General features: G+C 60.3%; 50 protein-coding genes and 1 pseudogene (1 of these 51 running past the window's edge). 36 read left to right on the plus strand and 15 right to left on the minus strand.

The window, feature by feature from the left end; all coding sequences use genetic code 11:
- Nucleotides 1-225: 225 nt before the first annotated feature.
- The 6 genes from hisB (at nt 226) to KGA97_RS09765 (ending at nt 4,108) form a co-directional block, all read left to right on the plus strand.
- Nucleotides 226-819: an imidazoleglycerol-phosphate dehydratase HisB gene (hisB, locus tag KGA97_RS09740; RefSeq protein ID WP_003218037.1), complete on the plus strand. Its 594-nt coding sequence runs from the start codon at nt 226-228 to the stop codon at nt 817-819.
- Nucleotides 819-1,457: an imidazole glycerol phosphate synthase subunit HisH gene (gene hisH / locus KGA97_RS09745; protein ID WP_192226824.1), complete on the plus strand. Its 639-nt coding sequence runs from the start codon at nt 819-821 to the stop codon at nt 1,455-1,457. Before hisB ends, hisH begins: the two co-directional genes overlap by 1 nt.
- The gene (locus KGA97_RS09750; protein ID WP_008024930.1) at nt 1,458-1,715 is read left to right on the plus strand and encodes a DUF2164 domain-containing protein; all 258 of its coding nucleotides are present in this window, start codon (nt 1,458-1,460) and stop codon (nt 1,713-1,715) included. It abuts the gene before it with no gap.
- A gap of 42 nt (nt 1,716-1,757) precedes the next feature.
- A complete protein-coding gene (gene hisA / locus KGA97_RS09755) occupies nt 1,758-2,495 on the plus strand; it encodes a 1-(5-phosphoribosyl)-5-[(5-phosphoribosylamino)methylideneamino]imidazole-4-carboxamide isomerase (protein ID WP_008041005.1) in 738 nt (245 codons plus the stop codon).
- Nucleotides 2,496-2,504: 9 nt separating this feature from the next.
- Nucleotides 2,505-3,275, plus strand: a complete 771-nt coding sequence (gene hisF, locus KGA97_RS09760; protein ID WP_223480678.1) for an imidazole glycerol phosphate synthase subunit HisF — start codon at nt 2,505-2,507, stop codon at nt 3,273-3,275.
- A gap of 77 nt (nt 3,276-3,352) precedes the next feature.
- Nucleotides 3,353-4,108: a substrate-binding periplasmic protein gene (locus KGA97_RS09765; protein WP_008024926.1), complete on the plus strand. Its 756-nt coding sequence runs from the start codon at nt 3,353-3,355 to the stop codon at nt 4,106-4,108.
- A gap of 113 nt (nt 4,109-4,221) precedes the next feature.
- On the opposite strand, the gene KGA97_RS09770 is transcribed toward KGA97_RS09765, so the two are convergent.
- From KGA97_RS09770 to gpmI, 4 genes are all read right to left on the minus strand, one after another.
- Nucleotides 4,222-4,989, minus strand: a complete 768-nt coding sequence (locus KGA97_RS09770) for a divergent polysaccharide deacetylase family protein (RefSeq protein ID WP_223480679.1) — start codon at nt 4,987-4,989, stop codon at nt 4,222-4,224.
- 1 nt (nt 4,990) lies between these two features.
- Nucleotides 4,991-6,310, minus strand: coding sequence for a S41 family peptidase (locus KGA97_RS09775; protein WP_008024923.1), 1,320 nt, complete (start codon nt 6,308-6,310; stop codon nt 4,991-4,993).
- Between the two features lie 34 nt (nt 6,311-6,344).
- Nucleotides 6,345-7,643 carry a murein hydrolase activator EnvC family protein gene (locus KGA97_RS09780; RefSeq protein WP_223480680.1) on the minus strand — a complete coding sequence of 433 codons (1,299 nt, stop codon included), beginning with the start codon at nt 7,641-7,643 and terminating at the stop codon, nt 6,345-6,347.
- Between the two features lie 217 nt (nt 7,644-7,860).
- Complete coding sequence (gpmI, locus tag KGA97_RS09785) at nt 7,861-9,390, minus strand: 2,3-bisphosphoglycerate-independent phosphoglycerate mutase (RefSeq protein ID WP_223480681.1); 1,530 nt, start codon at nt 9,388-9,390, stop codon at nt 7,861-7,863.
- Between the two features lie 153 nt (nt 9,391-9,543).
- Between gpmI and KGA97_RS09790 the strand changes: the two genes are divergently transcribed.
- Genes KGA97_RS09790 through secB form a run of 3 tightly spaced genes read left to right on the plus strand, consistent with a single transcriptional unit; the run spans nt 9,544 to nt 10,740 of the window.
- Nucleotides 9,544-9,957, plus strand: coding sequence for a rhodanese-like domain-containing protein (locus tag KGA97_RS09790; RefSeq protein WP_214380250.1), 414 nt, complete (start codon nt 9,544-9,546; stop codon nt 9,955-9,957).
- Nucleotide 9,958: 1 nt separating this feature from the next.
- Nucleotides 9,959-10,213, plus strand: a complete 255-nt coding sequence (gene grxC / locus KGA97_RS09795) for a glutaredoxin 3 (RefSeq protein ID WP_008024917.1) — start codon at nt 9,959-9,961, stop codon at nt 10,211-10,213.
- Nucleotides 10,214-10,254: 41 nt separating this feature from the next.
- On the plus strand, nt 10,255-10,740 hold the full coding sequence (gene secB, locus KGA97_RS09800) for a protein-export chaperone SecB (protein ID WP_007897410.1): 486 nt from the start codon (nt 10,255-10,257) through the stop codon (nt 10,738-10,740).
- Nucleotides 10,741-10,862: 122 nt separating this feature from the next.
- On the opposite strand, the gene KGA97_RS09805 is transcribed toward secB, so the two are convergent.
- Complete coding sequence (locus tag KGA97_RS09805) at nt 10,863-11,318, minus strand: tRNA (cytidine(34)-2'-O)-methyltransferase (protein ID WP_008024914.1); 456 nt, start codon at nt 11,316-11,318, stop codon at nt 10,863-10,865.
- On the opposite strand from KGA97_RS09805, the gene KGA97_RS09810 reads away from it, so the two are divergent.
- Entirely contained in the window at nt 11,317-11,757 is a 441-nt protein-coding gene (locus KGA97_RS09810; RefSeq protein ID WP_032828573.1) for a hypothetical protein, read from the plus strand. The genes KGA97_RS09805 and KGA97_RS09810 overlap by 2 nt on opposite strands.
- 458 nt (nt 11,758-12,215) lie before the next feature.
- On the opposite strand, the gene ntrC is transcribed toward KGA97_RS09810, so the two are convergent.
- From ntrC to glnA, 6 genes are all read right to left on the minus strand, one after another.
- Nucleotides 12,216-13,652, minus strand: a complete 1,437-nt coding sequence (gene ntrC / locus KGA97_RS09815) for a nitrogen regulation protein NR(I) (protein ID WP_064675450.1) — start codon at nt 13,650-13,652, stop codon at nt 12,216-12,218.
- On the minus strand, nt 13,649-14,734 hold the full coding sequence (gene glnL, locus KGA97_RS09820; protein WP_008024908.1) for a nitrogen regulation protein NR(II): 1,086 nt from the start codon (nt 14,732-14,734) through the stop codon (nt 13,649-13,651). Before glnL ends, ntrC begins: the two co-directional genes overlap by 4 nt.
- Nucleotides 14,735-14,964: 230 nt before the next feature.
- Nucleotides 14,965-15,585 carry a DUF4124 domain-containing protein gene (locus tag KGA97_RS09825; protein WP_223480682.1) on the minus strand — a complete coding sequence of 207 codons (621 nt, stop codon included), beginning with the start codon at nt 15,583-15,585 and terminating at the stop codon, nt 14,965-14,967.
- The gene (locus tag KGA97_RS09830) at nt 15,582-16,091 is read right to left on the minus strand and encodes a DUF4124 domain-containing protein (RefSeq protein ID WP_223480683.1); all 510 of its coding nucleotides are present in this window, start codon (nt 16,089-16,091) and stop codon (nt 15,582-15,584) included. Before KGA97_RS09830 ends, KGA97_RS09825 begins: the two co-directional genes overlap by 4 nt.
- A 25-nt stretch (nt 16,092-16,116) precedes the next feature.
- Nucleotides 16,117-16,542, minus strand: coding sequence for a cupin domain-containing protein (locus tag KGA97_RS09835; RefSeq protein WP_411738760.1), 426 nt, complete (start codon nt 16,540-16,542; stop codon nt 16,117-16,119).
- A 182-nt stretch (nt 16,543-16,724) separates the two neighbouring features.
- A complete protein-coding gene (glnA, locus tag KGA97_RS09840; protein WP_008028021.1) occupies nt 16,725-18,131 on the minus strand; it encodes a type I glutamate--ammonia ligase in 1,407 nt (468 codons plus the stop codon).
- 330 nt (nt 18,132-18,461) lie between these two features.
- On the opposite strand from glnA, the gene thiI reads away from it, so the two are divergent.
- On the plus strand, nt 18,462-19,916 hold the full coding sequence (thiI, locus tag KGA97_RS09845) for a tRNA uracil 4-sulfurtransferase ThiI (RefSeq protein WP_008040995.1): 1,455 nt from the start codon (nt 18,462-18,464) through the stop codon (nt 19,914-19,916).
- Nucleotides 19,917-20,055: 139 nt separating this feature from the next.
- Nucleotides 20,056-21,876 carry a translational GTPase TypA gene (typA, locus tag KGA97_RS09850; RefSeq protein ID WP_008028025.1) on the plus strand — a complete coding sequence of 607 codons (1,821 nt, stop codon included), beginning with the start codon at nt 20,056-20,058 and terminating at the stop codon, nt 21,874-21,876.
- 202 nt (nt 21,877-22,078) lie between these two features.
- Here typA and KGA97_RS09855 read toward each other — a convergent pair whose 3' ends face one another.
- On the minus strand, nt 22,079-22,519 hold the full coding sequence (locus tag KGA97_RS09855) for a YkgJ family cysteine cluster protein (protein WP_085988407.1): 441 nt from the start codon (nt 22,517-22,519) through the stop codon (nt 22,079-22,081).
- A gap of 259 nt (nt 22,520-22,778) precedes the next feature.
- Here KGA97_RS09855 and KGA97_RS09860 point away from each other — a divergent pair, with 259 nt between their 5' ends.
- The 5 genes from KGA97_RS09860 to KGA97_RS09880 all read left to right on the plus strand — a co-directional run bounded on the left by KGA97_RS09860 (nt 22,779) and on the right by KGA97_RS09880 (nt 32,236).
- Entirely contained in the window at nt 22,779-25,229 is a 2,451-nt protein-coding gene (locus tag KGA97_RS09860) for a glycogen/starch/alpha-glucan phosphorylase (protein ID WP_008028030.1), read from the plus strand.
- Nucleotides 25,230-25,380: 151 nt separating this feature from the next.
- On the plus strand, nt 25,381-28,974 hold the full coding sequence (locus KGA97_RS09865) for a DUF2339 domain-containing protein (RefSeq protein ID WP_223480684.1): 3,594 nt from the start codon (nt 25,381-25,383) through the stop codon (nt 28,972-28,974).
- The gene (locus KGA97_RS09870) at nt 28,971-30,344 is read left to right on the plus strand and encodes a DUF3999 domain-containing protein (RefSeq protein ID WP_008040993.1); all 1,374 of its coding nucleotides are present in this window, start codon (nt 28,971-28,973) and stop codon (nt 30,342-30,344) included. Before KGA97_RS09865 ends, KGA97_RS09870 begins: the two co-directional genes overlap by 4 nt.
- A gap of 276 nt (nt 30,345-30,620) precedes the next feature.
- Complete coding sequence (locus tag KGA97_RS09875; protein ID WP_008040991.1) at nt 30,621-31,631, plus strand: class 1 fructose-bisphosphatase; 1,011 nt, start codon at nt 30,621-30,623, stop codon at nt 31,629-31,631.
- 2 nt (nt 31,632-31,633) lie between these two features.
- Complete coding sequence (locus KGA97_RS09880) at nt 31,634-32,236, plus strand: DUF924 family protein (protein WP_223480685.1); 603 nt, start codon at nt 31,634-31,636, stop codon at nt 32,234-32,236.
- Nucleotides 32,237-32,353: 117 nt separating this feature from the next.
- Here KGA97_RS09880 and KGA97_RS29565 read toward each other — a convergent pair whose 3' ends face one another.
- On the minus strand, nt 32,354-33,118 hold the full coding sequence (locus tag KGA97_RS29565) for a methyl-accepting chemotaxis protein (RefSeq protein WP_371927683.1): 765 nt from the start codon (nt 33,116-33,118) through the stop codon (nt 32,354-32,356).
- Nucleotides 33,119-33,211: 93 nt separating this feature from the next.
- Nucleotides 33,212-34,246: pseudogene (locus KGA97_RS29570) on the minus strand (cache domain-containing protein); the annotation flags it as partial.
- A 282-nt stretch (nt 34,247-34,528) separates the two neighbouring features.
- On the opposite strand from KGA97_RS29570, the gene KGA97_RS09890 reads away from it, so the two are divergent.
- Together KGA97_RS09890 and KGA97_RS09895 are read left to right on the plus strand one after the other, a co-directional pair.
- Nucleotides 34,529-34,783 carry a hypothetical protein gene (locus tag KGA97_RS09890; RefSeq protein ID WP_008028040.1) on the plus strand — a complete coding sequence of 85 codons (255 nt, stop codon included), beginning with the start codon at nt 34,529-34,531 and terminating at the stop codon, nt 34,781-34,783.
- Between the two features lie 31 nt (nt 34,784-34,814).
- Nucleotides 34,815-35,384, plus strand: a complete 570-nt coding sequence (locus KGA97_RS09895; RefSeq protein ID WP_192417185.1) for a lipocalin family protein — start codon at nt 34,815-34,817, stop codon at nt 35,382-35,384.
- A gap of 112 nt (nt 35,385-35,496) precedes the next feature.
- On the opposite strand, the gene KGA97_RS09900 is transcribed toward KGA97_RS09895, so the two are convergent.
- Complete coding sequence (locus KGA97_RS09900; protein WP_223480687.1) at nt 35,497-36,861, minus strand: formimidoylglutamate deiminase; 1,365 nt, start codon at nt 36,859-36,861, stop codon at nt 35,497-35,499.
- Nucleotides 36,862-37,007: 146 nt separating this feature from the next.
- Here KGA97_RS09900 and hutC point away from each other — a divergent pair, with 146 nt between their 5' ends.
- The 17 genes from hutC to mdoH form a co-directional block, all read left to right on the plus strand.
- Nucleotides 37,008-37,718 carry a histidine utilization repressor gene (hutC, locus tag KGA97_RS09905; RefSeq protein ID WP_172435301.1) on the plus strand — a complete coding sequence of 237 codons (711 nt, stop codon included), beginning with the start codon at nt 37,008-37,010 and terminating at the stop codon, nt 37,716-37,718.
- Nucleotides 37,715-38,284: a HutD family protein gene (locus tag KGA97_RS09910; protein WP_223436700.1), complete on the plus strand. Its 570-nt coding sequence runs from the start codon at nt 37,715-37,717 to the stop codon at nt 38,282-38,284. The genes hutC and KGA97_RS09910 overlap by 4 nt, the downstream gene beginning before the upstream one ends.
- A gap of 445 nt (nt 38,285-38,729) precedes the next feature.
- On the plus strand, nt 38,730-40,418 hold the full coding sequence (hutU, locus tag KGA97_RS09915) for a urocanate hydratase (RefSeq protein ID WP_192226835.1): 1,689 nt from the start codon (nt 38,730-38,732) through the stop codon (nt 40,416-40,418).
- Nucleotides 40,419-40,552: 134 nt separating this feature from the next.
- On the plus strand, nt 40,553-42,022 hold the full coding sequence (locus KGA97_RS09920; RefSeq protein WP_207284660.1) for a purine-cytosine permease family protein: 1,470 nt from the start codon (nt 40,553-40,555) through the stop codon (nt 42,020-42,022).
- 69 nt (nt 42,023-42,091) lie between these two features.
- Nucleotides 42,092-43,060 (plus strand): ABC transporter substrate-binding protein, encoded by a 969-nt coding sequence (locus tag KGA97_RS09925; protein ID WP_008025265.1) that lies wholly within the window; start codon nt 42,092-42,094, stop codon nt 43,058-43,060.
- 70 nt (nt 43,061-43,130) lie between these two features.
- Complete coding sequence (locus KGA97_RS09930) at nt 43,131-43,982, plus strand: ABC transporter permease (protein ID WP_008025264.1); 852 nt, start codon at nt 43,131-43,133, stop codon at nt 43,980-43,982.
- On the plus strand, nt 43,979-44,809 hold the full coding sequence (locus KGA97_RS09935) for a glycine betaine/L-proline ABC transporter ATP-binding protein (RefSeq protein WP_008036590.1): 831 nt from the start codon (nt 43,979-43,981) through the stop codon (nt 44,807-44,809). Before KGA97_RS09930 ends, KGA97_RS09935 begins: the two co-directional genes overlap by 4 nt.
- A gap of 127 nt (nt 44,810-44,936) precedes the next feature.
- Nucleotides 44,937-46,460 carry a histidine ammonia-lyase gene (gene hutH, locus KGA97_RS09940; protein ID WP_008036591.1) on the plus strand — a complete coding sequence of 508 codons (1,524 nt, stop codon included), beginning with the start codon at nt 44,937-44,939 and terminating at the stop codon, nt 46,458-46,460.
- A gap of 131 nt (nt 46,461-46,591) precedes the next feature.
- Nucleotides 46,592-48,124 carry a histidine ammonia-lyase gene (gene hutH, locus KGA97_RS09945; protein ID WP_223480688.1) on the plus strand — a complete coding sequence of 511 codons (1,533 nt, stop codon included), beginning with the start codon at nt 46,592-46,594 and terminating at the stop codon, nt 48,122-48,124.
- A gap of 87 nt (nt 48,125-48,211) precedes the next feature.
- Nucleotides 48,212-49,417, plus strand: coding sequence for an imidazolonepropionase (hutI, locus tag KGA97_RS09950; RefSeq protein WP_223480689.1), 1,206 nt, complete (start codon nt 48,212-48,214; stop codon nt 49,415-49,417).
- A gap of 10 nt (nt 49,418-49,427) precedes the next feature.
- Complete coding sequence (hutG, locus tag KGA97_RS09955; protein WP_008036594.1) at nt 49,428-50,231, plus strand: N-formylglutamate deformylase; 804 nt, start codon at nt 49,428-49,430, stop codon at nt 50,229-50,231.
- 257 nt (nt 50,232-50,488) lie between these two features.
- Nucleotides 50,489-51,436, plus strand: coding sequence for a choline ABC transporter substrate-binding protein (locus tag KGA97_RS09960; RefSeq protein ID WP_008036596.1), 948 nt, complete (start codon nt 50,489-50,491; stop codon nt 51,434-51,436).
- Between the two features lie 84 nt (nt 51,437-51,520).
- A complete protein-coding gene (locus KGA97_RS09965) occupies nt 51,521-52,450 on the plus strand; it encodes an alpha/beta hydrolase (protein ID WP_223480690.1) in 930 nt (309 codons plus the stop codon).
- A 104-nt stretch (nt 52,451-52,554) separates the two neighbouring features.
- Nucleotides 52,555-53,526: a prolyl aminopeptidase gene (gene pip, locus KGA97_RS09970; RefSeq protein ID WP_008025251.1), complete on the plus strand. Its 972-nt coding sequence runs from the start codon at nt 52,555-52,557 to the stop codon at nt 53,524-53,526.
- Nucleotides 53,523-53,960, plus strand: a complete 438-nt coding sequence (dtd, locus tag KGA97_RS09975; RefSeq protein WP_008025248.1) for a D-aminoacyl-tRNA deacylase — start codon at nt 53,523-53,525, stop codon at nt 53,958-53,960. Before pip ends, dtd begins: the two co-directional genes overlap by 4 nt.
- A gap of 321 nt (nt 53,961-54,281) precedes the next feature.
- Nucleotides 54,282-56,099 carry a glucan biosynthesis protein G gene (locus KGA97_RS09980; RefSeq protein WP_008041899.1) on the plus strand — a complete coding sequence of 606 codons (1,818 nt, stop codon included), beginning with the start codon at nt 54,282-54,284 and terminating at the stop codon, nt 56,097-56,099.
- A protein-coding gene (gene mdoH, locus KGA97_RS09985) for a glucans biosynthesis glucosyltransferase MdoH (RefSeq protein ID WP_032832668.1) crosses the window boundary here: on the plus strand, nt 56,092-57,671 show its 5' portion. It continues 991 nt past the right edge of the window; 1,580 of the gene's 2,571 nt are visible here — the first part of the coding sequence; the start codon lies at nt 56,092-56,094; the stop codon falls past the right edge of the window. The genes KGA97_RS09980 and mdoH overlap by 8 nt, the downstream gene beginning before the upstream one ends.

Below are 57,671 nucleotides of genomic sequence, written 5' to 3' on the forward strand. Positions count from 1 at the left end.
GACGGAGTGTCAGTCAACATCTATGTGGCTGACACTCCGTCATCGCGAGCAGGCTCGCTCCCACATTTGTTTCCGGTATGGCCATGAAATCGGCTTGTACTGACATGTCTATCCTCGTCAGCACTGGGTCCAGTCCGTCAGCGATATCACGTATCGTGTTTCTGTTTCGGCCCCGCGCCCCTATAATGGCTGCCTTTTTCGCCCAATGATTTTGCGGAGCTGGTGATGGCCGAACGTAAGGCGTCAGTCGAGCGCGACACTCTGGAAACCCAGATCAAAGCCTCGATCAACCTGGATGGCACCGGAAAGGCCCGATTTGATATCGGTGTTCCTTTTCTTGAGCACATGCTGGACCAGATCGCCCGTCACGGGCTGATCGACCTGGATATCGTCAGCAAGGGCGACCTGCATATCGACGACCACCACACCGTGGAAGACGTCGGTATCACCTTGGGTCAGGCTTTCGCCAAAGCCATCGGCGACAAGAAAGGCATCCGTCGCTACGGCCACGCCTACGTGCCGCTCGATGAAGCGCTGTCGCGCGTGGTGATCGACTTCTCCGGCCGCCCTGGCCTGCAGATGCATGTTCCCTATACCCGCGCCACTGTTGGCGGTTTCGACGTTGACCTGTTCCAGGAATTCTTCCAGGGCTTCGTCAACCACGCGCTGGTCAGCCTGCACATCGACAACCTGCGTGGCACCAACACCCACCACCAGATCGAAACCGTGTTCAAGGCTTTCGGCCGCGCACTGCGCATGGCCGTAGAGCTCGATGACCGCATGGCCGGTCAGATGCCATCGACCAAAGGCGTTCTGTAATGCAGACGGTCGCGGTTATCGATTACGGCATGGGTAACCTGCACTCGGTGGCCAAGGCCCTCGAGCACGTCGGTGCCGGCAAGGTCTTGATCACCAGTGATGCCGACGTGATTCGCGAAGCTGACCGGGTGGTTTTCCCCGGCGTCGGCGCGATTCGCGATTGCATGGCGGAGATCCGTCGCCTGGGTTTCGACTCGTTGGTGCGTGAAGTCAGCCAGGACCGTCCGTTCCTCGGCATCTGCGTCGGCATGCAAGCCTTGCTCGACACAAGTGAAGAGAACGACGGCGTCGACTGCATCGGCCTGTTCCCGGGCGCGGTGAAGTTCTTCGGCAAAGGCCTTGTTGAAGACGGCGAACACCTGAAAGTCCCGCACATGGGCTGGAACGAAGTGAAGCAGACGGTGAGTCACCCGCTGTGGCACAACATTCCGGACCTGGCGCGTTTCTACTTCGTGCACAGCTACTACATCGCTGCCGGTAACGCGCGGCAGGTGGTCGGTGGCGGTCACTACGGTGTCGATTTCGCTGCGGCGCTGGCCGATGGCTCGCGTTTCGCCGTGCAGTTCCACCCGGAGAAGAGCCATACCCATGGCCTGCAATTGCTGCAGAACTTCGCTGCGTGGGATGGTCGCTGGTAAATGGCCGTCAAGAAGAAGCCGCCGATCCTGACCCTCACTCCCGAGCAGGAGAACGAGGCCAATCACAAGATCAAGCGCTTCATGGAGGATCGCTTCGAACTGGACCTGGGTTCGTTCGAAGCGGCCGAAATCCTTGAGCTGTTTACCCGTGAAATTGCGCCGCACTATTACAACAGGGCGATTTTCGATGTGCAGACGCACCTTAAAGAAAGGTTCGAAAGCATCGAAAGCGACTTGTGGGCGCTCGAGAAAAACTGATTTCCGAGCGAAGCTGAACACTCGAATTTGAAGGTTTGCCAGATGCTGATTATTCCCGCTATCGATCTCAAGGACGGCGCCTGTGTTCGTCTGCGCCAGGGCCGAATGGAAGATTCCACGGTGTTCTCCGATGACCCGGTGAGCATGGCCGCCAAGTGGGTGGAGGGCGGTTGCCGTCGTCTGCATCTGGTCGACCTGAACGGTGCCTTCGAAGGCCAGCCGGTCAACGGCGAAGTGGTCACCGCCATCGCCAAACGCTACCCGAACCTGCCGATCCAGATCGGCGGCGGTATCCGCTCGCTGGAAACCATCGAGCACTACGTCAAAGCGGGCGTGAGCTACGTGATCATCGGCACCAAAGCCGTGAAAGATCCGGCGTTCGTTGCTGAAGCCTGCCGCGCGTTCCCGGGCAAAGTGATCGTCGGCCTCGATGCCAAAGACGGTTTCGTCGCCACCGATGGCTGGGCTGAAATCAGCACCGTTCAGGTCATCGACCTGGCCAAGCAATTCGAAGCCGACGGCGTGTCTGCGATCGTTTATACCGACATCGCCAAAGACGGCATGATGCAGGGCTGCAACGTGCCGTTCACCGCTGCGCTGGCTGCGGCCACGAAGATCCCTGTTATTGCTTCCGGTGGTATCCACAACCTGGGCGACATCAAGTCGCTGCTCGACGCCAAGGCACCGGGCATCATCGGCGCGATCACCGGCCGGGCGATCTACGAAGGCACCCTCGACGTCGCTGAAGCGCAAGCTTTCTGCGATTCGTACAAAGGCTGAGGACTGACCATGGCGCTGGCCAAACGCATCATCCCTTGCCTGGACGTGGATAACGGCCGGGTCGTCAAAGGTGTGAAGTTCGAAAACATCCGCGATGCCGGCGACCCGGTGGAAATCGCCCGTCGTTACGACGAGCAGGGTGCCGACGAGATTACTTTTCTCGACATCACCGCCAGCGTCGACGGTCGCGACACCACGCTGCATACCGTTGAGCGCATGGCCAGCCAGGTCTTTATTCCGCTGACCGTTGGCGGCGGCGTGCGCACCGTGCAGGACATTCGCAACCTGCTGAATGCCGGCGCGGACAAGGTGTCGATCAACACCGCCGCCGTGTTCAACCCGGAATTCGTGGGTGAGGCGGCGCAGCATTTCGGTTCGCAGTGCATCGTGGTTGCCATCGACGCGAAGAAGGTCTCCGGTCCGGGCGAAACCCCGCGTTGGGAAATCTTCACTCACGGCGGGCGCAAGCCGACCGGTCTCGACGCCGTCGAGTGGGCGAAGAAGATGGAAGGCCTGGGAGCCGGCGAAATCCTGCTGACCAGCATGGACCAGGACGGCATGAAAAACGGCTTCGACCTGGGCGTTACCCGTGCGATCAGCGATGCGCTGGGTATTCCGGTGATCGCTTCCGGCGGCGTCGGTAACCTGCAGCATTTGGCCGACGGCATTATCGAAGGTCACGCCAGCGCCGTTCTGGCCGCGAGTATTTTCCATTTCGGCGAATACACCGTGCAGGAAGCCAAGGCCTACATGACCCATCGCGGCATCGTGATGCGCTAAACAAACGATACAGGCCAGTGGACATCATGGCGGGCTCAAGGCACTCTTGGGTACGCCATGGATCTCGGTAGCCAGACATGCTCAAACGCCTTCTTCTTGCCCTCGCCAGCGCTTCTCTATTGCAGATCAGTGGCGTGCACGCCACCGAAAATCCCGACGCCGACCTGGTGCTGCTGACGGAAAACTTCCCGCCTTACAACATGGCCAAGAACGGCAAGAACTTCGCTCAGGACGAGAACATCAATGGCATCGCCGTGGACATTGTCCGCGAGATGTTCAAGCGTGCCGACGTAACCTACAGCCTGACCCTGCGTTTCCCCTGGGAGCGTATCTACAAGCTCGCCCTCGAGAAACCCGGGTATGGCGTGTTCGTGATGGCGCGGCTGCCGGACCGTGAAAAGCTCTTCAAGTGGGTCGGCCCGATCGGTCCGGATGACTGGATCATGCTGGCCAAGGCGGACAGCAAGATCAGCCTGGAAACGCTGGAAGACGCGCGTAAATACAAGATCGGTGCGTACAAGGGCGACGCGATTGCCGAGACGCTGGCCAAGCAAGGGTTGAAGCCGATTGTCGTGCTGCGGGATCAGGACAACGCGAAGAAGCTGACCAGCGGCCAGATCGACTTGTGGGCCACGGGCGACCCGGCCGGGCGTTACCTGGCGCGTCAGGACGGTGTCACCGGGCTCAAGACCGTGCTGCGCTTCAACAGTGCGGAGTTGTATTTGGCGCTGAACAAAGACGTGCCGGATGAAACCGTCGCCAAGCTGCAAGCCGCGCTGGATCAGCTGCGCAAGGAAGGCGTGGTGGACGAGATCATGGGGCGGTATCTCTAACCGTCCACCCAATCCTTGTAGGAGCCGGCTTGCTGGCGATAGCGGCAGTGAAATCGATGCATGATTCGAGGCCGCTATCGCCAGCAAGCTGGCTCCTACAGTGGTTCCGTTGATTAGCGGTAAACGCCGTCCTTGCCATGCGCAGTCGTTGCGCGGTTGCTGCGCACGCTGATCATCAACTTGATATCAATCCAGTCAATGCCCTGAGCTTTCAGCTTCGGCAATTCGCGCTCCAGCACTGCCAGCGTCTGCGGATACGGATGCCCGATCATCACCGCCGAACCCTGTTTGTGCGCCAGATTGATCGCGGTCTGTAGCTGGGTGAAGATCGCCGCTTCCGTTCGCTCATCATCCAGAAACACATCCCGCGAAACACTCGCCAACCCAATCTTCTGCGCTTCGGCCGCTGCCACGGTTTGCGCGCTGGTGCGGCTGTCGACGAAGAACTTGTGCCGCCGTTGCAATTCCGACATCAACCAGGCCATGGCGGGTTGCTGTGCGGTCATGCGACTGCCCATGTGGTTGTTGATGCCGCTTGTGTACGGGACCATTTTGAACGCCGCGTTGAGGCGCTTCTCCAGCTCTTCGATGGGCAGCTCGGGATGCCAGGCGAACGGCCCCGTGGCGGGGTCCATCGGCATGTGCAGGATGACGATCTTGCCGGCGCGATGGGCTTCGCGAGCGAATTCGGTGGCGTGGGGGGTGTCGGGCATGATCGCCGTGGTCACCGGGCCGGGCAGGGCCAGCACGCGGCGATCCCGGGGCAGGTTCTGCCCCAGGTCATCGATGATCAGGCTGATGTAGGCTTTTTGAGGGGCGGGCGCCGCGTGAGCAACACCCGCCAGACAGCACAGCAGACCGAGAACCAACCGCAGGCGCATCTCAGCGGCCGGAAGTGATGCTCAACCCTTTGAGCAGGCTCAGGGCCTGGGCCAACTGGTAATCATCGTCCTGCGGCATTGCCTTGGCCTTGGCGCTGGAGCCGGTCGGTTTGTCGGCGCCGCCGTTGCCATTGCCCAGGTGACCTTGCAGATCGGCTTCCTTGAAGTATTCGCCGTCCTGCTCGCTGGTGATCTTGGCCTTGCGCACTTCGATGTCCGGGACGATGCCCTGGGCCTGGATCGAGCGGCCGTTCGGCGTGTAATACAGCGCCGTGGTGATCTTCAGCGCGCGGTCGTTGTTCAGCGGCAGCACGGTTTGCACCGAGCCCTTGCCGAAACTGGTGGTGCCCATGACCACCGCGCGTTTCTGATCCTGCAGGGCGCCGGCCACAATTTCCGAGGCCGAGGCGCTGCCGCCGTTGATCAGTGCAACCATCGGCACCGCTTCGCTTTCGTCTTTGCCGGTGGCGGAGAAGCGCAGCTCGGAGTTGGCGATGCGGCCCTTGGTGTAAACGATCAGGCCCTTGGTGATGAAGTGGTCAACCACTTCCACCGCCGCCTGCAGCACGCCACCCGGGTTGTTACGCAGGTCGAGGATGATGCCTTTGAGCTTCTTGCCGTTGTCCTTGCGCAACTTGGCCAGGGCCTTGGAGACTTCTTCGCCGGTCTTGACCTGGAACTGGGTGATGCGGATGTAGCCGTAGCCGGACTCCAGCAACTGGCTCTTCACGCTCTTCACCTGAATGATGGCGCGGGACAGTGTTACGTCGAAGGGTGTGCCGCCATCGCGAACCAGGGTCAGGGTGATTTTCTGGCCGATCTTGCCGCGCATCTTGTCCACGGCTTCGGTCATGCTCTGGCCGCGAGTCGGCTGGCCGTTGATCTTGACGATGAAGTCGCCGGCCTGAATGCCGGCCTTCGAGGCGGGCGTGTCATCAATCGGCGAAACCACCTTGATGAAACCGTCTTCGGCACCGACTTCGATGCCCAGGCCGCCGAATTCGCCGCTGGTGCTTTCCTGCAACTCAGCGAAGTCTTCCGGGCCCAGGTAGGCGGAGTGCGGGTCGAGGTTGCTGAGCATGCCTTTGATGGCGTTTTCCAGCAGGGTCTTGTCGTCCACCGGTTCGACATAGGCTGCCTTGATCCGGTCCATGACCTCGGCAAAGGTGCGCAACTCTTCCAGCGGCAGCGGCGCCTTGGTAGTCGCAGCAGTGCCCGCAGGCGCGACCGCCGGAGCCGGTTGAGCAGCGAACGCCAGAGGCGCGCCGATCACCAGGGCGATCGTCAGGGCCAGCGAGGTAAGACGGGACAAATGCAGCATGTCGAACGAACTCCTAATGTAGGTGACTCAACGCCTATCCTTGCGCGCGGCACCATTGCGCCGGATCACTCGGGTGACCCTGCTGACGAATTGCGAAATACAGTGCTGGAGTGTCCTGCCCGCCGCTGTTACCGACAGTGGAGATGGACTCACCGGCTTTCACCACGTCACCCGCAGACTTGAGCAGCGTCTGGTTGTGACCGTAAAGACTCAAAAAACCGTTGCCGTGGTCAAGGATCACCAGCAAGCCGGCACCGCGCAGCCAGTCGGCAAACACCACGCGACCACCGTGCACGGCATGCACCTGGCTGCCGGCGGAGGCGCTGATCATCACGCCGTCCCACTTGGTGCGGGCGTCGTCGCCACGGGTTTCGCCAAAGCGTGCCAGCAGTCGACCATCAACCGGCCATGGAAGTTTTCCCCGGCTGGAAGCAAACGGGCCGCCAAACGTCTCGCCTGAGCTTGATACCAAGGCGCCGGGTGTCGATTTAACGGGTTTGCGTGGGGCGTCAGTGGCGTCTGCATCTGCTGCCGCCTGAACCTCACGTAAACGCTTTTTTTCGGCTTCCTGCTGGGCAATCAGCGCTTTTTGCCGCGCTTCTTCTGCCTCACGAGCCTGGCGGGCCAGGGTTTCTTCGATGGTTTTAAGGACTTTAGACAGGTCTGCCTGATCTTGCTCGCGGGCGGCCAGTTTCTGATCGCGAGCCTTTACGTCATCGCTGAGCTTGGCGAGGACTTGCTGGCGTTCCTGACGGACTTTGTCGAGTTCATCGCGCTGGCTGTCGAGGCTGCTCTTTTGCACCAGCAACTGCGCTTGTTGCAGGGCGATGTCTTTTTCGACGTTGGCCAGTTGGCGCAAGGTTTCGTTGAAACTCTTCAACTGCTCCAGGCGGGCCTGGCTCAGGTAATCGTAATAGGTGAGGGTGCGGGCGAATTTTTCCGGATTCTGCTGGTTGAGCAGCAGCTTCAAATACTCCTGACGGCCGTTCTGATAGGCCGCGCGGGCCTGAATGGCGATCAGTCTTTGCTGTTCAATGCGCGCGCTCTGGAGTTTTTTTTTCTCACCATCGAGACGCTGCAGCTCGGATTCGCTTTTCTTCAGCTCTTTTTGCAGGGCTTCGACCTGCTTCTCGAGCTTGCCCATCTCGGTCTCGGTGCCCTTGAGGTCTTTCTGCACCCCGGATTTTTCTTCCTGGAGCTTACCCAGCAGTTTTTTCAGCTCGGCGATGTCCTGACGCGTGGCGTCCAACTGTTGTTGGGTTTGCGCGCGCTCGTCAGCAAAGGCCGGTTGGAGCAGGCAAGTCAGGGCAAGGGCTATCAGGACGCGAAGCATAGAGGCGGGCGACACCAGGGAAAGGGACGGCCTAGTATGCCCGCCCCACGCTGCAAAAAAAACGCCCAATTGGGGCTGTGTGATAACCGGCCCGAAAAACACCGCAAACCCACTGTAGGAGCGAGCCTGCTCGCGATAGGGCCTTAACATTCAACATAGATGTCGACGGTCAGATAGCTATCGCGAGCAGGCTCGCTCCCACAGGGATTGACGGTGATTAGACGAGAATCGAAGTCCCGGTCATTTCAGCCGGTTTTTCCAGGCCCAACAGCTTCAGCATGGTCGGCGCCACATCCGCCAACACGCCGCCTTCACGCACCTTCAAGTCACGCTTGCCGACATAAATGAACGGCACCGGCTCGGTGGTGTGCGCGGTATGCGCCTGGCCGGTGGTTTCGTCGGACATTTGCTCGACGTTGCCGTGGTCAGCCGTGATCAGCGCTTCGCCGCCGACTTTGTCCAGCGCATCGACGATGCGGCCGACGCACAGGTCCAGGCATTCCACGGCTTTCACCGCTGCTTCGAACACGCCGCTGTGGCCGACCATGTCGCCGTTGGCGTAGTTGACCACGATCACGTCGTAACGCTGGTTTTCGATGGCATCGACGATGCGGTCGGTGACTTCCGGCGCACTCATTTCCGGCTGCAAGTCATAAGTAGCGACTTTCGGCGACGGGATCAGGATGCGTTCTTCGCCCGGGAACGGTTCTTCACGGCCGCCGGAGAAGAAGAAGGTCACGTGGGCATACTTCTCGGTTTCGGCGATGCGCAGCTGCGTCTTGCCGTTTTTCGCCAGGAAGTCGCCGAGCACGTTGTCCAGGCTGCCGGCGGCGAAGGCCGATGGCGCGGGGATGCTGGCGGCGTATTGGGTGAGCATGACGAAACCGGCCAGTTTTGGCTGGCGCGCACGTTCGAAATCCTTGAAACCGTCTTCGACGAACACGCGGGTCAGCTCGCGGGCGCGGTCGGCGCGGAAGTTCATGAACACTATGGCGTCGCCGTCTTCGACTTTAACCGGCTCGCCGATGGAGGTGGCTTTGACGAATTCGTCGCTCTCGCCACGCTCGTACGCGGCTTGCAGGCCTTCCTGGGCGCTGGCGGCGTTGAATTCGCCATTGCCATCGACGATCAGGTTGTAAGCCTGGGACACGCGGTCCCAACGGTTGTCGCGGTCCATGGCGAAGTAACGGCCAATAATGCTGGCGATCCGGCCTTTGCCGAGGGCCTGGAAGGTCGCGTCGAGCAGTTCGATCGACGACTGGGCGCTTTTCGGCGGCGTGTCTCGGCCATCGAGGAAGGCGTGCAGGTAGATTTTTTCCGCGCCGCGTTTGGCAGCCAGTTCGGCCATGGCAACCAGGTGATCCTGGTGGCTGTGAACGCCGCCATCGGACAGCAGGCCCATGAAGTGCACGGCTTTGCCGGCGGCAACGGCTTTATCCACAGCCGCGCAGATGGTTGGGTTCTCGAAGAACTCGCCGTCGCGGATCGATTTGGTCACGCGAGTAAAGTCTTGATACACAACGCGGCCGGCGCCGAGGTTCATGTGGCCGACTTCAGAGTTGCCCATCTGGCCATCCGGCAGGCCGACGTCCATGCCACTGCCCGAGATCAGACCGTTCGGCACGGTGGCCCACAGACGGTCCAGTACGGGCTTCTTCGCCGCATAGATGGCGTTGGATTCAGGGCTCTCACTGTGACCGAAGCCGTCGAGAATAATCAGGACCAAAGGTTTAGGCGTGGTAGTCATGGATTCCACTCGTGGCTGAGTTAAAAGAGGGCAATGGAAAAGGGAGTGGCAGTTTAAAGCGAAGTTCCGACGGCGTCACCGCCGGACGGGGTTTGGCCCACCATAGTGGCTGTGTATACTGGCCGACATTTTAACGCCCTGGAACCTCCTTCGATGGTTGATCATCTGATTCAATTCGCCACCAACCACTACATTCTTGTGGGTATCTTCGTTGTACTGGCGGCCCTGCTGTTGGCCTATCAGATGCAAGGCGGCGGCCGCAGCCTGAGCACCGGTGAACTGACCGGCCTGGTCAACAAGGACGCGGGCGTTGTGATCGACATTCGTCCGGTCAAGGATTTCGCCGCCGGTCATATTGTTGGCGCGTTGAACATTCCTCACGACAAACTGGCCGCTCGCGTGGCCGAACTGGAAAAGCACAAGGCCAAGACCATCATCCTGGTCGACGCCATGGGCCAGACCGCCGGCACTCACGCTCGCGAACTGATGAAGTCCGGCTTCACCGCCGCCAAGCTGTCCGGCGGTATTTCCAGCTGGAAAGGCGACAACCTGCCGCTGGTGAAGTGATATGAGCAACGTCGTCGTCTATTCCAGCGATTACTGCCCTTACTGCTCGCGAGCCAAGTACCTGCTCGAGAACAAAGGCGTGGCCTTCGAAGAGATCAAGGTCGATGGCAAGCCGCAGGTGCGCGCCGCCATGGCCCAGAAGGCCGGGCGTACGTCCGTGCCGCAGATCTGGATCGGTGAGCGCCACGTTGGCGGTTGTGATGATTTGTTTGCCCTTGAGCGCGCCGGCAAGCTCGACGCCATGCTCAAGGCCTGAATGCCTTCCCTATAAGACCCCAAGATCAGAAAGGATCTGAGATGACTGACCAACAGAACACTGCAGCTAGCGAAGAAGAAACCGCACCGCAATTCTCCTTGCAGCGCATCTACGTACGTGACTTGTCGTTCGAAGCCCCGAAAAGCCCGGCGATCTTCCGCCAGCAGTGGGAACCAAGCGTCGGTCTGGATCTGAACACCCGCCAGAAGGCACTGGAAGGCGACTTCCACGAAGTCGTGCTGACCCTGTCCGTGACCGTGAAAAACGGTGAAGAAGTAGCGTTCATCGCTGAAGTGCAACAGGCCGGGATCTTCCTGATCAAGAACCTGGACGACGCTTCGATGAGCCACACCCTCGGCGCGTTCTGCCCGAACATCCTGTTCCCGTACGCTCGCGAAACCCTGGACAGCCTGGTGACCCGTGGTTCGTTCCCGGCCCTGATGCTGGCCCCGGTGAACTTCGACGCGCTGTACGCACAAGAACTGCAACGCATGCAGGCGGCTGGCGAGACTCCGACCGTTCAATAAGCTGCGCAGCGACACCCGTGTGGGAGTGAGCCTGCTCGCGATGGCGGTGTGTCAGATGACATCAATGTCAGCTGACACACCGCCATCGCGAGCAGGCTCACTCCCACATTTGTTATGGGGGGTTACTTGAATCCGAGCTGGCGCCAGCCCTCGTAGACGGCAACCGCCACAGTGTTCGACAGGTTCAGGCTGCGACAGCCTTCGCGCATCGGCAAACGAAGACGTTGTTCGCCTGGCAGGGCATCCAGCACTTCCGCCGGCAAGCCTCGGCTTTCCGGGCCGAACAGAAAGGCATCGCCCTCGGCGAAACTCGCGTCGTGGAACGGCCGCGAACCCTTGGTGGTAAACGCGAACACCCTTGGATGACCAAGGCTCTCCAGGCAACTGGCGAGGTCCGCATGGCGTTGCAGGGTGGCATACTCGTGGTAATCGAGGCCGGCCCGGCGCAGGCGCTTGTCGTCCATCTCGAAGCCCAGCGGTTCGATCAAATGCAGGTGGCAGCCACTGTTGGCGCACAGCCTGATAACGTTGCCGGTATTCGGCGGAATTTCTGGTTGAAAAAGGATGACGTGAAACATGCACGGCTCCGAAGGTAAAGATGACGGGCATTCTACGCCGCAAGCGGATCCCCGTTCGAAACTATTCCCGCGCGTGATGGGTTCGCTGGCGATTGTCGGGGTAATGGTGGGGCTGATGATCGGTCGCCTGACCACGCCCGACCCCAGTGAATTGCAGCAGATCGAGGTGACGAACGACGGCCTGGTGGTGTGGTTCAACAACGAACCCAAGTCCCACGGCGAGTTTATCGACGGCAGCCTGGCGTTGCTGTTCGAGGCGGAGGGCAAGACGCAGAAAGGTCAGCTCAAGCTCAACGACAAGAACGTGAACTGGCGGGTGCGATTGAGTGATGGGGGGTTGTTGCTGTCGGTGGTGGCGGCCCGGCCACTGCAGGGCGAGTGGGCCGGTAGCGAGGTCGATGATCGCTGGCGGCTGGAGATCCATCTCCGAGAGCAATAAAAGAGGGAATCCCCGGCCTGCCTGTACCAAGGTTCCCAAAACGGCAGGGCTCGCGCATTGCGTCGTGAGCCCGGTGTAAAGAAGGAACCCCTGACCTGCCTGTATCAAGGGCCCCAAAACTGTTTGGGCTCGTCGCAAGTGCGGTGTGAGCCCGATGTAAAGAGGGGAATCCCCGGCCTGCCTGTACCAAGGTCCCCGAAACCGGGTAGTGAACTGAATCACTGAATGGACTATTGCAGGGGGCGTGCCAGTTTTTAACAGCTTGAAACAATCACGCGCTCTGAAACGCCAAAAGCCCCGTAATACGGGGCTTTCGTGTTTTTTCGCCAGGGGTTCGATTGTGAACGCAGGCGGGATTTTGGATCAGTTGGTGTGCGCGATTGCGGTTCACGGTGCATTCAGGCGGTGCACCGTGGCCCCAAAAGCTTCGCGGGCAACGATGATGATCTAAAGGCTGATTAACCCTCTTCCCCCTCATCATCATCCCCACCATCCACCTTCATCCCCAGTTCCTTGATCTTGCGCGTCAGGGTATTACGCCCCCAGCCCAGCAAAACCGCAGCGTCACGACGACGGCCAGCGGTGTGCTTGAGCGCAGTCTCGATCATGATCCGCTCAAACGCCGGCACTGCGCTGTCGAGCAGGCTCGACTGGCCGCGAGCCAACGCCTGATCGGCCCACTGGCGCAGCGCTTGCTCCCAGTTGGTCACCGGCGCCGAATCCTGCGGCAGGCTCAGCAGCTCTGGCGGCAGGTCGCTGATGTGCACTTCGCGACCCGAAGCCATCACTGTGATCCAGCGGCAGGTGTTTTCCAGCTGACGGACGTTGCCGCCCCACGGCAGGTTCTTCAGGTATTCCTCTGTTTCGCTTTTCAACAGCTTCGGCTCGACCGCCAGTTCTTGCGCGGCGCGGCTGAGGAAGTGTTTGGCGAGGGTCGGGATGTCTTCGCGACGGTCCGACAACCGTGGAATATGAATGCGGATCACGTTGAGGCGGTGGAACAAGTCTTCTCGGAATTTCCCGGCGTGCACCAGGGTTTCCAGGTTCTGGTGAGTCGCGGCGATGATCCGCACGTCGACTTTGACCGGCACGTGGCCGCCGACGCGGTAGAACTCGCCGTCTGCCAGCACGCGCAGCAAACGGGTCTGTGTGTCCGCCGGCATGTCGCCGATTTCATCAAGGAACAGCGTGCCGCCATCCGCCTGTTCGAATCGTCCGCGACGCAGGTTGGCCGCACCGGTGAACGCGCCTTTTTCATGGCCGAACAGCTCGGATTCCATCAGGTCTTTCGGGATGGCCGCCATGTTCAGCGCAATGAATGGCGAAGCCGCCCGTGGGCTGTGACGGTGCAGGGCGTGGGCGACCAGCTCTTTGCCCGTACCCGATTCACCGTTGATCAGCACGGTGATGTTGGAGTGGCTCAAGCGCCCGATGGCGCGAAACACTTCCTGCATCGCCGGCGCTTCGCCGATGATTTCCGGGGTGCGGGTCAGGGCGACCGGGACTTCCAGGCCTTGCTGTTCCTGGGCGTGCTGGTTGGCGCGCTTGACCAGGGACACCGCTTCGTCGACATCGAACGGCTTGGGCAGGTATTCGAATGCGCCGCCCTGATAGGACGCGACAGCGCTGTCCAGATCGGAGTGCGCAGTCATGATGATCACTGGCAGCCGTGGGTGTTGCTCGCGAATCCGCGCCAGAAGGTCCAGACCGCTGGCACCCGGCATGCGAATGTCGGAGATGATCACGTCCGGCTGCTGGCGCGCCAGGCGGCTCATCACGCCATCGGCGCTGTCGAAGCTTTGCGTGGTCATGCCTTCCTGCTGCAAGGCTTTTTCCAGGACCCAACGGATAGAACGGTCGTCATCGACGATCCACACGGTTTCACTACGGCTCATGTCGATGTGGCTCCTTGTTCCAGTGGCAGAAAGATCGAGAAGGTGGTGTGGCCTGGATGGCTGTCACATTCGATCAGGCCCTGGTGCTGGCTGATGATGTTCTGGGTAATGGCCAGGCCGAGCCCGGTACCGTCCGGGCGCCCGCTGACCATGGGAAAGAAGATGGTTTCCTGAAGTTCCGCAGGAATGCCGGGGCCGTTGTCGATGATTTCGATCTTGGTCACCAGGCGATGGCGCACGTGGCCGATGGTGAACTGGCGCATGGCGCGGGTGCGCAGGCTGATGCGGCCCAGGCGCAGCTCGTTCTGGCTGCTGATGGCCTGCATTGCGTTGCGCACGATATTCAGGACGGCCTGAATCATCTGTTCGCGGTCGATCAACACGTCGGGAATGCTTGGGTCGTAATCGCGCACCAATGTGATGCAGCCCTGGCTTTCGGCCTCGACCAAGTGGCAGACGCGTTCCAGCACTTCGTGGACGTTGCACATGGCCAGCGATGGCAACTTGTTGGAGCCGAGCATGCGATCGACCAGGTTTCGCAGGCGGTCGGCTTCTTCAATGATGACGTTGGTGTAGTCGCGCAGGCTTTCTTCCGGCAGCTCGCGGGCGAGCAGCTGGGCCGCACCGCGAATCCCGCCGAGCGGATTCTTGATCTCGTGAGCGAGGCCGCGCACCAGCATCTTGCTGGTTTCCTGCTTCGACAGCTGCGCCTCTTCCTTGGTGATTCGCAGCAAGCGGTCACGCGGGTGGACTTCCAGCAGCAGCATGGTGGCGCCGTTGGCCAGGATCGGTGTGACCGCGTAATCGACGGTCAGCGTCTGGCCGGTCAGGGCGGTGAGCATCGCTTCGCGTTTGGTGAACGGATGCGCCTGCTCGACTGCCTGGCGCAGGGAATTCAGGGCTTCGGTGGATTCGGTGAACAACTCACTGATGAACTGCCCATGGCTGCGCTGGCCGCTGATGGCCAGCAGCATCTCCGCCGCCGGGTTCATGTACTCGAGGCGCAGTTCGGCGTCGAGCAGGATGGTGGCGGTGGTCAGGTTGTCGAGCAGCAATCGATGCAGTGCGTCGCTAATGGTCATCAGGACCTCTTTTGGAGCAGGGCATGCGCGTGAATAACGCGCCGATATGAGGAAAATGCAAAAACCAAACCAAGGCTCCGAAAAGAAGCGTCAAAGGCCTGAAACGGGCGTTTGACGCTCGTTTGCGTGGCGTTCTGCCAGCTTTTGCGGGTACTTTCGAACCAAAATGGGTTGATATTTGGGTACGGTGCAACCTATCGCACCAATATAGTGCGCAAAGCTGAACGAGGTTAGAAGAAACGCAGGAAGGGATTTTTTGGCTCGATGGGTTTGTCCTTGAGCGGACATTCCGGTCGTTGGCCGTAGTCGGTCAGCGCGCAGGGTTTGACCTGGCGTTTTTGTGCCAGGGAAATGCGCAGCATGTGGAAGGGTTGATTGGCGGTGCGCTCGACGATGCGGCCGTGTTCGTCGAGGATTTCCACGGACAGGTTGTGGCTGCCGCGATCGATGTTGCTCAAGGCGAACACCGGGCTCGGGCCAGGTTCAGCGGTGGGCTGCCCGTCCAGCAACAAGCGGTAGCGATGGCCTCGTTGCAGGCCGGGCTCGCTGGTGATGCTGACGATCAGCTCGCCGGCGCTGCTGCGGATTGTGGCGTCGGGCTCGGGAACCAGCACCCGGAGCATGTCATAGCGGAACATCGGCCTGGCTTCGGTTTTTTTCTCTGCGATCACCGGCGCTGCGCCGGTCGGGTTGGCGGACATGCGGTTGCTCGTCGCCAGCGGCACACGTTTGGCGTTGCCGGAGCCAGGCTGGTCGGTGAAGACCCGATTGCCCTGTGTGTCGATGTAAGTGAAGACTTCGGCCGATGCGGACAGCGCGATCAGGCAGGCGGCCAGCAGCCATAACCTCACGGCTTGTGCACTCGCTGTACCGTGAAGGTCACGGTCGGACTCTGCTGCACGATGTCCTCCCTGTCGATCACCTGCACCGCGAGGCTGTGAGTGCCGCGATCAATGTTGACCAGTTGCAGGATCGGCACGTTGCTCGGCTGGCCGTAAGGCTGGTCGTCCAGCAGCAGCCTGAAAAGATGCGGGCCTTGCAAGCGCGGTTTGATCGACACGTTGACGGTGAAGGTGCCGTTGTTGGCCCGCAGCGCTTCGGTGGTGGGCAGGTTGGTCAGCTCCAGCACCTCGTAGGCACTGCGAGGTTGTTCGCGGTTGGTGGCTTCTGCGAGTGGGGCAGGAGGCGCCTGGCGCTCGACGCTGTTGAGCGGCGGCAGTTCGACCGGCTGAGCCTTCACACCGTCGGGTGGTTGATTGCTGTAGGCGGTGTTGCCGGCGGCGTCGGTGTATTTGTAGATCTGAGCCATCGTGGGGAAAGCCAAAGAAAGCAGCAGAAGCATCAAGAGTGGCCGCATTCAGACTCCCTATGAGCAGCGAGGATTACTCCGACAATGGAATACCTTGGCTGCCAGCATAGAACACAATCAGTTCTACGGGCTTGTCGCCGGTTTTTCCCCGATGGGTGATATTGACCATTTCAGCCAGCGCCTCGCCTTGCTTGAAGCGCCGGATCTCGCCGCTATCCCTGCTCTCGACCGTCAGTTCGCCGGCAAGAATGTATGCCGCGTTGGGAATTGGATGGGTGTGCCAGTCGAGTTCCGTATTGGCGGGTATCTTGAGTTTGAGCAGTGACAGTTCGGGCGCGCTGTCGGGGTAGCGATCGTAAGGGGTGCTGTCCCAGGATGTGCTGCTTTGCAGCAGTATTTTACGTTCTACCTTCATTGTCGTCGGTGATGTGGTGTCGCAGCCCTGTAAGGCCGTCATGGCCAAAGCTGCAAGCAGAGGGGTAAGCAGGCAGGTTTTCATTGTTCCATCCTTTGAGAGCAGGCAAGTCGGAACAGGCTACGAGCAACTCAAAAGGGTTTATGCCGGACGATGCTGTGAATGCCCTAGGAGATTTAGGCGTCTCTTGTCAGAAATCGCCCACAAAAAAGGCCTCCCGAAGGAGGCCTCTTTTTTGTCACGCCGCTTGCGCAGGCGCTACCGGATCAGCAGCTGTAGTACAGCTCGTATTCCAGTGGGTGTACGAAGGTGCGTACCTTGATTTCTTCTTCGCTTTTCAGAGCGATGTAAGCGTCGATGAAGTCATCGGAGAACACGCCGCCTTTGGTCAGGAACGCACGACCTTTGTCCAGCTCTTCCAGGGCTTCTTTCAGGCTGCCGCAAACTTGTGGGATCTCTTTCGCCTCTTCAGGCGGCAGGTCGTACAGGTTTTTGTCAGCTGCATCGCCAGGGTGGATCTTGTTCTGGATACCGTCCAGGCCAGCCATCATCAGTGCTGCGAAGCACAGGTACGGGTTGGCAGCTGGATCCGGGAAGCGTGCTTCGATACGGCGGCCTTTCGGGCTCGACACGTAAGGAATACGGATCGAAGCGGAGCGGTTACGGGCCGAGTAGGCCAGCATTACTGGAGCTTCGAAGCCTGGAACCAGACGCTTGTAGGAGTTGGTCGCCGGGTTGGTGAAGCCGTTCAGGGCCTTACCGTGTTTGATGATGCCGCCGATGAAGTACAGAGCGGTATCGGACAGACCGGCATAGCCTTCACCTGCGAAGGTGTTCTTGCCGTCTTTCCAGATGGACATGTGCACGTGCATGCCCGAGCCGTTGTCGCCGTACAGTGGCTTAGGCATGAAGGTAGCGGTGCGGCCGTAGGCATCGGCCACGTTGTGCACGACGTACTTCAGGGTTTGGGTTTCGTCGGCTTTCTTCACCAGGGTGTTGAACTTGACGCCGATTTCGTTCTGGCCGGCAGTTGCCACTTCGTGGTGGTGAACTTCGACGGTCAGGCCCATTTCTTCCAGTGCGTTGCACATGGAGGTACGGATTTCGTGGTCGTGGTCGAACGGTGGAACCGGGAAGTAGCCGCCTTTGACGCCTGGACGGTGGCCTTTGTTGCCGCCTTCCACGTCCTGGTCGGACATCCACGAGCCTTGTTCAGAGTAGATCTTGAACATGGAGCCGGAGATGTCGGACTTGAACTTCACTTGGTCGAAGATGAAGAACTCTGGCTCCGGACCGGCATACACAGTGTCGCCGATGGCGGTGGATTTGAGGTATTCCTCTGCGCGCTTGGCGATCGCACGTGGGTCGCGATCGTAGCCTTGCATGCTCGAAGGTTCGATGATGTCGCAGACCAGGATCAGGGTCGGCTCTTCGGTGAACGGGTCCAGTACGGCAGTGCTGTCGTCCGGCAGCAGGATCATGTCGGAGGCTTCGATGCCTTTCCAGCCAGCGATGGAGGAACCGTCGAACATCTTGCCGACTTCGAAGAAGTCTTCATCCAGCGCGTCGCGAGCCGGCATGGTCACGTGGTGCTGGGTGCCTTTGGTGTCCGTGAAGCGCAGATCAATCCACTTGACGTCATGATCTTTGATGAGTTGAACCGACTTCGACATAGTGTCCTCCGGGTGGCTTCGGGCTTAGTAGTGGATGCCCTTAGAATGTGGGTGATGCCGGCGCGAATACTCTGCCAAGGCAACCTGCCTCACAAGGGAGCAAATTGCATGCCAGTGCCCCACCATGGGTTTTTTGCCCCAATATCACGCTTATAAAGGTGTAAAGCGCATTAATGGGGAAAATCCCGCCCTACAATGTGGCGCTAAAATCAATAAATGACCTGTTTTGGTGCGTGCAAAACCTTCTGCACATTAACTGGTTAAACCTTGAGCAATTTCCGCTATAATCCGCGCCCCCCTTTTTCGGCAGGCCTCGCGCGCGCTGTTTCCATGAAATTAATCGTAAAAGTCTTCCCAGAGATCACCATCAAGAGCCGCCCGGTACGGATGCGTTTCATCCGCCAGTTGGCCAAGAACATCCGTGCCGTGCTCCGCGATCTGGATCCGGCCGTGGTGGTGAACGGCGTGTGGGACAACCTCGAGCTGGAAACCCGCGTCAGCGATCCCAAGGCTCTGAAGGAGATGGGCGAGCGTCTGAGCTGCATGCCGGGCGTCGCGCACTTCCTGCAAATCGATGAGTACCCGCTGGGTGATTTCGACGACATCGTTGAAAAATGCAAGCAGCACTACGGTGATGCACTGGCCGGCAAGATTTTCTCGGTGCGTTGCAAACGCGCCGGCAAGCACCCATTCAGCTCGATAGATATTGAGAAATACGTCGGTAGCCAGTTGCGCCGCCAGTGCGGTGCCGCCGGGATCGACCTGAAAAAACCTGAAATCGAAGTCCGAATCGAAGTTCGCGACCAACGGTTGTTCGTGATCCACAGTCAGCACAACGGCATCGGCGGTTATCCGCTGGGTGCACTGGAGCAGACACTTGTGCTGATGTCCGGCGGCTTCGATTCCACTGTGGCGGCCTACCAGATCATGCGTCGCGGCCTGATGGCCCACTTCTGCTTCTTCAACCTGGGCGGAAGGGCCCACGAACTGGGCGTGATGGAAGTCGCGCACTTCATCTGGAAGAAGTACGGCAGCTCCCAACGCGTGTTATTTGTCAGTGTGCCGTTCGAGGAAGTACTGGGAGAAATTCTCGGTAAAGTCGATAACAGTCATATGGGCGTAGTATTGAAGCGTATGATGTTGCGCGCTGCGACCCAAATTGCCGATCGACTGCAAATCGAAGCGCTGGTGACCGGGGAGGCGATCTCCCAGGTGTCGAGCCAGACATTGCCGAATCTGAACGTGATCGACTGCGTGACCGAGAAGCTGGTGCTGCGCCCGCTGATCGCCAGTCACAAGCAGGACATCATCGATCTGGCCAACGAAATCGGTACCGCCGATTTCGCCCGGCACATGCCGGAGTATTGCGGGGTCATTTCAGTCAACCCGAAGACGGCTGCCAAGCGCCACCGGGTGGAGCATGAAGAGAAAGAATTCGACATGGCAGTCCTTGAGCGTGCGCTCGAGAACGCCAAACTGGTGCCGATCGATCGCGTGATCGACGAATTGGGCCAGGATTTGCAGATCGAAGAAGTCAGCGAAGCACTGGCGGGCCAGATCATCATCGACATCCGTCACCCGGATGCCGCTGAAGACGAGCCGCTGGAACTCGGTGGCATTGAGGTACAGACGATGCCGTTTTATGCATTGAACGCTCGTTTCAAGGAACTGGACCCTACTCGCCAGTACCTGCTGTATTGCGACAAAGGCGTGATGAGTCGCCTGCATGCCCACCATTTGCTCAGTGAGGGGCATGCCAATGTGCGCGTTTATCGACCGAGCTAAGAGCCCGGGGCTGTTTGCCTGTGGCCTGCGTCATCGGCCCCCCGACTCTGCCGTCAAGCTGTAACGGCAAGGCCTGACTCTACTGTTAATCGCTGCCAAGACTTGTCAGCACACCGAATCCTCTGATCGAGATACACAAGTGATCGAAAATCTACGCAACATCGCCATCATTGCTCACGTTGACCATGGTAAAACCACCTTGGTAGACAAACTCCTGCGTCAATCCGGCACTCTGGAGCGCAACGAGCTCAACGACGAGCGCGTGATGGACTCCAACGACCAGGAAAAAGAGCGCGGTATTACCATTCTGGCGAAAAACACCGCCATCAACTGGAACGGCTACCACATCAACATCGTGGACACCCCGGGCCACGCCGACTTCGGCGGCGAAGTTGAACGCGTAATGTCGATGGTTGACTCCGTTCTGCTGCTGGTTGACGCTCAAGACGGCCCTATGCCGCAAACCCGTTTCGTGACCAAGAAGGCTTTCGAAGCCGGCCTGCGTCCGATCGTGTGCATCAACAAGGTTGACCGTCCAGGCGCGCGTCCGGACTGGGTTCTGGACCAGATCTTCGACCTGTTCGACAACCTGGGTGCCACCGAAGAACAGCTGGACTTCAAAGTCGTCTACGCCTCGGCCCTGAACGGCATTGCCGGTCTGGACCACACCGACATGGCTGAAGACATGACCCCGCTGTACCAGTCGATCGTCGACAACGTACCTGCGCCGAAAGTTGACCGTGAAGGCCCGTTCCAGATGCAAATCTCGGCACTGGACTACAACAGCTTCCTGGGTGTTATCGGTGTTGGCCGTATCGCTCGTGGTAGCGTCAAGCCGAACACTCCTGTTGTCGCCATCGGCGCCGACGGCAAGAAACGCAACGGCCGTATCCTGAAGCTGATGGGTCACCACGGTCTGCACCGTATCGACGTTGAAGAAGCGTTTGCCGGTGACATCGTGTGCGTGAGCGGTATGGACTCGCTGTTCATCTCCGACACCCTGTGCCAGCCGGACAACGTCGAGGCGATGAAGCCTCTGACCGTTGACGAGCCAACCGTTTCCATGACCTTCCAGGTGAACGACTCGCCTTTCTGCGGTAAAGAAGGCAAGTTCGTGACTTCCCGTAACATCAAGGAACGTCTGGACAAAGAGCTGCTGTACAACGTTGCTCTGCGCGTTGAAGAAGGCGACTCGGCTGACAAGTTCAAGGTTTCCGGCCGTGGTGAGCTGCATCTCTCGGTACTGATCGAAACCATGCGTCGCGAAGGCTTCGAAATGGGCGTTGGTCGTCCTGAAGTGATCATCCGTCAGGTTGACGGCGTGAAGCAGGAACCGTTTGAAAACGTCACCATCGACACCCCTGAAGAATCCCAGGGCAAGGTCATGGAAGAGATGGGTCTGCGTAAGGGCGACCTGACCAACATGGTGCCGGATGGCAAAGGCCGTGTGCGTCTGGAATACAACATCCCTGCTCGTGGTCTGATCGGTTTCCGTAACCAGTTCCTGACCCTGACCAACGGTGCTGGCATCCTGACCTCGATCTTCGATCGCTACGACACCATGAAGTCCGGCGACATGTCCGGTCGTCAGAACGGTGTTCTGGTATCGGTAGAAACCGGCAAGGCTCTGACCTACTCCCTGGAAACCCTGCAGGCACGTGGCAAGCTGTTCGTTGAACACGGTCAGGAAATCTACAACGGTCAGATCGTTGGTCTGAACAGCCGTGATAACGACATGGGCGTCAACCCAACCAAAGGTAAGAAGCTCGACAACATGCGTGCTTCGGGTAAAGACGAAACCATCGCTCTGGTTCCACCTGTTCGCTTCACCCTGGAACAGGCCCTGGAATTCATCCAGGACGACGAGCTGTGCGAAGTTACTCCTAAGTCCATCCGTCTTCGCAAGAAGATCCTGGACGAAGGCGAGCGTACCCGCGCTGCCAAGAAAGCCAAGAACTGAGTTTTAGTTCAGGCTGAATGAAAACGCCCCCGGTCGTAAGGCCGGGGGCGTTTTTGTTTGTCTGCGATTTGTGTGGTGTTTTCAACGGCCCCTTCGCGGGCAAGTCGGATCGCCGCATCGCTCGCTCCTACAGGTTATGCGCTGCCCTTGTAGGAGCGAGGCTTGCCCGCGAAGGCGCCCGTTCAGGCGCCGATAATCCAGATCAGAATTTCTCGAGAGGCCGACGGCTGCTGCTGGTCTCGCGCGCCACTTCTTTCGGCTTGTAAGCGCAATACCCAGGTCGCGGCCCGATCTTCGGGTGGTTGCGGCAAGTATCCGGGCGCTTTTCATAAATAGTGCACAGACGGCTCTTACGATCCAGGTACAGGCAATCGTTGTTGCTCATGCGCTGGAGGGTGAAGATCTCGGTCTTCTGGCTATAACGCTCGACGATCCCTTCCTTCTGCAAACGCTTGGCGATGTTCTTCGCCGGTTCGCCGCGCTCGAACTCGTCGACGATGCCGATGCGGATCAGATCCTTGATCTTGACCTCGACCGGCAGGGTGCAGCAGCTGGATATGCAGGAACCGCACATCGGCGCAGAGTATTTGGCCCAGGTATCGAGACGATCGATCTCTGCGGCGGCGATCAGGTTGGGCTTCATCATCGGTTGTTACCAGCGTGTGCATCAGGGCGCGCGATCATACCGGGACTGGTGGATTTTTGAACAACCTTTCGCCAGATTTTTTTAACTGTGGTCAACAACCCTTGAATTCCGGCACGGCCCCTGCATTGATTCAGGTACACGACAAGGTAATGCCGACCTATCTCGCACTAACAGGAAAAACTGCCGAACCAGAGCCTCTACCGCCTGTCAGACCGTCTAGGCTCAGACAACTCAAAGCTCGCTCGAGGTCTTATCGATGACTCAAGAACCACTTGTTCGCGAAGCAGAGGTGGCCGCATTCCGCGACGCCGTCTTGACCAAACTCACCTACGCGGTGGGTAAAGACCCGGATCACGCCTTCGACCACGACTGGTTCGAAGCCATTGCGCTGGCTGCGCGCGATCACATGGTCGAGCACTGGATGGACCACACCCGGCAGATCTACCGCAAAGGTCAGAAGCGGGTTTATTACCTCTCCCTGGAATTTCTCATCGGCCGGCTGCTCTACGACAGTTTGAGCAACCTCGGCCTGCTCGACGTCGCCCGCGAAGCGCTGACCGAGCTCGGCGTCGACCTCGAACGTATCCGCCTGCTGGAGCCCGACGCAGCCTTGGGCAACGGCGGCCTCGGTCGTCTGGCGGCGTGCTTCATGGAAAGCATGTCGACCCTCGGCATCGCCGGCCACGGTTATGGCATTCGTTACGAACACGGCTTGTTCCGCCAGGCGATTGTCGATGGCTGGCAGCAGGAACAGACCGAACACTGGCTGGATTTCGGCAACCCGTGGGAATTCGAACGGCCAGAAGTGGTTTACCCGATCGGCTTCGGCGGCAGCGTCGAAACTGTGACCGACTCAAACGGCAAGTCCAAGCAAGTCTGGTCCCCGGCGGAAACCGTGCGCGCCATTGCTTATGACACTCCGGTAGTCGGCTGGCGCGGGGCGAGCGTCAACACGCTGCGCCTGTGGCGTGCCCGTGCGATGGAAGATTTGCACCTTGAGCGCTTCAACGCCGGCGACCACCTCGGCGCGGTCGCTGAAGTGGCGCGGGCGGAAAGTATCTCTCGCGTACTGTACCCGGCGGACAGCACCGAAGCCGGACAGGAACTGCGCCTGCGCCAGGAATACTTCTTCGTCGCTGCATCTCTCCAGGATTTGCTGCGCCGTCATCGCAACATGCACACCTCGGTGCTGACCCTGGGCGACCACGCGGCAATCCAGCTCAACGACACTCACCCGTCCATTGCCGTGGCCGAGTTGATGCGCCAATTGGTCGATGTCTACGACGTGGCGTGGGACGCCGCGTGGCAGGTCACCGTCGACACGCTTTCGTACACCAACCACACGCTGTTGCCGGAAGCGCTGGAAACCTGGCCGGTCGGTTTGATGGAGCGGATGCTGCCAAGGCACATGCAGATCATTTACCTGATCAACGCCCAGCACATCGACTCGCTGCGCGCCAAAGGCATCCATGATTTTGATGTGCTGCGCGCGGTATCGCTGATCGAAGAGGACAACGGTCGCCGTGTGCGCATGGGCAACCTGGCGTTCCTTGGCTCCCACAGCGTCAACGGCGTGTCCGGGCTGCACACGCAACTGATGCGCAAAACCGTGTTCTCGGAACTGCACAAGCTCTACCCGGAGCGGATCAACAACAAGACCAACGGCATTACCTTCCGCCGCTGGTTGTATCAGGCCAACTCGGAATTGACCTCGATGCTGGTCGATGCCCTCGGCCCTGATCTGTTGGATAACCCGGAAGAGCGCTTGCTCGATCTGGAACCGTTCGCGGAAAAAGCCGCGTTCCGCAAGGCCTTCGCCGAACAGCGTCTGCACAGCAAAAAAGCGCTGGCGTACATCATTCACGAACGCCTTGGGGTTGCGGTCAACCCGGCGGCGATGTTCGACGTGCAGGTCAAACGGATCCACGAATACAAACGTCAGTTGCTCAACTTGCTGCACACCGTCGCGCTGTATCAGGCGATTCGCGCCGAGCCGGAAATCGACTGGGTGCCGCGAGTGAAGATCTTCGCCGGCAAGGCCGCCGCCAGTTATCACCAGGCCAAGCTGATCATCAAACTGACCAACGACATCGCCCGGGTGGTGAACAACGACCCGACTGTGCGCGGCTTGCTCAAAGTGGTGTTCCTGCCTAACTACAACGTCAGCCTGGCGGAGAGCATCATTCCGGCGGCGGATTTGTCCGAGCAGATTTCCACCGCAGGCTTCGAAGCGTCGGGCACCAGTAACATGAAGTTCGGCCTCAACGGCGCGCTGACGATTGGCACGCTGGACGGCGCCAACGTGGAAATGTGCGAGCGCATCGGCGCCGAGCACATGTTTATCTTCGGCCTCAGCGCGCAGCAGGTTGAAGCGCGTAAACAGAATCATGAGTTCAATGCGACGCCGGATATTGCCGCGTCCCATCGGCTCAATGATGTGCTGCAAGCGATTCGTGGCGGGGTGTTCTCGCCGGATGATCCGTCCCGTTACACCGGCTTGATCGATTCGCTGATCGACTACGACCGCTTCCTGGTCTGCGCCGATTTCGATTCCTACTGGGACGCGCAGATGCGTGTTGAAGCCCATTGGCACGATTCGAACGAGTGGTGGCGTTCGGCGGTGTTGAACACGTCCCGGATGGGCTGGTTCTCTTCTGACCGGACCATTCGCGAGTACGCGACGGATATCTGGAAAGCATTGGAGTAACTTTTAGCCACAAATGTGCGCAAGGTCCGACGGTTGTTGGACCTGACCGATATACTAAGCACCAGTTTGCCAGATGTTTCAGTGATGTCCTTGCCCGCGAAAGCATCAGCGCAGACACCGCAAGGCAATGGGCCGCTTAGGGATATCGACCATGCAATGGATGTTCATGCTGATAGGGCTGGTGCTGGGCTGGATACTCGACGAGTCGTTCAGCGACGCGCTGTTGGGTGCGTTACTCGGGTTGGGTATCGGCCAGGCCATTCGCATCGGCCGTTTGGGTTCACAGGCGGCTGAACAGCGCGCTCTGCTGGAGCAGGCGCAGGTGGCGCTGAATGCGGTCCAGCAACGCCTGGCCACGCTGGAGGTGTCTGGCGTCAAGGCGCCTGAAACCAGCGAGCCGCTTGCCGAGGAACCGCTTGCCAGCGAACCGGCCCCGTCCCCCGTATTCATTCTCGAAGAAGTCCCTGTCTCTTCCCCGGAGATGGTCTGGGAACTCCCGCCCGAACTCGAACCGATCACCGCGACAGCGACGCAAACCAGCCGTCCGCTGCCCGACGATGCCTGGAAGCCCGAGCCGGTTGCCCGCGAGCCCGCCGTCCCGCGGGGCCCGAACTTCATCGAGCGCGCCATCAGCGGTGCCCGTAACTGGCTGTTCGGTGGCAACACCGTGCTGCGGGTCGGTGTGGTGCTGTTGTTCCTCGGTCTGGCGTTTCTGCTGCGCTATGCCACCGAAGGCATGGTGGTGCCGATCGAACTGCGTTACGCCGGGGTGGCGGCGGCTGCGTTGGCCCTGCTCGGTCTGGGCTGGTGGCTGCGTCATCGCAACACTAACTATGCGTTGATGCTGCAAGGCACCGGGATCGCCGTGTTGTACCTGACGGTGTTCGCGGCCATGCGTTTGCATCCGCTGCTTGATCCGACGGCGGCGCTCGGGTTGCTGGTGGCGGTGACGGTGTTCTCGGCCATTCTGGCCATCACTCAAGACTCGCTGGCACTGGCGTGCGCCGCCGCGTTGGGTGGTTTCGCCGCGCCGATCCTGACGTCCACCGGCGCCGGCAACCATGTCGCGCTGTTCAGCTATTTCGCCTTGCTCAACACCGGCATTCTCGCCATCGCCTGGTTCAAGGCCTGGCGGCTGCTCAACCTGATCGGCTTTGTCGGCACCTTCGGCATCGGTTTCGCCTGGGGCCTGCGCTCCTACACACCGGAGCTGCTGTGGAGCACCGAGCCGTTCCTGATTGTGTTTTTCCTGATGTACCTGGCCATCGGGCTACTGTTTGCACGACGCAAGTTGCTGGAAATGAGCGACGCGCCCGAGGACGACAGTCGCGAGGCGCTGCTGCACTGGTCGGCGCGCAAAGGTGACTACGTCGACGGCACGATGCTGTTCGGCCCGCCGCTGGTGGGTTTCGGTTTGCAGTTCGCGCTGGTCCAGCATCTGGAGTTCGCTGCCGCTTTCAGTGCATTGGCGCTGGGCATGATTTACATGGGCCTGGCCCGCCTGCTGATGGGTGGCCGAGCGTTGTTGCTGGCGGAAACCTGTCTGGCGTTGGGCGTGATCTTCGCCAGTCTGGCGATCCCGTTGGGGCTTGATGCGCGCTGGACAGCGGCCGCTTGGGCGGTGGAAGGCGCCGGGATTTTCTGGCTCGGATTGCGTCAGCAACGACCGCTGGCGCGCGCCTTTGCATTGCTGCTGCAACTGGGTTCGGCGCTGGCGTTCCTCAGTGAGCTGCGGTTCGGCGAAAGTAGCCTGCTGGAAGGTGCGCCGCTGGGCGCGTTGATGCTCGGCATGGCGCTGCTGTTCAGTTTCTACCAATTGCGCAACGCCTTGCCTGAGCAGACGTTGGCGTGGGAGCGCAAAGGCTTGCCGGTGCTGGCGTGCCTCGGCCTGACCTTCCTCTATCTGCTGGCGCCGCTGTTCTTCTTTACCCACGGCACGGCGATCAGTTGGGCGCTGGCCGGTCTGGCGACGTTGTTTGTCGGTCTGCGTCTGCAATCGCGCACCTTCCTCTTCACCGCGTTCGCTGTGCAATTGCTGGGCGGCGCGTTGTTCCTGCTGCGCCTGCAAGGTGCGAGCGGTGAGTCTGGCGCGGTGTTCAGCGCCGGTTGGAGCGGTTTGCTCAGCGCGTCGCTGATCGGCCTGGCGTTGATCGCCGGTATGTTGCTGGCCGCCCGCGATGACATGGTGCGCAGCGATGTTCGGCTGTTACGCGGTTTGTCGGTGGTGTTGCTAGCCGGTCTGGTGCTGATCAACCTCGCTGTTCTGTTCGTGCTGCCGTGGCAAACCGCAAGTGCGGTGTGGGCGGCCAGTGGTCTGTTCATTATCTGGCTGAGCCTTTATCTGAAGCAGCGCGTGAGTTTCGTCTTCGGTCTGCTGTTGCAGGTGATTGGCGGGGCGGCGTTCCTGTTCGTCGGGCCGGACCTGCTGGGGCCGCTGGCCAGCGAAGGGCTCAAACCATTGGCGCATAGCGGATTCTGGACGCCGTTGGTGCTGGGGCTGGCGGCGCTGGTCGGCGCCTGGCGCTTGCAGCTCGGCAACCATGCTTCGGCGTTCGATGTCCTGAGTTTGCAGCGTTTGTCCGAAGTGCTGCTGGTGTGGGGCGCGGGTTGGTGGGCGTTGGCGTGGATCAGTGAAGTGCTGCGTTTTGCACCGATGAATCTTCAGGCGACGTTGCTGCTGGCAGTCGCGGCGCTGAGCGTCGCGCTGTGGGCCGTGTTGGCGTTGCGCCTGAAATGGCCGTCGCTGGGTTTGCTCTGCACTTTGCTGATTCCTGCGGCGGGTGTGGTATTGCTCGGGGCATGGCACGCGCGTTACCACCCGGCGGCCGACTTTGGCTGGCTCGTCTGGGCGGCGGTGTTCGTCGTGCATTTCATCTCGTTGCGGCGTCTGGCGCCGATGCTCCCCGAGCGGGCTTTGAGCACCGCTCATGTGCTCGGTTGCTGGCTGTTGATCGGTGTGCTGGCGCTGGAGTTGCGTTACGGCTTGCTGCTGTTGTCCGAGCAATACAACGCCTGGCGTTGGCTGGGTTGGGCGATTCTGCCGAGTGTTTATCTGGTGTTGATGGCCGCACCGCGTGCCTGGCCGTGGCCGGTGTCGGCTTATCCGCGCGAGTATCGACTGTACGCGGCGGCGCCGCTGGCCTTGCTCATGCTCGGCTGGTTCTGGCTGGCGAACATTGTCAGCGACGGCACCGCCGAGCCGCTGCCCTATGTGCCGCTGATCAATCCGCTGGAGTTGGGGCTGCTGTTTGCGCTGTTCGGCGTTTACGTGTGGGCCCGCAGCGCCGTGACGCAATTGGCGATCCGCAAGGACATCTTCGATCACGCCACGCAGCTGATCGCGGGTGTTTCGCTGTTCGCGTTTTTCACTGCGCTGGTGAATCGCACGGCTCACCAATGGGGCGGCGTACCGTTCGAGCTGGATTTGCTGCTCGCGTCGATGCAGGTGCAGGCCGGTCTGTCGATCGTCTGGACCTTGATGGCGCTGAGTCTGATGATCGGTGGCCATCTGCGTCATCGTCGCGAAGTCTGGCTGATCGGCGCGGCGCTGATCGGTGTGGTGGTCGCGAAACTGTTCTTTGTCGAATTGAGTAACCGTGGCGGACTCGCCCGGATCGTCTCGTTTATCGGTGTTGGCGTGTTGCTGTTGGTGGTGGGCTATTTCGCCCCGTTGCCGCCCAAGCGCGTCGACGCTACGCCGGAATCTGGAAAACCGGCCCCGGAAACCGAAGGAGTGTCGTCTTGAGTCAAAAGCTGAACCTGGTCTGGTTGGGCGCTGTTGCGTTGGGCGTGGCGCTGTCGGCCAACGCGCAGGAAAAACCGGCGGACTTCGCCACGCAAGTGCCGTTGACCGTGAGCGGCGAAGGTCCGTGGTATCGCCTCGAATTGCCCTTGGCCGTGCAGCTGAATGCGCGACAAACCGACCTCAGCGATGTGCGCGTGTTCAACGCGGCCGGTGAGGCTCAGGCCTACGCCGTGGCGCGGGAGACCGCGAAAACCGGCGAAACCCCCACCCTGACCGACGTGAAATGGTTCCCGTTGTACAACTCGGCGGACGCCACCGAGCGCGCGCCGAGTGTGCGGGTGCAATCGAGCGCCAATGGCACGTTGGTCGAAGTGCAGCCGTCGAGTCAGCTGGAGGTGGGCGAAGAAGTGCTGAGCGGTTGGCTGCTCGACGCCAGCGGCATCAAGGCACCGTTGCAGCAATTGATCCTCGACTGGACCAGCGAGCGCGATGGCTTCCAGCGTTTCAGCATCGAAGCCAGCGACGATTTGCAGCATTGGCAGTCGTGGGGTGACGGGCAGGTGGCGCGGCTGACGTTTGCCGACGAGCGGGTCGAGCAGCATGAGGTCGGCTTGCCGGGACAATCGGCGCGCTATCTGCGTTTGTTGTGGAACACGCCACAATCGGCGCCGATATTGACCTCGGCGCAACTGCAAAGCGCCAGCACGCGCAGCCTGCCGCTGCCATTGGTCTGGTCGCAACCGTTGGCGGGCGCCAGCGTGAAGGCGGGTGAATACACCTGGCAATTGCCGATGGGGTTGAACGTCGAGCGCGTGCAGGTCGAGCTGAATCAGCCAAACAGCCTGGCGCCGGTGACGTTGTCCGGTCGTCGGGAAAGCAGCCTGCCGTGGCAGCCGTTGAGCAGTGGTTTGCTCTATCGCCTGACCCAGAGTGGCCAGGACGTGGTGCAGAACGAATTGCAGTTGCCGGGGCAAACCGTGCAGCAGTTGAAGTTGACGGTGGACGAGCGCGGCGGTGGCTTGGGCGCCGAGGCGCCGACGGTGCGTTTCGCTGTGCGCTCGACGCAACTGGTGTTCCTGGCGCGCGGTGCCGGGCCTTATACGCTGGCGCTGGGCAGTGCGACGGTGAAAGCGGCGAACCTGCCGCTGGCAACGTTGATTCCGGATTACAGCGCGGCGAAGTGGGCGGCGTTGGGCAAGGCTACGGTGTCGGGCGGGGTGGTAGAGACGCCGAGCTCCACGCTCACATCCGTTGCACAGGCTGAACCGAACTGGAAGAAGTTCGGGTTGTGGGCGGTGTTGTTGCTGGGTGTTTTGTTTTTGGCGGCGATGGCGTTCAGCTTGTTGCGTAAACCCCCGGCCAATTCCTGAGAAAGGCTGGCGCTGCGCGCCATTCGCGGGCAAGCCTCGCTCCTACAGGTGTACGCGTTCCACTGTAGGAGCGAGGCTTGCCCGCGAAGACTGACTGTCAGGCAACAAAAATCTCAAAACTGCCGCCCGTCGCCGGCCCACATCCGGCCGGTTTCGATCTACGCTAAACCCGGCACATGAACTCTGTTGGATGTATCACGTCTGATAGGAGGAAATACGCCCCGACTCGCGTTAAACTGCGCGGGTTTTTAGCCCCCCATTCCACCGGAGCCTTCCATGTCCCGCGTTACCCTGAGTCGCTATTTGATTGAGCAGACCCGTAGCAACAACACCCCTGCCGATCTGCGTTTCCTGATCGAAGTGGTGGCGCGCGCCTGTAAAGAAATCAGCCACGCCGTCTCCAAAGGCGCCCTGGGTGGTGTTCTGGGCAGCATGGGCACTGAAAACGTCCAAGGTGAAGTGCAGAAGAAGCTGGACGTGATGTCCAACGACATCCTGCTCGAAGCCAACGAATGGGGCGGTCACCTGGCCGGCATGGCGTCCGAAGAAATGGACAATGCCTACCAGATCCCGGGCAAATACCCGAAAGGCGCGTACCTGCTGGTATTCGACCCGCTGGACGGTTCGTCGAACATCGACATCAACGCGCCGGTCGGTACGATCTTCTCGGTGCTGCGTTGCCCGAACGAATACCTGACCCAGAACGAGCCTTTGAACGAAAAGGCCTTCCTGCAGCCAGGCGCTCAGCAAGTTGCCGCCGGTTACGCGATCTACGGCCCACAGACCATGCTGGTACTGACCCTGGGCAATGGCGTCAAAGGCTTCACCCTGGACCGTGAAATGGGCAGCTTCGTACTGACCCACGAAGACATCACGATCCCTGAGTCTACTCAGGAATTCGCGATCAACGCCTCCAACCAGCGTCACTGGGAAGCGCCGGTACAGCGTTACGTCAGCGAATTGCTGGCTGGCGATGAAGGCCCGTTGAAAAAGAACTACAACATGCGCTGGGTTGCCGCGATGGTTGCCGACGTGCACCGCATCCTGACCCGTGGCGGTCTGTTCATGTACCCACGCGACAGCCGTGAGCCGTCGAAGCCGGGCAAACTGCGCCTGATGTACGAAGCCAACCCGATGTCGTTCCTGGTTGAACAGGCGGGCGGCGCGTCCACCGACGGCCACCAGCGCATCCTCGACATTCAACCGGAAGGCCTGCACCAGCGCGTAGCAGTGTTCCTCGGTTCGAAAGAAGAAGTCGCACGCGTCACGGCTTACCACAAGGAATAAACATGACCGCGCCCTGGCAGCCGTTGCTCGAATGGTGGTTCGGAAATTCCGAATCGTCGAACGAAGTAGCGGCTGAGAAGGGCAGGTTATGGTTCGGCAAGCACGACAGCCAGGACCTCGAAGCGCAGACGCGTTTCGGGGACTGGGTCGAGCAGGCACTGGCCGGCGGATTGACTGACTGGGCGCAACGCCCGGAAGGTTGGCTGGCCTTGGTGCTGCTGCTCGATCAACTGCCGCGAATGATCTTTCGCGAAACACCCAAATCCTTTTCCGGCGATCTCAGGGCTCAGGCATTGGTGGCGCAAGGCATTGCTGCGGATTTCGATCGGCAGTTGAAGCCGATTCAGCGGGTGTTCATCTATCTGGTGTTCGAGCACTGCGAGAATCTGGCGGTGCAGAATGAGGCCGTCTCACGCTATATCGATCTGGTGGCGCAACAGCCAGAGGGCGACCGGAAACTCTTTAGCAACTATCTGAGCTACGCCGAGAAGCACCAGCAGGTGATTGCGCGGTTTGGACGGTTTCCGCATCGCAATGCGGTGTTGGGAAGGGAGTCTACGGTTGAGGAGTTGGCGTTTCTTTCGCAGCCTGGCTCAAGGTTCTAAATCTTCATTGCGGCTGAAGCCGTCATCGCGAGCAGGCTCGCTCCCACAGTGGATCTCCAGCGTTACGAAGATCCATGTGGGAGCGAGCCTGCTCGCGATGAGGCCCGCAAGAGCGCCTTAAATCCTGAAGCTACCGACCAACTGCTTAAGACGCGCCGCCTGCTGCTCCAGATCGGAACACGCACGCAACGTCGCCTGAAGGTTCTCCACCCCTTCCTGGTTCAGCGTGTTGATCTCGGTAATGTCGACATTGATCGACTCCACCACCGCAGTCTGCTCTTCCGTCGCCGTGGCCACGGACTGGTTCATCCCGTCGATCTCGCCAATCCGCTGTGTCACGCTACCCAGACGCTCGCCCGCCTGATTGGCGATGCCGACGCTGCTTTCACTCTGACGCTGGCTGTCGGTCATGGTGCTCACCGCTTCACGGGCGCCGACTTGCAGTTCCTCGATCATCTTCTGCACTTGCTGCGCCGAGTCCTGGGTGCGATGCGCCAGGTTGCGCACTTCGTCGGCGACCACGGCAAAACCGCGCCCGGCTTCACCGGCACGGGCGGCTTCGATGGCGGCGTTCAGCGCCAACAGGTTGGTCTGCTGCGAGATACTGGTGATCACTTCCAGAATCTGCCCGATGTTCACCGTGTTGCTGTTGAGCGTTTCGATGTTGCCGCACGAATCGCTGATCTTCGCCGAGAGCTGCTGCATCGCCGCGATGGTTTTATCCACCACTTGCTGACCGTCTTCGGCCAAGGCGCGTGCATCGCTGGAATGCTGCGAGGCGAGGGCGGCGTTCTGGGCGATTTCCTGAGCGGCGGCGCCCAGTTCATTGATGGCGGCGGCCACGCTGCTGGTGCGCGAGGCTTGCTGGTCGGAGTTGAACATCGACGAGTTGGACGCGGCGACAACGCGCAGGGCGACCTCGTTGACCTGGCCGGTGGCCGAGGACACTTCGCGAATCGAGGTGTGAATCCGCTCGACAAAGCGGTTGAACGAAGTACCCAGCGCGCCGAATTCGTCGTGGCCGTGAATGGTCAGGCGTTTGGTCAGGTCGCCTTCACCTTCGGCGATGTCATGCATGGCGCGGCCCATGGTCAGCAGCGGCTGCATCAGGAAACTGATCAGCATGCCCAGCAGCGCGATGATGATCACTACGGCGATAACCATGGCGATGATCGCCGAGGTGCGGAATTCGCTGAGCATCGAGAACGCGGTGTCCTGATCCAGCACCAGCGCCACATACCAATCCGCCGACGGCACGCCGTTGACGTGAGTGAAGGAGATGAACTGGCGCTTGCCGTCGACCTCGACCTCTTTCATGCCCGGGCTGACTTGCGGCGCGCCGTTCGGGTAGGCCTCGGCGAGGTTCTTGAGCACCAGTTTGCTGTCCGGGTGAATCAGGATCTTGCCGTCGGCGCTGACGATAAACGCATGGCCGTGACCACCGAAGTTCAGCGAGTTGATGATCGCGCTGACGCTGGACAGGTCAATGTCGGCGCCGGCGACGCCGATCATCTGGTTCTGATGCTTCACCGGTGTGGCCACGGTGATCACCAGTTTGCCGGAGGACGCAGCGATGTACGGTTCGGTGACGATGGTCTGTTGCGCGCCGTTGGCCGCCTTGTACCAGCCACGCGCGCGAGGGTCGTAATCGGCGGCGCGATTGCCGGCCGGAACCGAGAACATCACGCCGTCAGTGCCGCCGAAGTAGCTCAGCTGGAAATTGCTGGTGTAGGCCGGCAAGTCGATGGCGCGCTTGAGGCTGGCCTGGGCGCTGCCGTCCACGGCGATCTGCTGGGACAACGATTGCAACAGCTGGATGCGGCTTTCCAGCCAGGTTTGAATGTTGCTGGTGGTCAGGCTGCCGAGTTCCTGCATCGACGATTCGGTACTGCTGCGCAAGGTCTGGCGCTGGCGGTAGTCGTTGAAGAGGATGAAACAGGCGAATGCAACGGCCACCACGAGGGCAGCAGCCAACAAGATTTTGTGGCTGAACTTCATGTTTCTGGTCATTAAATGAACTACCGCGGAGGTGCTGGTCGACAAGGGGCGTCAATTTGCCACAGGAACGGGCTTTGCGCTGCTTTTATGTCGACTGAGCGGCGCCAAAGATTAGGAGAATTCTGTCAAAACCGACGAAATGCTCAACAACACGAGAAAGTGGCTGATTTTTCGGCAAAAGGCAGACGAGCGGCCCGATAAATAGGCGCTCGGTCAGGGAACCAGACAGGGGTTTTCTCTTCTAAGCTTCAGCTTGGCTGTCATGCCATTCCCCTTTGTCCCAGGAGCTACACAATGTCGCTGCGTTCCATCGCCCTGCTTTCGTTCTGCGTCTTGCTGGCCGCGTGCGGCAAAATCAATCAGGAAAACTACTCCAAGTTGTCGACAGGCATGGCCAAGGCCGAGGTGGAAACCTTGCTGGGCAAACCTACCGACTGCGCGGGCGCGCTCGGCATGTCCAGTTGCACCTGGGGCGACAAGAACAGCTTTATCAGCGTGCAGTACGCCGGTGACAAAGTGTTGATGTTTTCCGGCCAAGGCCTGAAGTAAACCGGGGCGATATGCCCTCGGGAGAAAAACAATGAAGCGGTTATTGATCCTCCTTTTTGCCAGCCTGGTATTGGCCGGCTGCGCCACTTCTGGTGAAAATCCGTTGGCGCCGAAAACGGTCAACAGCGTCAATCTCAAGAAGTACCAAGGGACCTGGTACGAGCTGGCGCGTCTGCCGATGTATTTCCAGCGCAACTGCGCGCAATCCGAAGCGCATTACACGCTCAAGCCGGACGGCAACATTCTGGTGCTGAATCGCTGCCTGACGGCGGATTGGCAATGGGAAGAGGCCAAGGGCACGGCTTATCCACAGGTGCCGGGCAAGACCGACAAGTTGTGGGTCGAGTTCGATACCTGGTTTTCGCGGTTGATACCTGGCGTGGCGAAGGGCGAGTACTGGGTGTTGTTCGTCAGCGACGACTACAAGACTGCGATCGTCGGCGACCCGAGCCGCCGCTATCTGTGGCTGCTGTCGCGAACCCCGACGGTCAACGGTGTAGTACGCGAAGAACTGCTGAGCAAGGCGCGTCAGCAGGGGTATGACACCACGCGGCTGATATGGCGTGCGACGGATACGCAGATGGCCAAGACCTCTAACTGATCACGCACCCTTTGTAGGAGCCGGCTTGCCGGCGATGGGGCCGTCATGTTCAACATCACTGTTGACAGACAGTCCGCCATCGCCGGCAAGCCGGCTCCTACAAGGGTTTGTGTTAACCCAAGAGGTCGCGCAGGACCTGGGTGAACGCGCGGTTACTTTCTTCTTCTGCGGCATGTCGCCCATCGCGCACAACCCACTGGCCATTGACCAGCACATCGCGCACCTGGCGATCGCCGCCGGCAAACAACCAACGATTGAGAATCCCGTCGCCACTGGCGGTCGCCAGGTACGGATCGTTGCCGTCCAGCACCAGCCAATCTGCCCGTTTGCCAACTTCCAGCGCACCGATCGGCTGCCCCATCGCCTGCGCGCCGCCGTCGAGTGCCGCGTCGTACAGCGTACGGCCGACCATCGGTTGATCCGCGCCATACAACCGGTTGCGCCGCTGATCGCGCAGGCGCTGGCCGTATTCCAGCCAGCGCAATTCTTCCACCACGCTCAGCGACACATGGCTGTCAGAACCGATGCCCATGCGCCCACCTTGAGCGAGGAAGTCCACCGCCGGGAAAATCCCGTCGCCGAGGTTGGCTTCGGTGGTCAGGCACAAACCGGCAATGGCGCGACTCTTGGCCATCAGCGTCACTTCTTCCGGGTTGGCGTGGGTCGCGTGGACCAGGCACCAGCGTTGGTCGACTTCGGTATTTTCGTACAGCCATTGCAGCGGCCGGCGACCGCTCCAGCTCAGGCAGTCGTCGACTTCCTTCTGCTGCTCGGCGATGTGAATGTGCACCGGGCACTGCTTGTCGCTGGCCGCCAGTACTTCGCTAATCTGTTGCGGTGTTACCGCACGCAACGAGTGGAAACACAGACCCAGCGATTGGGCCGGTTGCTGCGCCAGGATCGGCTGCAAGCGCGACTGGAGCTTGAGGTAGTTTTCAGTGCTGTTGATAAAGCGACGCTGGCCGTCGTTCGGCGTCTGGCCGCCGAAACCGGAATGGCTGTAGAGCACCGGCAGCAGGGTCAAACCGATGCCGACGGAGCTGGCCGCCTGACTGATGCGCAATGCCAGTTCGGCCGGATCTGCATAGGGTTGGCCGCTTGTGTCGTGGTGCACGTAATGAAATTCCGCCACCGAGGTGTAACCGGCCTTGAGCATTTCGATGTACAGCTGACGGGCGATTACGCCGAGTTGGTCGGGGCTGATTTTTCCGACGAGACGGTACATCAAATCGCGCCAGGTCCAGAAACTGTCGTTCGGATTACCGGCCACTTCCGCCAGCCCGGCCATCGCTCGCTGGAACGCGTGGGAGTGCAGATTCGGCATGCCTGGCAGCAGCGGACCGCTTAGCCGTTCGGCACCATCTGCGTGGGAATCGGCCTGGATATGGGTCAAAACGCCGTCGGCGCTGACCTCAAGACGTACATTGTTGGCCCATCCACTAGGCAGCAGCGCGCGTTCGGCAAAGAAGGCGGACATGGTTCAGCACCCCATCGTGTGTTATTTGTATATACATATACAGACGTTTGCCTGCCCGGTAAACTCCGGCAAGCTAGCAACCTCTCTTCAACGAACAAGGATTAACCGTGCCGACTCCGCCTGCAGTGTCACCGTTGGCCGCGAACATGGGCGACAGTCCGGCGCCCTTGTACGCCCGCGTCAAACAGATGATCACCCAGCAAATCGACAGTGGAAACTGGCCGCCGCACTACCGCGTTCCGTCGGAAAGCGAGTTGGTCAGCCAACTCGGTTTCAGCCGCATGACCATCAACCGCGCGCTGCGCGAGATGACTGCCGACGGTCTGTTGGTGCGTATGCAAGGCGTCGGCACGTTCGTCGCCGAACCGAAAAGCCAGTCCGCGCTGTTCGAAGTGCACAACATCGCCGACGAAATCGCCTCCCGTGGCCATCGCCATACCTGCAAGGTCATTACCCTTGAAGAAGAGGCCGCCGGTTCCGAGCGCGCCCTGGCGCTGGACATGCGTGAAGGTCAAAAAGTCTTCCACTCGCTGATCGTGCATTTCGAAAACGACATTCCGGTGCAAATCGAAGACCGTTTCGTCAACGCGCTGGTCGCCCCGGACTACCTCAAGCAGGACTTCACGCTGCAAACGCCTTACGCCTATCTGAACCAGGTCGCGCCGCTGACCGAAGGCGAGCATGTGGTCGAGGCGATTCTGGCCGAGGCCAGCGAGTGCAAATTGCTGCAGATTGAGAAAGGCGAGCCGTGCCTGCTGATTCGTCGCCGCACCTGGTCTGGCCGTCAGCCAGTGACCGCCGCCCGTTTGATCCACCCTGGTTCCCGTCATCGTCTGGAAGGTCGGTTTCATAAATGAGTCAGATAAAGGTTTTACGTGCCGTTGATTACCCGCGCATGCCGTGGAAAAACGGCGGCGGCAGCACTGAAGAAATCACCCGCGATGCGGGTACTGGCCTGGATGGTTTCGGCTGGCGCCTGTCGATTGCCGATATTGGTGAGTCGGGTGGCTTCTCGACGTTCACTGGCTATGAGCGAGTGATCACCGTGCTGCAAGGCGACGGCATGACCTTGCGCGTCGACGGCCAGGACACGCATCCGTTGTTACCGCTGGAACCGTTTGCGTTCAGTGGCGAGAGCCAGGTGTCGTGCACTCTGCTTGGCGGGCCGATTCGCGACTTCAACCTGATTTATGCGCCGCAGCGTTACAGCGCACGGTTGCAGTGGCTGGACGGCGAACAACGGTTTTTCAGTTCGGCGGGCACGGTGTTGGTGTTCAGTGTCGGCGAGGCGCTGGAAGTGCAGGTTGGTAACAACACCCAGCAATTGGGTCGCCATGACTGCCTGCAACTCGACGGTAATAACGGCCTGCTGGAAGTCTCCAGTAAAGGCCCGTGCTGTGTGGTCGAGCTGACTGCACGCTGATCCAAAATCCTTTCGCGGGCAAGCCTCGCTCCTACAGTGGACCGCAGATCCCCTGTAGGAGCGAGGCTTGCCCGCGAAGTTTTTCCACCGATCAAATCCGTTCCCTAATGCGCACCACTTTGTTACCGAACGCCCCAGCGTGGCGCAAAACCACGCTCAAGTAACAACAGTCCTCCCCTCCGCAAAATCCTCCCGAAAAATTTCATCTTCTCCAAAACCCTTGATCCAGGGGGCTTCCAGCCTTCCAAAAACTTTTCTTGAACACCCATCCAACAAGTTGGCCGCTTGATTGCATATGCTTGTATGTACAAGTAAAGACGTATGCGTATGAGTCGATCGAGACTCTCCGCAGCGTCCACTGATTCGCTTGTGTCGCGTTGACGCGCACAGGCTGGCTTACCCACCGCCAGGGTTGGTTTGAATTGATCGCTGAGGAGTCTTTTTCGTGACTGACAATACCCAGAAACCTACTAAGTTTCGTGACGTTGAAATCCGTGCCGCCCGCGGTAACAAGCTGACCGCCAAGAGCTGGCTGACCGAAGCGCCGCTGCGCATGCTGATGAACAACCTCGACCCGGAAGTCGCCGAGAACCCTAAAGAGCTGGTGGTTTACGGTGGTATCGGTCGTGCGGCGCGTAACTGGGAATGCTACGACAAGATTGTCGAAAGCCTGACCAACCTGAACGAAGACGAGACCCTGCTGGTGCAATCCGGCAAGCCGGTCGGCGTGTTCAAGACCCACAGCAACGCTCCGCGCGTACTGATCGCCAACTCCAACCTGGTGCCACACTGGGCGAGCTGGGAACACTTCAACGAACTCGACGCCAAAGGCCTGGCCATGTACGGCCAGATGACCGCCGGCAGCTGGATCTACATCGGTAGCCAGGGCATCGTTCAAGGCACCTACGAAACCTTCGTCGAAGCCGGTCGCCAACACTACAACGATGACCTCAAAGGTCGTTGGGTCCTGACCGCAGGCCTGGGCGGCATGGGCGGCGCTCAACCTCTGGCTGCAACCCTGGCCGGCGCTTGCTCGCTGAACATCGAATGCCAACAGGTCAGCATCGACTTCCGTTTGAACAGCCGCTACGTCGACGAGCAAGCCAAAGACCTCGACGACGCTCTGGCCCGCATCGAGAAATACACCAAGGAAGGCAAAGCGATTTCCATCGCCCTGCTGGGTAACGCCGCTGAAATCCTGCCGGAACTGGTCCGCCGCGGTGTGCGTCCGGACATGGTCACCGACCAGACCAGCGCCCACGACCCGCTCAACGGTTACCTGCCGGCCGGCTGGACCTGGGAAGAGTATCGCGCTCGCGCCAAGACCGAGCCTGCTGCCGTGGTGAAAGCGGCCAAGCAATCGATGGCCGTGCACGTTAAAGCGATGCTGGATTTCCAGAAAATGGGCATCCCGACTTTCGACTACGGCAACAACATCCGTCAGATGGCCCAGGAAGAAGGCGTGGAAAACGCATTCGACTTCCCAGGCTTCGTACCGGCTTACATCCGTCCGCTGTTCTGCCGTGGCATCGGCCCGTTCCGTTGGGCTGCACTGTCGGGCAACGCCGAAGACATCTACAAAACCGACGCCAAGGTCAAAGAACTGATCCCGGACGACGCCCACCTGCACAACTGGCTGGACATGGCGCGCGAGCGCATCAGCTTCCAGGGTCTGCCGGCACGTATCTGCTGGGTTGGCCTGGGCCTGCGCGCCAAGCTCGGTCTGGCGTTCAACGAAATGGTACGCAGCGGTGAATTGTCCGCGCCAATCGTGATCGGCCGCGACCACCTGGACTCCGGTTCGGTGTCGAGCCCGAACCGCGAAACCGAATCGATGCAAGACGGTTCCGATGCCGTGTCCGACTGGCCTCTGCTCAACGCCCTGCTGAACACCGCGAGCGGCGCGACCTGGGTTTCCCTGCACCACGGCGGCGGCGTCGGCATGGGCTTCTCCCAGCATTCCGGCATGGTGATTGTCTGCGACGGTACTGACGAAGCGGCCGAGCGTATTGCCCGCGTTCTGCACAACGACCCGGCCACCGGCGTTATGCGTCACGCCGATGCGGGTTACCAGATCGCGATCGACTGCGCCAAGGAACAAGGGCTGAACCTGCCGATGATTACCGGTAAATAACGCAACACCTCTGTAGGAGCCAGCTTGCTGGCGATGGCGATTTACCTGATACATCAGGGTGCCTGAATCGCCGGCAAGCCGGCTCCTACAAAGATTTTTACCAACCCGGAAGAACAATCCACAGAGGTTGAATCATGGCTGTTAACAACGATCGTGCAGGCAGCAAACCGTTGATCGAGAAACGTTCGATCGACTACATCCCGGAAGCGGAAAGACACGGTCGTCTGTTCAGCCAGTTCACGCTGTGGATGGGTGCCAACCTGCAAATCACCGCGATTGTCACCGGGGCCCTGGCCGTGGTGCTGGGCGGTGACGTGTTCTGGTCGTTGATCGGTCTGTTGATCGGTCAACTGCTCGGCGGCGGGGTGATGGCGCTGCATGCTGCGCAAGGGCCCAAGCTTGGCCTGCCGCAGATGATCTCCAGCCGTGTGCAGTTCGGCGTTTATGGCGCGGCGATCCCGATCGTGCTGGTGTGCCTGATGTACCTGGGTTTCACCGCAACGGGCACCGTGCTGTCCGGTCAGGCGCTGGGCCAGTTGTTTGGCGTCAGTGACACCGTCGGTATCCTCATCTTCGCCAGTGTCATCGTGCTGGTCACGGTGCTGGGCTATCGGGTGATCCATTGGATTGGCCGTATTGCCAGCGTCATTGGTGTGATTGCCTTCGTTTACCTGTTCAGCCGTTTGATGAGCCAGACTGACGTTGGCGCACTCCTGCAAATCCGCCACTTCAGCTGGAGCAGCTTTCTGCTTGCGGTGTCGCTCGCGGCGTCCTGGCAGATCGCCTTCGGTCCTTACGTGGCTGACTATTCACGCTACCTGCCGAGCAAGACTTCCTCGGTGAAAACCTTTTTCGCCGCGGGTGCAGGTTCGGTCATTGGCGCGCAGGTGGCGATGATCCTCGGCGTGTTTGCGGCCGCCTCGGCCAATGGGCAATTCGCCGGTCACGAAGTGGCCTACATCGTGGGTCTGGGTGGTACCGGTGCCACCGCTGCGCTGCTGTACTTCAGCATCGCGTTCGGCAAGGTCACCATCTCCACGCTGAACTCCTACGGCAGCTTCATGTGCATCGCGACCATCATCAGCGGTTTCCGTGGTGACCTGAAAGTAACGCGCTTGCAGCGTCTGCTGTTTGTGCTGGTCATCGTGGGTGCGGCGACCCTGATGGCGTTGCTCGGCCAGCACTCGTTCCTCGGTGCGTTCAAGTCCTTCATCCTGTTCTTGCTGGCGTTCTTTACTCCATGGAGCGCGATCAACCTGGTGGACTACTACTGCATCACCCGCGAGCGCTATGACGTGCCGGCGCTGTCCGATCCGAACGGTCGTTACGGTCGTTGGAACGTTCTGGGTATCAGCGTCTATGTTTTCGGTGTGCTGGTGCAGCTGCCGTTCATCTCCAGCAAGTTCTATACAGGTCCGCTGGTGGCCGCTCTGGGTGATGTGGATATCTCCTGGATCATCGGCCTGGTGATCCCCGCCGCCCTGTATTACGTGTGTGCAAAAAAATGGCACGGCACAGTGCCCGATCAACTGATCCTGCCGGTCGAGCGGGACGTTATCACCGAACAAAAGCTGAATGTCGGTCGCGCTGCGGCGCAGGCCTGATTGGACGTGGACAGGGCTGGATGCCTCTTGACTGCCGTAAGCCAATTCATGATTAGGAGCGTCACAACAATGAAATCGAACAAGACCCTGCTGACCACATTGCTTTCCATGGGCCTGTTGGCCAGCGCCGGCGCCACTCAGGCAGCCGGTTGGTGCGAATCGGGCAAACCGGTGAAATTCGCCGGCCTGAACTGGGAAAGCGCCATGCTCCTGACCGACGTGCTGCAAGTCGTGCTGGAGAAAGGCTACGACTGCAAGACCGACAGCCTGCCGGGCAACTCCATCACCATGGAAAACGCCCTGAGCAGCAACGACATTCAAGTGTTTGCCGAAGAGTGGGTCGGCCGCAGCGAAGTCTGGAACAAGGCCGAGAAGGCCGGCAAAGTCGTCGGTGTCGGTGCGCCAGTCGTGGGCGCAGTCGAAGGCTGGTACGTGCCGCGCTACGTGATCGAAGGCGACGCCAAGCGCAAACTGGAAGCCAAGGCGCCGGACCTGAAAAACATTGCTGACCTGGGCAAGTATGCCGCCGTGTTCAAGGACGCCGAAGAGCCAGCCAAGGGCCGTTTCTACAACTGCCCGGCGGGCTGGACCTGTGAGCTGGACAACAGCGAAATGCTGAAAAGCTACGGCCTGGAAAGCAGCTACACCAACTTCCGTCCGGGCACCGGCCCGGCACTGGATGCCGCCGTGCTGTCGAGCTACAAGCGTGGCGAGCCGATCCTGTTCTACTACTGGTCGCCAACGCCGCTGATGGGCCAGGTTGACCTGGTGAAACTCGAAGAGAAGCCGGGCGTGGACAAGCGCGTGACCATCAAGGTCGGCCTGTCCAAGACCTTCCACGAGCAAGCCCCGGAACTGGTGGCCGTGCTGGAAAAGGTCAACCTGCCGATCGACCTGCTGAACCAGAACCTCGGGCGTATGGCCAAAGAGCGGATCGAGTCGCCAAAACTGGCCAAGATCTTCTTGAAGGAACATCCTGAAGTCTGGCACGCATGGGTGAGCGAAGACGCAGCCAAAAAGATCGACGCGGCCTTGTAGGTTGAGCTTCTCCGACTGCCGTCAGCGGCAGTCGGATGCTTGATCGCAACCCCTTGATTGAGAGTCTCTTATGTTTCCCGAAAGCTTTACCTTTTCCATCGCCGACTGGGTCAACGGTTGGGTCGATTCGCTGGTTACCAACTACGGCGATGTGTTCCGCAGCATCTCCGACACCCTGTTGTGGGCCATCGTCAATCTTGAAGGGCTGCTGCGTGCGGCGCCCTGGTGGCTGATGCTGGCGATCGTGGCGGGCGTTGCCTGGCACGCGACCCGCAAGGTCGTGACCACCTCCGTGATCGTCGGTTTGCTGTTCCTGGTGGGCGCGGTCGGCCTCTGGGACAAGCTGATGCAGACCCTCGCGCTGATGATGGTCGCGACGGTCATTTCGGTGCTGATCGGCATTCCGCTGGGCATTCTCTCGGCACGCAGCAATCGCCTGCGTTCGGTGCTGATGCCGTTGCTGGACATCATGCAGACCATGCCGAGCTTCGTGTACCTGATCCCGGTGCTGATGCTGTTCGGCCTGGGCAAGGTCCCGGCGATTTTCGCTACCGTGATCTACGCCGCGCCGCCGCTGATCCGCCTGACTGATCTGGGTATCCGCCAGGTCGACGGTGAAGTGATGGAAGCGATCAACGCCTTCGGTGCCAACCGCTGGCAGCAACTGTTTGGCGTGCAATTGCCGCTGGCCCTGCCGAGCATCATGGCCGGGATCAACCAGACCACCATGATGGCCCTGTCGATGGTGGTGATTGCCTCGATGATCGGTGCCCGTGGCTTGGGTGAAGATGTGTTGGTGGGGATTCAGACCCTCAACGTCGGACGCGGCCTTGAAGCCGGTCTGGCGATCGTGATTCTGGCAGTGGTGATCGACCGCATTACACAGGCGTACGGTCGTGCACGGCATGAGGTGAGCAAATGAGCAACGCAGCCATCAGCAAGATCGAAGTCAAAAACGTCTTCAAGATTTTCGGTAACCGTTCCAAGGAAGCGCTGGGCATGATCGGCCAGGGCAAGACCAAGGATCAGGTGCTGGCCGAAACCGGTTGCGTAGTCGGTGTGAACGACCTGTCGTTGAGCATCGGCAGCGGCGAGATCTTCGTGATCATGGGCCTGTCCGGTTCCGGTAAATCGACCCTGGTGCGCCACTTCAACCGCCTGATCGACCCGACCAGCGGCGCGATCCTGGTGGATGGTGTGGACATCCTGCAGTACGACATGGAAGCCCTGCGCGAATTTCGTCGTCGCAAGATCAGCATGGTGTTCCAGAGCTTCGGCCTGTTGCCGCACAAGACCGTGGTGGACAACGTCGCCTACGGCCTGAAAGTGCGCGGCGAGAGCAAGCAGATGTGTACCGAACGCGCGCTGCACTGGATCAACACCGTGGGCCTCAAGGGCTACGAAAACAAATACCCGCATCAGCTCTCGGGCGGCATGCGTCAGCGTGTGGGCCTGGCACGTGCGTTGGCGGCGGACACCGACATCATCCTGATGGACGAAGCCTTCAGTGCGCTCGATCCGCTGATTCGCGCCGAGATGCAGGACCAGTTGCTGGAGCTGCAAAAGACCCTGCACAAGACCATCGTCTTCATTACCCACGACCTCGACGAGGCCGTGCGCATCGGCAACCGCATCGCGATCCTCAAGGATGGCCGCCTGATTCAGGTCGGCACCCCGCGAGAGATCCTGCATTCGCCGGCGGATGAGTATGTCGACCGGTTCGTACAGCGGCGGGCGGCGGTGGTTTAAAGGTTTGCGGCGTTTGTGCCGGCCCCATCGCGAGCAGGCTCGCTCCCACACCTGTAGGAGCGAGGCTTGCCCGCGAAGGCGCCGGTGAAGCTGCATCAATATTCTGGTTGTACGGTTGAGGTTAATGATGTCCCAGGCTGAAAAAATCGTTATCGCCGATGCCCCGTTGCGTTGGCAGGATGTGGTCGCGGTAGCCCGTCACGGCGCACAACTCGAGCTGTCGGCCCAGACCTGGGCACGCATCGACAATGCCCAGGCGATCGTCCAGCGCATCGTCACCAGCGGCGAACGCGCCTATGGCGTCAACACCGGTCTGGGCGCGCTTTGCAACGTATCGCTCAAAGACGAACAGCTCAGCCAACTGTCACGCAACACCTTGCTCAGCCATGCCTGTGGCGTCGGCGCACCACTGGCCGACGAGCAGACCCGCGCGATCATGTGCGCAGCGATCCGCAACTACTCCCAGGGCAAATCCGGCATTCACCGGCAAGTGGTCGAAGCCTTGCTCGCGCTGCTCAATCGGGGCATCACCCCGCAAGTGCCGTCCCAGGGTTCGGTCGGTTACCTGACCCACATGGCGCACATCGGCATCGCACTGCTGGGTGTCGGCAATGTCAGCTATCGCGGGCAGATTGTTTCCGCTCAACAGGCGCTGGCTGAAGAAGGCCTGCAACCGGTTCAACTCGGCGCCAAGGACGGTCTGTGCCTGGTCAACGGCACGCCGTGCATGAGCGGCCTCAGCTGCCTGGCGATTGCCGATGCGACGCGCCTGCTGCAGTGGGCCGACGTGATCAGTGCCATGAGCTTCGAAGCCCAGCGTGGCCAGATCGCTGCGTTCGACGCCGAGATCATCGCGCTCAAACCGCATCCGGGCATGCAACAGGTCGGGATCAACCTGCGGGCGCTGCTCGATGGCAGCGAAGTGATTGCCAGCAGCAAAGGCATTCGTACGCAGGATGCGCTGAGCATCCGGTCGATCCCGCAAGTCCACGGCGCCGCTCGCGATCAGCTCGATCACGCGATCAAGCAAGTCGAAACAGAACTCAACGGCTGCACGGATAACCCGTTGCTGCTGGGCACGCCGGATGATTTCCGCGTCATGTCCCAAGCCAACCCGCATGGTCAGTCCGTGGCCCTGGCAGCTGATTTGCTGGCCATCGCCATGGCCGAAATCGGCTCCATCGCCGAACGACGTCTGGACCGTTTGATCAACCCGCACGTCAGCGGTCTGCCGGCGTTCCTGGTGGCCAATCCGGGGGTGAACTCCGGGATGATGATCGTGCAATACGTCGCCGCTTCGCTGTGTGCGGAAAACCGCCAGTTGGCGCAGCCGGCGGTGCTCGACAACTACGTCACTTCCGGCTTGCAGGAAGACCACCTGAGCATGGGCACCAACGCCGCGCTGAAGCTGCATCGCGCGCTGGAAAACTGCACGCAGATCCTCGCCATCGAGTACCTGCTGGCGGCCCAGGCTTTTGAATTCCTCAAAGAGCAACGCTTCGGCGCCGGCACCGATGCGGCGTGGCGTCTGCTGCGTGAGCGTGTTCCGGCCTACGACCAGGATCGCTGGCTGGCGCCGGACATCGCCGCCGCTGCCGGCGTATTGAAAGACTCGAATTTGCTGCACAAGGCTTTACCGAATCTGAACTGATTTCCACACAACACCAACGTGCCAAGGCGCGGCTCCCAAAAAGCGAGTCGCGACGGACAACGGATATCTCCGGAGCGTCTGGTGAGTCTTCTTCGTTTATGAAGAATAAAAACTCTCAAAAGGAGCACAAAATGACTGCACTAAACCTGATCCCCGGCCAACTGAGCCTTGCCCAACTGCGTGATGTCTATCAGCAACCGGTCAAAATCACCCTCGATAACAGCGCTGCTGCCCAGATCGAAGCCAGCGTTGCCTGCGTGGAACAGATCCTCGCCGAGAACCGTACCGCTTACGGCATCAACACCGGTTTCGGCCTGCTGGCCTCGACCCGCATCGCCAGCGAAGACCTGGAAAACCTGCAGCGCTCGCTGGTGCTGTCCCACGCTGCCGGCGTCGGCGAGCCGATCAGCGACGCGTTGGTGCGTCTGGTCATGGTGCTCAAGGTCAACAGCCTGAGCCGTGGTTTCTCCGGTATTCGTCGCGTGGTCATCGACGCGCTGATCGCCCTGATCAACGCCGAGGTTTACCCGCACATTCCATTGAAAGGTTCGGTCGGTGCCTCCGGCGACCTGGCGCCATTGGCCCACATGTCGCTGGTGCTGCTGGGTGAAGGCAAGGCTCGTTACAAAGGCGAGTGGATGGAAGCGACCGAAGCGCTGAAAGTCGCCGGTCTGACCCCGCTGACCCTGGCCGCGAAAGAAGGCCTGGCGCTGCTCAACGGTACTCAGGTGTCCACCGCTTACGCATTGCGCGGTCTGTTCGAAGGTGAAGATCTGTTCGCGGGCGCCCTGGCTCTGGGCGGCCTGACCGTCGAAGCGGTGCTGGGTTCGCGCTCGCCGTTCGACGCCCGCATCCACGCCGCCCGTGGCCAGAAAGGCCAGATCGACGCCGCTGCCGCTTACCGCGACTTGCTGGGCGAGCGCAGTGAAGTGTCCGATTCGCACGAGAACTGCGAAAAGGTCCAGGACCCGTACTCCCTGCGCTGCCAGCCGCAAGTCATGGGCGCCTGCCTGACCCAGTTCCGTCAGGCTGCCGAAGTCTTGGCCGTCGAAGCCAACGCCGTTTCGGATAACCCGCTGGTGTTCGCTGCTGAAGGTGACGTGATCTCTGGCGGTAACTTCCACGCCGAACCTGTCGCGATGGCCGCCGACAACATGGCCCTGGCCATCGCTGAAATCGGCTCGCTGAGCGAACGCCGCATCTCGCTGATGATGGACAAGCACATGTCGCAACTGCCGCCGTTCCTGGTGGCCAATGGCGGCGTGAACTCCGGTTTCATGATCGCCCAGGTGACCGCTGCGGCACTCGCCAGCGAGAACAAGGCGTTGTCCCATCCGCATTCGGTGGACAGCCTGCCGACCTCCGCCAACCAGGAAGACCACGTGTCGATGGCTCCGGCTGCCGGCAAGCGTCTGTGGGAAATGGCGGAAAACACCCGCGGCGTTCTGGCGGTGGAATGGTTGGCCGCGGCTCAAGGCCTTGACCTGCGTGAAGGTCTGAAGACCTCGCCGAAACTGGAAAAGGCTCGGGCGATTCTGCGTAAAGAAGTGCCGTTCTATGAGAAGGACCGCTTCTTTGCGCCGGACATCAATGCGGCTAGCGAGTTGTTGGCGACGCGTTGCCTGAATGAACTGGTATCGGCGAAGTTGCTGCCTAGTCTGTGATGGCCTCTTCGCGGGCAAGCCTCGCTCCTACCTTGTAGGAGCGAGGCTTGCCCGCGAACCGATTTTGAACATTGTGGAGATTACGGGATGAAAACTCTCTGGCAACACTGCCACGTCGCAACCATGGCGCAAGGCGTCTACTCGATCATCGAGGACGCGGCCATCGTGACGTCCGGTGCGCACATTGAGTGGATCGGCCCACGTGCTGAACTGCCGGCGGGTGAATACCCGGCCGTCAACGATTTGAACGGGGCCTGGGTTACACCGGGCCTGATCGACTGCCACACCCACACGGTGTTTGGCGGTAACCGCAGCGGTGAATTCGAACAGCGTCTGCAAGGCGTCAGCTATGCGGAAATCGCCGCGGCCGGCGGCGGCATCGCCAGCACCGTGCGCGCCACGCGAGCGGCCAGTGAAGACGAGTTGTTCGCCAGCGCCGCCAAGCGGTTGAAGAGTTTGATGCGCGATGGCGTGACCAGCATCGAAATCAAATCCGGCTACGGCCTCGACCTGGCCAACGAACGCAAGATGCTGCGCGTGGCCCGCCGTCTCGGCGCGGAACTGCCGATCAGTGTGCGCAGCACCTGCCTGGCGGCCCACGCCTTGCCGCCGGAGTACAAGGATCGCGCCGACGACTACATCGATCACATCTGCGCCGAGATGCTCCCGGCCCTGGCCGCCGAAGGGCTGGTGGATGCGGTGGACGCGTTTTGCGAATACCTGGCGTTTTCGCCGGCACAGGTCGAGCGGGTGTTCGTCACTGCGCAAAAACTGGGCTTGCCGGTGAAGCTGCATGCCGAGCAACTGTCGTCATTGCACGGTTCGAGCCTGGCGGCGCGTTATCACGCTCTGTCCGCCGATCACCTGGAATTCATGACCGAAGAAGACGCCATCGCCATGGCCGCGTCCGGCACGGTCGCCGTGTTGCTGCCCGGCGCGTTCTACTTCCTGCGCGAAACCCAATTGCCGCCAATGGATGCGTTGCGCAAACACGGGGTGAAAATCGCCATCGCCAGCGACCTCAACCCCGGCACGTCACCGGCGCTGTCGCTACGCTTGATGCTGAACATGGCTTGCACCTGTTTCCGCATGACCCCGGAAGAAGCCCTGGCCGGTGCGACGATCCATGCCGCCACCGCGCTGGGCGTGGCCGACACCCATGGTTCGCTGGAAGCCGGCAAGGTCGCTGACTTCGTCGCCTGGCAAATCGATCGTCCCGCCGACCTGTCGTACTGGCTGGGCGGTGACCTGGAAAAACGCGTCGTGCGTCACGGCGTCGAAACAAGCGTTTAGGAGAGCAGTTGTGGATAAGGTTCTGAACTTCAAACAAGGCCGCGTGCCGCTGCTGATCAGCATGCCCCACGCCGGCGTGCGCCTGACCCCGGCGGTTGAAGCCGGGTTGATCCCCGACGCGAAAAGCTTGCCGGACACCGACTGGCACATCCCGAAACTCTACGAATTCGCTGCCGAACTGGGCGCCAGCACCCTGGCTGCCGAGTACTCGCGCTTCGTCATCGACCTGAACCGCCCGTCCGACGACAAACCGTTGTACGTCGGCGCCACGACCGGTCTGTACCCGGCGACGCTGTTCGACGGCATTCCGTTGTTCCGTGAAGGCATGGAGCCGTCGGCGGCTGAGCGTGCGACGTATCTGGAGCAGGTCTGGACGCCGTATCACAGCACGTTGCAGAACGAGCTGGCTCGTATGAAAGCCGAATTCGGCTATGCATTGCTGTTTGATGCGCACTCGATCCGCTCGATCATCCCGCACCTGTTCGACGGCAAGCTGCCGGACTTCAACCTCGGCACGTTCAACGGCGCCAGTTGCGATCCACAGTTGGCGACTCAACTGGAAGCGATCTGCGCCAGGCACACCGATTACAGCCATGTGCTGAACGGGCGCTTCAAGGGCGGCCACATCACCCGGCACTATGGCAATCCGGCGCAAAACATCCACGCTGTGCAACTGGAGTTGGGCCAGTGCACGTACATGGAAGAGTTCGAGCCGTTCCGTTATCGCCCGGACCTGGCAGAGCCGACACAAGTGGTGCTCAAGGAGCTGCTGCAAGGGCTGCTGGCCTGGGGCCAAAAACACTACAACGCTTAACCCCTGTGGGAGCGAGACCGGCTTGCCGGCGATAGCGGTATGTCAGACAACACTTATGTCGACTGATACTCCGCCATCGCGAGCAGGCTCGCTCCTACAGGTTGTTGTTTGCCTCCGGAGCCGGTGATGACAGTCGCCACTGTGCAAATCTCGGTCGCTACAGTTCGCTTTTGGTCTCTCACTGCTGCGTAATGTTCTGGACACGGTGCATCAAGACACCGGACCCATAATAATTCTGCCGCACGAGATCATTCCCAATGAAAAGACTGTTGACCTGCTGTCTCTCAATCCTCTGCGGTACCGCTCTCCTGAGCACCCCTGTCCTGGCCAGTGACGACGCTTCCTGCAAAGCCGTGCGCATGGGCGTGGTCAACTGGACCGACGTCATCGCCACCAGCGGCATGGCCGACGTGCTGCTCAACGGCCTTGGCTACGAAAGCAAGCAAACCAGCGCCGTGCAGCAAATCATCTTCGCCGGTATCCGCGACAAGCGCCTGGACATCTTCCTCGGTTACTGGAAACCGGCGATGGACAAGAACATCGCGCCGTTCCTGGCCGCCAATCAAGTGAAGGTCCTGGAAAAACCGAGCCTGGCCGACGCCCAGGCAACTCTCGCCGTGCCGGAATACGTGGCCGAGGCCGGGCTGAAAACCTTTTCCGATATCGCCAAATTCAAAGACAAGCTCGGTGGCAAAATCTACGGCATCGAGCCGGGCAGTGGCGCCAACACCACGATCAAAACCATGATCGAGTCCAATCAGTTCGGCTTGAAGGATTTCAAACTGATCGAGTCCGGTGAGGCCGGCATGCTTGCGGCTGTGCAACGGGCGGTGAATCGCAAGGAGTTCGTGGTGTTCGTCGGCTGGACGCCGCACCCGATGAACATCAACATGAAAATCGCTTACCTGACCGGCAGCGAAGATGTTTACGGGCCGAACGAAGGCGCGGCGACGGTCTCCACCGTGACGTCCCCGGACTACGCCGAGCGTTGCCCGAACGTGAACCGCTTGCTGGAGAACCTGACCTTCACCGCCGCCCAGGAAAGCCAGCTGATGGTGCCGATCATGGAGCGCAAGACGCCGCAGGACGTGGCCAAGCAGTGGCTGCGTGATCATCCGCAAGACCTGCAGCGCTGGTTGGCCGGTGTCAGCAGTTTTGATGGCAAGGATGGTGTTGCCACCGTTCAGGCCAGCCTGAAAAACTGACCGTAACGCAAAACCCCTGTGGGAGCGAGCAGGCTCGCTCCCACAGGGTTATCCCACTCCCCACAAAACCGCGGCGGCAGGTCCATGGAAACTTATCCCCTTTCTGACCAAATGACGGCATTCGTCGAGAAAACCGTCAGCTTCAACGCCACCGACACCAGCCTCGCCGGACTGCGCCAGGCCTACAGCGAGATGTGCCGGGCGTTCACCCCGCCGCGTCCCGCCGGGCTATACGTGGTGGATTTTGTATTGGCCGGTGTACCGATTCGGTCCTATCAGCCCGCAGCTTTGCCATCGACCGACGGTAGCCCGTGCATTGTGTATCTGCACGGCGGCGGTTGGGTGGTGGGGGATCTGGATTCCCACGACTTCATCTGCGCCGAGCTGGCGTCGACGCTCGACGTGTTGGTGATCGCGGTCGATTATCGTCTGGCGCCGGAGCATCCGTTTCCAGCGGCGTTCGATGACTGCCTGAAGGTCTGGCGAGCGCTGCGCACCGGGCCGTTTCAGCTGGACCCCGCACGTACGCTGGTGGCCGGCGACAGCGCCGGTGGCAATCTCGCCGCCGCGCTGTGCCTGGCACTGCGCGATGCGGGCGAACCACTGCCGGCGGCGCAAGTGCTGATCTATCCCGGCCTCGGTGGCGATCACCGTTTGCCTTCACGCAGTGAATGCAGCGACGCGCCTCTGCTCAGCAGCAGTGACGTGGATTGTTATCACGCCTTGTATTTGCGCGGCACTCAAACGCCTGGCACCTATGCCATGCCGTTGCTCGCCGGGGATTTGCGCGGATTGCCGCCGGCATTGATCGCGGTGGCGCAGTTCGACCCGCTACGCGATGACGGCGTGCTGTACGCCGAGCGCCTGAACGCTGCAGGCGTGGCCGCGACGCTTTATTACGGGGAAGGGCTGGTTCATGGCTGTCTGCGGGCGCGGGGTCAGGTCGCGGAGGTCGATGCGCTCTACGAAACGCTGCTCGGCTATTTGGCAAAAAAACGGGTGGCAAAACTCTGACTCTGCATGGACATGCTCATTGACGTAAATCGGGTTTATGATGCCCAACGGCAGAATAATAGAAGTCCCCCCAGGGATGACCTCGACCCCTTACGGAGCGCGCAATGCAGACTTTGTACCCGCAGATCAAACCCCACGCCCGGCACGATCTGGCTGTCGATGAAACCCACACCCTGTATGTAGACGAAAGCGGTTCACCGGAAGGTTTGCCGGTGGTGTTCATCCACGGCGGCCCCGGTGCCGGGTGTGATGCACAGAGTCGCTGTTTTTTTGATCCGAACCTGTATCGCATTGTCACCTTCGACCAGCGCGGTTGTGGTCGCTCCACGCCCCACGCCAGCCTGGAAAACAACACCACCTGGGATCTGGTCGCCGACCTTGAGCGGATTCGCCAGCATCTGGGCATCGATAAATGGGTGCTGTTCGGCGGCTCATGGGGCTCGACCCTGGCGCTGGCCTACGCGCAAACCCATCCGGAGCGTGTGCACGGCCTGATCCTGCGCGGGATTTTTCTCTGCCGTCCGCAGGAAATCGAGTGGTTCTATCAGGCGGGCGCCAGTCGTCTGTTCCCTGATTACTGGCAAGACTACATTGCGCCGATCCCGCTGGATGAGCGCGAAGACTTGCTCGGCGCTTTCCACAAGCGCCTGACCGGCAACGATCAGATCGCCCAGATGCACGCGGCCAAAGCCTGGTCCACCTGGGAAGGGCGGACCGCGACCTTGCGTCCGAACCCGTTGGTGGTCGATCGTTTCTCCGAGCCGCAACGCGCGTTGTCCATCGCGCGCATCGAATGTCACTACTTCACCAACAATGCGTTCCTTGAGCCGAATCAGTTGATCCGCGACATGGGCAAGATCGCCCATCTGCCGGGCGTGATCGTTCACGGTCGCTACGACGTGATTTGCCCGCTGGATAACGCCTGGGAACTGCATCAGAACTGGCCGAACAGTGAACTGCAGGTCATCCGTGATGCCGGGCATGCCGCCTCCGAACCCGGCATTACCGATGCCTTGGTGCGCGCCGCCGATCAGATGGCCCGGCGCCTGCTCGACCTGTCCCCAGCAGAAGCATGAAGGGCCTGTTGCAGCGCGTGCGTGGCGCGCGCGTCGAGGTAGCGGGGGAGGTGGTCGGTGCCGTCGATCAGGGTTTGCTGGTACTGGTGGCGGTCGAGCCCGAGGACACTCGGGCCAGCGCCGACAAACTTCTGCATAAGCTGCTTAACTATCGTGTGTTCAGTGACGCCGAGGGCAAGATGAATCTGTCCCTGGCGGATGTCGGGGGCGGGTTGCTGCTGGTCTCTCAGTTCACCCTGGCCGCCGACACCAAAAACGGGTTGCGCCCGAGTTTTTCAACCGCTGCCCCTCCGGCGCTGGGCGAGGAGCTTTTCGACTATCTATTAGAGAAAGCGAAACAGGTGCATGGCACAGTGGCATCAGGTAGATTCGGCGCGGATATGCAGGTGCACCTGGTCAATGATGGCCCGGTAACCTTCCTGTTACAGACCTGAAAGCGCTTGAAACAAGTTTTTAAGCGCTTTTTCACTGAAAACAGGGGTTTTTCGCGAGAAATACTTTGTTGCGCCTGATGCGTTGTAACGCGGCCTACTAGATAATCGCGCGCTACGGGGATCAGCGTTCGTTGGTCCGTTTTGACTTAGGTAGAGACTTGTCCTGGGCCTGTTGGGGAATCATTTAGCCCCATAGGAGTCGGAACAATGCTCGCCAACTTGGCAAGAGTGGTTTGTAGGGACGGGTTTTTCATCCCGTTTACCTCACAGGCCCTTTAACTGGCCGTTGGTTTTTTGATCTGTTTTCGGCGAGGGTTGCTCGTGATTGTTAGTCCCTGTAATGCACCAAGATTGTCAGCCAAACGGCTACGAAGCGCACTGGTAGCGGGCTCTGCACTGCTCTGCCTGTTCGGCGCCGGCCAGCTTTGGGCATTCAATCTGGATGATGTATCGGTCAAGGCAAAAGAGCTGGCCGGGCAGAAATTCGAAGCCCCGCGCAGTAACCTGCCGAACGAATTCCGTGAGATGAAATTCGCGGACTATCAGAAAATTCGTTTCCTGACCGAAAAAGCCGAATGGGCCGATCAGAAAACCCCGTTCAAGCTTTCGTTCTATCACCAGGGTATGCATTTCGATACGCCGGTGAAAATCAACGAAATCACGGCCAACACCGTCGAAGAGATCAAATACGACCCGTCTCGTTTCGATTTCGGCGACCTGAAATTCGATCCTAAAGCCACCGAACAACTGGGTTATGCCGGTTTCCGTGTGCTGTACCCGATCAACAAGGCCGACAAGCAAGACGAAATCATGACCATGCTCGGCGCGAGTTACTTCCGCGTTGTCGGCAAGGGTCACACCTATGGCTTGTCCGCTCGCGGCCTGGCAATCGATACCGCGTTGCCGTCCGGCGAAGAATTCCCGCGTTTCCGTGAGTTCTGGATTCAACAGCCGAAGCCGGGCGACAAGCACCTGGTGATCTTCGCGCTGCTGGATTCGCCACGCGCCACCGGTGCCTATCGCCTGACCCTGCGTCCGGGCAGCGACACCATTGTCGACGTCAAGGCGCAGATGTTCCTGCGTGACAAGGTCACCAAGCTTGGCGTTGCGCCGCTGACCAGCATGTTCCTGTTCGGCGCCAACCAGCCGTCGAAAGTGCTGAACTACCGCCGCGAACTGCACGATTCCAGCGGCCTGTCGATCCATGCCGGCAACGGCGAGTGGATCTGGCGTCCGCTGAACAACCCGAAACACCTGGCGGTGAGCAACTTCTCGATCGAGAACCCGCGCGGTTTCGGCTTGCTGCAACGTGGCCGTGACTTCAGCCACTACGAAGACCTCGACGACCGCTACGACAAGCGCCCAAGTGCCTGGATCGAGCCAAAAGGCGATTGGGGCAAGGGTTCTGTCGACCTGGTCGAAATTCCGACTGCCGATGAAACCAACGACAACATCGTTGCCTTCTGGAGCCCGGAAAAACTGCCTGAGCCAGGTCAGCCGCTGGAATTCGGCTACCGCCTGCACTGGACCATGGACGAAGCGGCGATTCACGCACCGGACAGCGCTTGGGTCAAACAGACCTTGCGCTCTACCGGCGACGTCAAGCAGTCCAACCTGATTCGTCAGCCGGACGGCAGCGTTGCCTATCTGGTGGATTTCGAAGGCCCGTCCCTGGCAGCGTTGCCGGCCGATTCAGACGTTCGCAGCCAGGTCAGCGTGGGTGATAATGCCGAGCTGGTCGAGAACAGCGTGCGCTACAACCCTGAAACCAAGGGCTGGCGCCTGACCCTGCGCATGAAGATCAAGGATCCGGGCAAGTCCACCGAGATGCGTGCCGCACTGGTGCAGAACATCGTGCCTGCCGATCTGGCCAAGACTTCGATCCCATCGTCCACCTCTTCCGTTGCCAAGGCCGACAAAGTGGCCGCCAAGCAAGCGGAGAAAGCGGACAAGGACGCGAAGGCCGCCGAGGCCAAGCAGGCCGAAGCCAAGCCAGTTGCAGATGCCAAGGACAAGGCGAACAACAAAGACGCCAAGCAGCCTGTCGCTGCCGACGCGGCCCCAGCCACACCGGAATCGGCACCGACTGAAGAAGTCCTGACCGAGACCTGGAGCTATCAGTTGCCTGCCGATGAGTAATTCTCAAGTTCAGCCAGAAACTCTTGCCGAGTATCTGGCGCATCTGCCGATGACCGACGAGCAGCGCGCGGAACTCGCGGGCTGCAAATCGTTCAGCGAACTTCACGAGCGTCTGTCGTCCTCGACGTTCGATGCACCGGTCGAGGCTGCTCAAGCCTCGGTCGGCCGTCGCTTGACCCTGAGCACCGCTGAAGAGCTGGAAGAAGCGGAAATGCTGGTGCTCGACGCCAGCGGTCGTGTTTGCCTCAAGGCAACTCCGCCGATCCGCCGGACCAAAGTCGTGCCGGAGCCGTGGCGCACCAATATTCTGGTGCGTGGCTGGCGGCGTCTGACCGGTCGCACCAACCCGCCGGCTCCGCCGAAAGACGAGAACGTGCTGCCGGCGGCCCGCTGGCGCACCGTGGGTTCGATCCGCCGTTACATCTTGCTGGTACTGATGCTCGGTCAAACCATCGTTGCCGGCTGGTACATGAAAGGCATCATGCCGTACCAGGGCTGGTCGTTCGTCGACCTCAACGAAGTCCTGCATCAGCCGCTCCTGCAAACCGTCACGCAAGTACTGCCGTACGCGCTGCAGACCACCATCCTGATCATGTTCGGGATTCTGTTCTGCTGGGTCTCGGCCGGTTTCTGGACCGCGCTGATGGGCTTCCTCGAGTTGCTCACCGGTCACGATAAATACCGCATCTCCGGTAAAAGTGCCGGCAACGAGCCGATCCCCAAAGACGCGCGCACCGCACTGGTGATGCCGATCTGCAACGAAGACGTGCCACGGGTGTTTGCCGGTCTGCGCGCGACGTTCGAGTCGGTCGCTGCCACAGGTGACCTGGACCGTTTCGACTTCTTCGTCCTCAGCGACAGTAACGATGCCGACATCTGCGTCGCCGAACAGCAGGCCTGGCTGGACGTCTGCCGCGAAGCCAAGGGTTTCGGCAAGATCTTCTATCGCCGCCGTCGCCGTCGCGTAAAACGCAAAAGCGGCAACCTCGACGACTTCTGCCGTCGCTGGGGCGGTGACTACAAGTACATGGTCGTGCTCGACGCTGACTCCGTGATGAGCGGCGAATGCCTGACCAGTCTGGTGCGCCTGATGGAAGCCACGCCGGACGCCGGGATCATCCAGACCGCGCCGCGTGCGTCGGGCATGGACACTCTTTATGCGCGCATGCAGCAGTTTGCGACCCGCGTGTACGGTCCGCTGTTCACCGCCGGTCTGCACTTCTGGCAGTTGGGCGAATCGCACTACTGGGGCCACAACGCGATTATCCGCATGAAGCCGTTCATCGAGCACTGCGCCCTGGCGCCGTTGCCCGGTAAAGGCGCGTTCGCCGGCGCGATTCTGTCCCACGACTTCGTTGAAGCCGCGCTGATGCGCCGTGCCGGTTGGGGCGTGTGGATTGCCTACGACTTGCCGGGCAGCTACGAAGAGTTGCCGCCGAACCTGCTGGACGAACTCAAGCGTGACCGTCGCTGGTGCCACGGTAACCTGATGAACTTCCGCCTGTTCCTGGTCAAGGGCATGCACCCGGTTCACCGTGCGGTGTTCCTCACCGGCGTGATGTCTTACCTGTC

Source organism: Pseudomonas sp. BF-B-15 (genome assembly GCF_019946675.1).
In the GTDB taxonomy this organism is placed as follows: Bacteria; Pseudomonadota; Gammaproteobacteria; order Pseudomonadales; family Pseudomonadaceae; genus Aquipseudomonas; species Aquipseudomonas migulae.

Coding starts and splice junctions, on each gene's coding strand:
- secB (WP_007897410.1), top strand. CDS start 10,255: ATGACTGACCAACAGAACACTGCAGCTAGCGAAGAAGAAACCGCACCG.
- hutH (WP_223480688.1), top strand. CDS start 46,592: ATGACTGCACTAAACCTGATCCCCGGCCAACTGAGCCTTGCCCAACTG.
- pip (WP_008025251.1), top strand. CDS start 52,555: ATGCAGACTTTGTACCCGCAGATCAAACCCCACGCCCGGCACGATCTG.
- KGA97_RS09965 (WP_223480690.1), top strand. CDS start 51,521: ATGGAAACTTATCCCCTTTCTGACCAAATGACGGCATTCGTCGAGAAA.
- KGA97_RS09930 (WP_008025264.1), top strand. CDS start 43,131: ATGTTTCCCGAAAGCTTTACCTTTTCCATCGCCGACTGGGTCAACGGT.
- hutH (WP_008036591.1), top strand. CDS start 44,937: ATGTCCCAGGCTGAAAAAATCGTTATCGCCGATGCCCCGTTGCGTTGG.
- KGA97_RS09890 (WP_008028040.1), top strand. CDS start 34,529: ATGTCGCTGCGTTCCATCGCCCTGCTTTCGTTCTGCGTCTTGCTGGCC.
- hutI (WP_223480689.1), top strand. CDS start 48,212: ATGAAAACTCTCTGGCAACACTGCCACGTCGCAACCATGGCGCAAGGC.
- KGA97_RS09865 (WP_223480684.1), top strand. CDS start 25,381: ATGCAATGGATGTTCATGCTGATAGGGCTGGTGCTGGGCTGGATACTC.
- KGA97_RS09780 (WP_223480680.1), bottom strand. CDS start 7,643: ATGCTTCGCGTCCTGATAGCCCTTGCCCTGACTTGCCTGCTCCAACCG.
- KGA97_RS09805 (WP_008024914.1), bottom strand. CDS start 11,318: ATGTTTCACGTCATCCTTTTTCAACCAGAAATTCCGCCGAATACCGGC.
- KGA97_RS09855 (WP_085988407.1), bottom strand. CDS start 22,519: ATGAAGCCCAACCTGATCGCCGCCGCAGAGATCGATCGTCTCGATACC.
- KGA97_RS09935 (WP_008036590.1), top strand. CDS start 43,979: ATGAGCAACGCAGCCATCAGCAAGATCGAAGTCAAAAACGTCTTCAAG.
- KGA97_RS09830 (WP_223480683.1), bottom strand. CDS start 16,091: ATGCGGCCACTCTTGATGCTTCTGCTGCTTTCTTTGGCTTTCCCCACG.
- KGA97_RS09925 (WP_008025265.1), top strand. CDS start 42,092: ATGAAATCGAACAAGACCCTGCTGACCACATTGCTTTCCATGGGCCTG.
- KGA97_RS09775 (WP_008024923.1), bottom strand. CDS start 6,310: ATGCTGCATTTGTCCCGTCTTACCTCGCTGGCCCTGACGATCGCCCTG.
- KGA97_RS09910 (WP_223436700.1), top strand. CDS start 37,715: ATGAGTCAGATAAAGGTTTTACGTGCCGTTGATTACCCGCGCATGCCG.
- KGA97_RS09790 (WP_214380250.1), top strand. CDS start 9,544: ATGGTTGATCATCTGATTCAATTCGCCACCAACCACTACATTCTTGTG.
- KGA97_RS09810 (WP_032828573.1), top strand. CDS start 11,317: ATGCACGGCTCCGAAGGTAAAGATGACGGGCATTCTACGCCGCAAGCG.
- hutC (WP_172435301.1), top strand. CDS start 37,008: ATGGGCGACAGTCCGGCGCCCTTGTACGCCCGCGTCAAACAGATGATC.
- KGA97_RS09960 (WP_008036596.1), top strand. CDS start 50,489: ATGAAAAGACTGTTGACCTGCTGTCTCTCAATCCTCTGCGGTACCGCT.
- KGA97_RS09860 (WP_008028030.1), top strand. CDS start 22,779: ATGACTCAAGAACCACTTGTTCGCGAAGCAGAGGTGGCCGCATTCCGC.
- hisB (WP_003218037.1), top strand. CDS start 226: ATGGCCGAACGTAAGGCGTCAGTCGAGCGCGACACTCTGGAAACCCAG.
- hisF (WP_223480678.1), top strand. CDS start 2,505: ATGGCGCTGGCCAAACGCATCATCCCTTGCCTGGACGTGGATAACGGC.
- KGA97_RS29565 (WP_371927683.1), bottom strand. CDS start 33,118: ATGTTCAACTCCGACCAGCAAGCCTCGCGCACCAGCAGCGTGGCCGCC.
- KGA97_RS09880 (WP_223480685.1), top strand. CDS start 31,634: ATGACCGCGCCCTGGCAGCCGTTGCTCGAATGGTGGTTCGGAAATTCC.
- hisH (WP_192226824.1), top strand. CDS start 819: ATGCAGACGGTCGCGGTTATCGATTACGGCATGGGTAACCTGCACTCG.
- KGA97_RS09770 (WP_223480679.1), bottom strand. CDS start 4,989: ATGCGCCTGCGGTTGGTTCTCGGTCTGCTGTGCTGTCTGGCGGGTGTT.
- KGA97_RS09835 (WP_411738760.1), bottom strand. CDS start 16,542: ATGAAAACCTGCCTGCTTACCCCTCTGCTTGCAGCTTTGGCCATGACG.
- KGA97_RS09900 (WP_223480687.1), bottom strand. CDS start 36,861: ATGTCCGCCTTCTTTGCCGAACGCGCGCTGCTGCCTAGTGGATGGGCC.
- thiI (WP_008040995.1), top strand. CDS start 18,462: ATGAAATTAATCGTAAAAGTCTTCCCAGAGATCACCATCAAGAGCCGC.
- gpmI (WP_223480681.1), bottom strand. CDS start 9,390: ATGACTACCACGCCTAAACCTTTGGTCCTGATTATTCTCGACGGCTTC.
- KGA97_RS09920 (WP_207284660.1), top strand. CDS start 40,553: ATGGCTGTTAACAACGATCGTGCAGGCAGCAAACCGTTGATCGAGAAA.
- KGA97_RS09875 (WP_008040991.1), top strand. CDS start 30,621: ATGTCCCGCGTTACCCTGAGTCGCTATTTGATTGAGCAGACCCGTAGC.
- hisA (WP_008041005.1), top strand. CDS start 1,758: ATGCTGATTATTCCCGCTATCGATCTCAAGGACGGCGCCTGTGTTCGT.
- dtd (WP_008025248.1), top strand. CDS start 53,523: ATGAAGGGCCTGTTGCAGCGCGTGCGTGGCGCGCGCGTCGAGGTAGCG.
- KGA97_RS09765 (WP_008024926.1), top strand. CDS start 3,353: ATGCTCAAACGCCTTCTTCTTGCCCTCGCCAGCGCTTCTCTATTGCAG.
- ntrC (WP_064675450.1), bottom strand. CDS start 13,652: ATGAGCCGTAGTGAAACCGTGTGGATCGTCGATGACGACCGTTCTATC.
- grxC (WP_008024917.1), top strand. CDS start 9,959: ATGAGCAACGTCGTCGTCTATTCCAGCGATTACTGCCCTTACTGCTCG.
- KGA97_RS09895 (WP_192417185.1), top strand. CDS start 34,815: ATGAAGCGGTTATTGATCCTCCTTTTTGCCAGCCTGGTATTGGCCGGC.
- KGA97_RS09750 (WP_008024930.1), top strand. CDS start 1,458: ATGGCCGTCAAGAAGAAGCCGCCGATCCTGACCCTCACTCCCGAGCAG.
- glnL (WP_008024908.1), bottom strand. CDS start 14,734: ATGACCATTAGCGACGCACTGCATCGATTGCTGCTCGACAACCTGACC.
- glnA (WP_008028021.1), bottom strand. CDS start 18,131: ATGTCGAAGTCGGTTCAACTCATCAAAGATCATGACGTCAAGTGGATT.